The following is a 57,671-nucleotide window of genomic DNA, read 5'->3' as shown; positions in this document are numbered from 1 at the left end:
TAGGAGTATATACGCTTATAGCACCACGTAGCTCCCCAACTTGATAACCTTCCTTTGGATATCCTGACATGTCTAGTTCTCCAACTGGAAATCCATGGCACGTCAAACAGGATTCGTTAACTTTCAGCGGTAACATATAACGGTAAACCTCTTGCCCATTTACCTTCCCTCTACCAAATATACCATCGCTATCGGGATTTTGTTCAAATACATGCAACATTTCCCGCTCCCAGTCGTCAGGGGCATTACTTGGCATCCTGTATTGCAAGCTTGTTTGTTTCATGGTAATACCTGTTAATTTTTCAAATTCCTCAGCAAAGAGTCGAGCCCCTGCTGCAGGATTTAGTCCTTTAAATTCAAAGTTGCCTTCTGAATCATAATTTATTTTTCCTTGATTCTGTGCTAGGAATGTTCTTACCGATAAAATTTGTAATGCCATCATTTCAGTTATGTCTTGCAGCTGTTCTTCTGATTGCTGCGCAGTCCTTTTATCTAAAAAATAAAATACTGAATTTAGCAAAACAGCTAAGCACAAGCCAATTACAATCATAAACTTTAATCGTAGAGATAATTTTTTTGTCAGCATGAGTCCCGCCCCTAGACATTATTAGTCATCAATATGTATGACAGTATAATTATCTCAGAAATCTATTGTTTGTTCAGTGATTTGCATCACATAATTTGTTAACATAATATGTGTTTACATTCTTACATCCACTTATGTCACGCTTAAATTGTATGTACTCCCTTTTCTAATGCAACTTCTGCCGCTTCCATTATCATCTCAGATAAGGTTGGATGAGCATGGATGGTTTCTGCGATATCCTCTAGGTGCATTTGATTTTCGACAGCAACTGCTAGCTCAGCTATCAAATTCGAGGCCTCTACTCCAACAATTTGTGCTCCTAATATAATTTTAGTACTTTTGTCAGCCACAATTGTAATTGATCCCTCAGGCTCATTCATTGCTAAGGCTCTTCCGTTAGCACCATAACTAAATCTGCCTATCACCGTATCGAGACCTTGCTCTTTTGCTTCTTTTTCTGTCATCCCTACACTTGCAAGCTCTGGGTCAGAGAATACAATAGAAGGAATCGTTCGATAATTTACTTCACTAGCCATGCCAGCAACTGCCTCAGCAGCAATCTTCGCTTCATAGGAAGCTTTATGTGCTAAGGCTAACCCAGAAACCACGTCACCAATAGCAAATATATTATTAACAGATGACCTTCCTTGTTTATCAACCACGATAAAGCCTTTATCATTTACTTTCACTGAAGTATTATCAAGTCCTAAAGAGTCCGTATTAGGTCTACGTCCAACTGTTACTAGAACATATTCAGCAGCAATCGTCTGCTCCTTGTCTTTAGCTGTAAAATTAACGGTGGTTAAGTTATCGTGTACGTTTACACTGCTTGCTGTAGCATTAGTATAGACCTCAACATTTGCTTTTTTGAGGTTACGCTTAACAAAACTTACTAACCTAGCATCAAATCCAGGTAAAATTGAACTTGCTCCCTCTAGTATTGTTATGCTCGTTCCAAATTTAGCGTACACCTGACTTAGCTCAATCCCGACATATCCACCTCCAACGACAATCATGCTTTTGGGAATGGTGTTTAAACTCAGAGCTTCTGTAGATGATAAAACTGTTTTGGAAAATGGTAGAGTAGGAATCTCAATTGGTCTAGAACCTGCCGCTATAATACATGAGTCAAAGCTTATGTGCATAGATGTATCTTTTGAAAAGACGCGCACTTCTGTATTGTTAATGAAAGTAGCTTCACCGTGCACTAGCTCAATATTATATTTCTTAAAAAGTTTTCTAACCCCGTCTGCTAAACTATTTATAACATTTTGCTTCCATGCTTGCGTTTTTTCGAAATCAATCGACAATTGTTCTATGTTTATACCCAGCTCTTGTACATGTTTAAAGTCATTATATTTATGTGCAGCAGATACAAGCGCTTTTGACGGGATACAACCTCTATTCAAGCACACTCCGCCAATGTTTTCTTTCTCCACTACAATTACATTTTTCCCTAGCTGCGCCGCCCTAATTGCTGCTACATATCCGCCAGGTCCAGATCCTATAACTAATAATTCTATACTTCGACTATTCTGTTGATCCATGCTATCTCTCTCCTTTAAATTATGAAGACACCACTAATAACATGGTGTCCTCCATATTAAAAAATTATTATATTTATCCTAAATTACAACCTTCGACTTTAGGGATACGTATAATTCCACTATACTATCGTTTTGCAACTTTAGTGGAACTAATAAAATAACCCCAGCAGCAGCATACATCTCTACTTTTCCAACATTAAACATAGGTGGAGTAATATCTATAGTGTGAGGTGGATCTATTTGCAAAAACTCTTCTGCCGAGTGTCCGCAAACCCAATTAAAGAACTCTTGAATGGCACTTCTAGCCATGTCATCAATCTCTGCCACTTCCATCCCCATCATCATCGTACTGCATATGTACTTAGCTGCATTTTCTTCCATAGCAAAAATAATCTGCCCTGACATATCTGTAGTTATCCCTATTACTACAGATATGTCATTAGAAATAATAGGTGCTTTTGTAAGCGATATTTGGCCAATCTCTACTTCTTGATTGAACTGTGTTTTGAAAATCCTTGAGAATGACTGTATAAACGGATTTATAAATTCTGCTTTCATTCGAACACCACTTTTGCGATATATTTAGTTGATTCTTGTCTATATTTCTTCTATATAATATTCTTCTCTATTATTTTATCATATCCTGCTTATCTGGTCATATTTTTCCTCTTGACCTTTATGTAATGTCATGTGATTCTATTTAAGTAGACATAACTAGCAGACATAATAGAAAGGGAGAGATTATGAATTCTTCAAAAAAAGGGTACATGTTACGGAGTTTAGATACTATAGAAACAGTTGGTAATAAGCTTCCTCACCCCGTGACCCTGTTCTTTATCTTTGCATTATCTGTAATATTATTTTCTGCTTTTTTCTCAGCTATTGATTTAACTGTAGACGACCCAAGAAATCCTGGAGAAATTCTAGAAGTAAAAAATCTTCTTAGTGCCGAAGGTATCCAGTATATACTAACAAGTGCTGTTGGCAACTTTGTTAATTTTGCACCTTTAGGCACTGTATTAGTAACAATGCTTGGTATTGGTCTTGCAGAGCGTTCTGGCTTGATTAGTGCTATGCTACGTGGATTGGTAACATCTGTACCAAAGCAACTTTTAACTGCCACACTTGTATTTGCAGGAATTATGTCAAGTATGGCTGCTGACGCTGGCTATGTTGTACTTACACCGCTTGGAGCTGTTTTGTTTGCTGCCTTAGGAAGACATCCTTTAGCAGGGCTTGCCGCTGCATTTGCTGGTGTATCAGCAGGATTTAGTGCTAACTTATTCCTAACATCATTAGACCCATTATTAGGCTCAATAACTATTGATGCAGCAGCAACATATGATGAATCCTATGCTGCGTCAATGAACCTTGCTATGAATTACTATTTCATGATAGCATCTGTGTTTATTCTAACAATTGTTGGAACTTATGTAACAGATAAAATTGTTGAGCCTAGGCTTGGAAAATATGATGGAATGGTCGACTCTGATTCCCTCACCTATCTTTCCAAAGTAGAAAAACGCGGTTTAATTGGAGCAGGTATTACGTTTTTAATTACTTGTGCTATCATTTCCTTACTGATTGTACCTGAATGGGGCCCAATGAGAGGAGCAGAGGGACAGATTATCCAATCACCATTCTTCAGCTCTTTAGTTCCAATAATACTAATTGTATTTTTTGTACCTGGACTAGTATATGGTATCTTGACGAAAACTATTAAGAGTGATAAAGATGTTGCTAATAAGCTTTCAGATACGATGGCGACCATGGGATCATACATTGTCTTAGCCTTTGCCGCTGGACAATTTGTCGCTTACTTTGCTCATACGAATATGGGTATTATAATGGCTATCCAAGGAGCAAACTTTATTGAGTCAACTGGCTTCTCTGGATTACCACTAATAATAACATTTATTGCTGTGGCAGGCTTTATTAACCTATTTATTGGTAGCGCCTCAGCTAAGTGGTTGATTATGGCCCCAGTTTTCGTGCCAATGATGATGCACCTTGGGTATTCACCTGAACTTACACAGGTGGCATATCGTATAGCAGATTCTACGACTAACGTAATATCTCCTTTAATGCCTTACTTCGCGATTGTTATTGCTTTCGCGCAAAAGTATGATAAAAACACTGGTATTGGAACCTTGATTTCTACTATGCTACCATACTCAATTGCTTTCAGCATAGTATGGATTATTATGCTAATTGCTTGGTTAACATTAGGTATCGACCTTGGACCTGGTTCAGGTATTCTATACCAAAGATAAATCCAACTAGCTTATTATAATATAAACTCTTATAATTCTTATGTAGGAAGTCTTTAGCTAACCTAAAGGCTTCCTGTTTATTTTTTTAATACATAGCAGTATAAGAATCTCATGGTATAATTATAATTGATTTTCGTTGATTATAATTTGAAGGGTAGAACAATTTATGAGCTTACTACATTGGTTTATAATTAACCCACAATCAGGAAATGGTCGGGGTCAATTAGCTTGGGAATCTATTAAAGAACTAATAGATTCTAATAAGATTTGCTATGAAAAATTTATTATTAATGGAGAACTTACGTCAAAATTAATTGAATATGACAAACTACCACCAGATAGAATTTGGATTGTTGGTGGAGATGGAACTATCCATCAGGTAATCAATATGCTTTTCAGTTTATTTTCCGCTTCTTACAAAGCTCTACCACCTTTATCAATCATTCCAGCTGGCTCAGGCAATGACCTAGCACGGGCATTAGATATATCTCTATCACCTGCAAAAGCTTTCAAACAATCTATAGACGGACAAATCGTTGATTTAGATTTGTTAGAATTAACAACACAAGCATCAAACAAAGTAAAATATGGTTTAACAGTAGGTAGTGTAGGCTTTGATAGTGAAGTAGCTGCAAGATTCTCAGCTTCTTTTTTAAAGCCTATATTGAACAATTTAAATCTAAGTCGCTTAGCTTATATCATTACAATAATCCATACACTAATATCCTACAAGTCGCAAACAATACAACTAGTCATTGATGATAACGAGTATACCTTCGATAAGGTATGGCTTAGTGCAGTAGCTAATCTTCCATATTACGGCTGTGGTTTACCAATTGCACCTAAAGCAACTGGTACAGACAACAAACTTGATATCTGCATTATACATAGTTGTAGCAAGTGGTTATTCCCTATTATTTTTTACTCAATTATCAAGGGTTCACACACTAACCTCAATAATGTAAGTATTTTTAAAGGAACAAAGGTTCATATTAAACCTAAGCAGTCTTCCCTTGCACAAGCAGACGGAGAAGTCTTAGGACAAGTACCGTTAACAGTGCAGGTATTACCTCAAGCTATTCAACTTATTTATTAGGTATTTATTAAAAAAGCTCAGTTATTAGGAACCTATACTACTTTCACAAATATCTTTCGGCTCCTTGGACCATCGAATTCAGCGAAGTAAATTCCTTGCCAAGTACCCAGCTTTAACTTACCGTTATCAATAATGACAGTAACACTACTACCTAGGATACTAGCCTTAATATGTGCAGCAGAATTGCCTTCCATATGCTTATAATTATTGTTCCATGGTACATTCTGGTTGAAATATTCAACCATATCACTAACCACATCAGGGTCGGCATTTTCATTTATAGTTATTCCTGCAGTCGTATGAGGAACATAAATCACACACACTCCTGATAAAACATTACTATCAGCTAACATTTTTTGTATTCTACTAGTTATATCGATGAAATCAGATTGGTACTTTGATTTTATTGATATCTCAAAAATCATTTTTATCACATCCTATTTAAAATATAGCGAATTAAAACAGCTTAAAAACTGTTCTTTAACCTCTTTGATATCTTTTTGGGATACATCATGTTTTAGGACTGTAGCTGGATTATTATCATAAATACTTACTCCCATTAACTCCTCAAACTCATAATGCAATAAAACATCATCAATTTCTTGGACCAATAATAAATCTTTGTCGGACACATCTTCTAATCCAAACTTCTTATAGATAAGTTTTTGTAGTCTTTCTTCCATTGTTATGTAATCAGGGATATTACGTTTAACAGGTCTAGTTAAATCTGAAATATAAGCTTCACTAGCATCATGTAATAAACACCCTAATTGTATTTGTTTTGAATAGTTGAGATTCTTAGCTTCTAAATAACAATTTACAGAATGCTGGGCAACTGAGTAAAAATGTTTAAAATGACCATTAGCCCTAGCCATCTGCGCCAATGAATGAGCTATATCTTCTATCTTAATATCTTCAATCCTTGGCTTTAGCGGGTAAAAGATTGTTTTTGTGTACGTTAGTATGTAGTCAGACATATCAGACCTCTTTTTGTTTTTTTACATTATACTATAACAAAGTAACCTTGACATGGGTTAATAAATATGCGTTGAATGCTTAATCCTTGACAAATTGAAAATTTATGGTAATATATATAATTAGTGCTTTAATTGTACGGTGTGAACAAAGAAGTGCTCATTAGTAATAATCATGATATTTTGCGTTGTTTAGTTAAGGAATTATTCACCTGGATCGGCTTCGGAGCCGTAAGAATGTTTGAGAGGTAGGGCTTACATCGTTTAATTTTCAAATGCAGTATGTGAAATATTTCGCGGCAATTATTACAGTAAATATGGCGAAAGTAATTATGAATAATAATTACTTTCGCCTTTTCAATTTATAATTTTTATTGTAGCGAGCTTTTAAATTATTATGTAGTTTTAACATAACCATTGCCACATAAGCTAAAAACATTAAATACCACAAAACTTCAAGTGTATTATACAATTGTATAAATGTTCCTACCGATATGCTATGTATAAATGCTATTGGAAACACTAAATAATTAGCCCGATGTATCCGCTTCCATAAGTAAGCGGATACATTTAATTGATTCCTAAATATAGTCGTTAAAACTGTTACTACTAATATACTAAAAGCTATCAGCCCATAAATTATATACTGGTTAATATAGCTTACTACATTTATTTGGTCATAATATATAAAGACAATAATAGGATGCAGTAAAATTAAAACAAAACCTATTATCCCCATCCTCCTATGGGCTTTCAATAGCTGGGCTTTACTAATGAATTTGATAATTTCAGCTATATTGCTACTAGTTACAAATTGCAAAAATATTATAATAAACCCAACTATACCTAATATTTGAGCTAATTGAAGTATCATTATAGTAGAGTTCATCACGCACCACCTATAACGTTATTTTTTATAGCAAGCCATGTATTACGGTAGCGTTGCTGAGTGTTAATATCCTCACTCTTCTAATACTTCTAATAATACTTTTCCATTGATCTATATGTCAAAGTTTCTGCTAAGTGATTTGAATAAACATAATCTACACCTTCTAAATCAGCTATTGTCCTAGCAACCTTTAATACCTTATGATACCCACGCATACTGAGTCCTAGTTTTTTATAAGCTTGATTTATAAAAGCTTCTGCCCCATTATCCATCTTGATATAATGTTCTATTTCCTTACTGCTAAGTTTACTATTCACCTTACCCTGGCGATTTAACTGGCGCTCCCTTGCCTTTAATACACACTCTTTCATATCAGCTGAAGAAAGGTTAGTAAGCATATCATCAGACTTGTTCTTTGTTTCCTCAATATCTACTTCCCTAACCTCTATCTGTAAATCAAAACGATCTCTTAAAGGTCCAGATATTTTATTTATGTAGCGTTTACGCTCCCAGTCTTTGCAGGTACATTCCTTTGTCTTAGACCCATAAAATCCACAGGGACATGGATTAAGGGCAGCAACTAAGATAAACTGTGCAGGAAAGTGTATTGATGTCCCAGCTCGGACTATTATTATTTTACCGTCTTCCAGGGGCTGTCTTAAAAGCTCAAGTTCACTCTTTGAAAACTCCGTAAGTTCATCAAGAAACAATACTCCATGGTGGGCCAGTGTAATCTCACCAGGTTTTGGCGGATTCATGCCACCGATTAAACCAGTAGCTGTAATCGAGTGATGCGGAGCACGAAAAGGTCTAGCAGCATTTAGTACATTAGTTTGTAATAATAGACCTGATACACTTTGAATTTTTCTAACATCTAAGGCTTCATCCTCATTTAATGGAGTTAATATACTTGGTATTCTTTTAGCGAGCATTGATTTGCCCGTGCCTGGAGGTCCAACCATAAGTAAATGATGGGAGCCTGCAGCTGCCACAAGCATTCCACGCTTTGCATGAGTTTGTCCAACAATATCAGTAAAATCATTGACATGTTCAGTATTCGATACGTTAATATCATCATTATCAAAATTCTCCTGTACAGGTGCACCTTCAATTATAGCAACAAGTTCCCTAAGAGTCCTTACTCCAATTGCTTTAATATTCCTTATAAGTTTAGCTTCATGAATATTAATGGCAGGTATATATACTAATTGCTTACTATTATTCTTAGCAGCCTCTACAATTGGTAACGTACCCTTAATAGACCTAACTGTACCGTCAAGGGCTAATTCGCCAGCGATTAGAGCGTTTAAAGTGTCATCTGCTGTGGAAATCTGCTTTGAGCTTAAGAGAATGCCAATTGCAATGACAAGATCAAAGCTTGTGCCTTCTTTTCGAATATCTGCAGGTGCCAGGTTCACAATAATTCTGCCAAGAGGAAATTCATAACCAGAGTTTATAATTGCCGACCGTACACGTTCTTTAGCCTCACGAATTGTTGAATCCGCTAATCCAGTAATTTCAAACTTTGGCAATCCATTTTGTATATCAACTTCAACAACGACTATGTTACCTTCAACACCAATTACAGATGCAGATTCTAATCGTATATAATTAGACATATTCTCGCCTCCTCTATACAAGCATAGATAGCGCTTACTGCACATTCAACAAATACATAATATGTTGTAAATATTTCTATATTTATTATTGATTTCCTTTATTAATTTACGATTTGTAAGATATTTTTTTCAATTAACGGATTCTTTTAGTATAATAATTATATAGATTGCAAAAAGGAGCTTACCATTGAATAAATTCAAAATTGGAAGTAGAACTATAAAAACAGGGATTGCTATTACATTAGCGCTTGGCATATGTCATGCATTAAACATTGAACCTGCAATTTTTGCTGCTGTTTCAGCAATCGTCAACTTGCAGCCAACCGTATATCAATCATATATTAATGCTTTGCAGCAAATCGGCATTACTGTAATAGGTGTCATGGTCGGGCTTACTTTAGCTTTGACTATAGGGAACTCTGCTATCGTAGTTGGTGTGTCAAGTATCATCGTAATACTAATTGCGCTACGATTACGTTGGAATTCTGTCATATTAATAGGGTTAGTAACAGTCATTTTCATTATCGATACTCAAGGGGATTTTTATTTAGAGAATACAATTGCAAGAGTATCAGTGATTTTAATTGGCTTAGTTGTAGCACTTGCAGTAAATGTAGTTTTAGCACCTACAGATTACCGCAAATTTACTTTAGAAAAGCTAAAGCAATTTCACATAGACGTTACTAATATTTTTCATAGAAAAATATTAGATTTTATTTATATGAGAAAATCTAGTGAGCAAGATGATAAGAATCTTATTAAATTATTAGAGCAAACTGAGTCATTACGGGCATCACTTGATATTTATAAAAATGAAATTCGCGTATTGCCATATTCTACCCAAGCAAAGGAATTGGTTGATAGTGTTAGTTTACTGGAAGAATTATACCGTTATGACGAACAACTACTACATAAAATATTACTAATTCAAGATTTTGAAAAAGAACGTCTTAACCGCCTTGCTATTAGGGACGTTAAAAACTATAGCGATAGTTTTCAACAGGTTATTAATGAAATCAGTAAAGGCAACGAAAAAATCCTTAAAAACTCCCATGTGCTACAGCAAGGGATTTTAGAACAAGCTAGTCTTGAAAGCTGGATAGATTATGATATAGCAGATCGGGAAGTTGATGAGAAACTTGAGGGATGGTATCAAAAGCACGGAGGTAACCCCTATTATATGAGTGCCTTAATGGAGATAAGCATTATTGTTTATGAAATGCGCTGGATTGCCCGTGAACAAACTCGTATTTATGATAAAGTAAAGACCTATAAGTAGGGATTTGTTTTAGACCCCTTTTATGTGGGTAATATTCGTGGCTAGTCCTCTTTCTTTATCATAATCTACGCTTACTACGTCAATACGGATTTGATTATTTCTATATTTATGATTTTTAAGTATAAACATATTAATCAACTGGTGTATAATTTCTAGCTTATTGGTGGTGACTGCTTCCAAACCTGTCCCTTTGCTATGTGTGGTACGTAATTTGACCTCCACAACGACTAAAATACCTTTAGGGCATTGTAACACTAGGTCAAGTTCACGATGACGGTACCGCCAATTTCGAGCCACAAGCTTATATCCTTGGTTTTCTAGATACTTGAGAGCAATTGCCTCACCAATGTTGCCAAGCTCTTTATTATTCATCTCTACCCTCTTTTCAGTAAATAATAAGTGGATAAAACTTAAGCTATCGGGGTTGTTTTTATTATGAAAAATAGTTTGTTTGTAGCCTTAGGAGGGGCACTAGGCACCCTCTTTCGTTATATATTTAATCATTTAGAATATTTTACCGTCTTCCCTTATTGGACAATTGCAGAAAATGTAATTGGTAGTTTTTTATTAGCAACGTTAACTGGTTATGTAATTACTAAAAAAGTACCCCTTCACTGGCGAAATGGACTTGGACCAGGACTGTGTGGTAGTTTCACTACCATGTCTACCTTTGCCTATGATAGTGTATTTGTAGCAGAGTATTTTTCAATTTATTTTGCTTCTTTGTATATTAGTGTTAGTTTATTGTTTGGAATTACCGCTGCCTTTGCTGGTCTAAGCCTCGGTAAACATATCGCATGTCAGAGAAATAAGGAAGTTGATTCAGTATGATGTTATTAGAAGCTCTAGCAATAATTTTTGGCGGCTCCTTAGGTGCACTTTCAAGATATCATATTGGTATCATGATTATGGCGCGTTTCCCACACCCTCCTATACCTTTTGCCATGTTAGTGATTAATGTACTAGGTAGTATTGCATTAGGTGTTGTCTTAGGCTTAAATCTAAACTCTCAGCTTCTATTAGCAACTTTGGCTACGGGCTATTTAGGCGCTTTTACAACATTTTCTACATTTAGTGTTGAGGCAATTCAACTATGGGAGAAACAGTATTATCGGCAATTTTTCGAATATATAATTCTAACCGTCAGCTTTTGCATTATTGGTTACTTAATAGGCTTTAGCTTGTTGGTTTAACTTGCGTATATACACGAGTACCTCCGCCACAACCTGATATAACTCCACAGGAACTTCTTCTCCAATATCTAGCTTCATTAAAGCTTCGATTAACACCGTGTCTTCCTGTAGTGGAATATTATGCTCTTTAGCTAATTCGAGAATTCGTTCCGCTTGGGTACCTGTGCCTGTTGCTATTACCACTGGAGCTTTATGGTTATCTGGGTTATATTGAATAGCCGCTGCTTTTGCGATTTTCCTATCTTTTTTCACATAAACACTTCCCTAGTATAAAAGAATAAGCTCCTATTGCTTTAAACAACAATCTCGAAATTTTCTATATACGAATGTCAAATCCAGTTTGCGGTTTCTGAGCGTAATTTGTAATTGTCTGTTTATTTTTACTATTTTCACTGATGCTGTCGAGGGGTTCTACTTTAATATAGGACAACTTATAGCCCTGTTCTGCTAGCCCTGCTCGTAATATAGCTTCTGTTTGTTGTGTTAACTGCTTCAAAAACTGATACTCAGATAAAAACTTTACGGATACAACCTTATTTACAATATGAATGAAAATCCCTAATTCGCCAAGATTAGGTGGTGTCAATTCAATATATATAGAACAGTTATCGGGGTCTATTGTTCTTTTTTCTTTTCGCCCCTGTATTTGCAATTTGAGAGTATCCTGTTGATTTTCTCCCCAACTCATCGGTATTTGAATCATGACACTTTGATACAAAGTGTTAGAGTCCTGAGGTGTAGAAAGTAATTGTTGACCATTTATATTATTTATCATTTGTGAAGCGAGCTCACGTATAGCCGTAGGATAGCTTGTGCTGTTAGATATTTGTAGTAACAATTGTTTTATATTGTCTGAGTGCTGTAGGTTAGCTAATTGACTCTGTTGTTCATGTGGCTGTTGTATGTTTTGAAATAATGATTGTAACTGATTTTCATTCTGATAGCCCACTAATTTAAAAATAGCCGCAAGAATATGTGTGTCTGTTTTAGTCACTTGCGGTGAATTGTAAGCAGCCTGATTCGTACTATTCTGAACAGTCTCAAGCATTTGCTGTAGCCTTATGATATCACGAATACCCGCTAGAGTGGTTCCTGTTTGTTGGGGATTTCCCTGCGGTATAGTTAAATTTTGAACATTATCTGGTCTATTATTAGTTGTGGGCTCTTGATTTGTTAGAGGTTGATTAATTCCAATCAATTGTTGAACTAACGCAGCTTGTGTTCTACTATTAACCGCTGTTAAAAGCTCTTGCACTTGAGCGCTTTGCTGCCTATTCGTACTTGTTGTTAGTGGGTTGTCTTGTACTAGGTTTTGACTGTTATTTGAGATTAAGGTTTGAATATTAAACGATTGTTGATTGATAGTTTGATTATTAGTTGGTAGTTGTTGGTTGTTAGTAGGTATGCTAGATGGCATGTTAGATGGAACGTGTGTACTAATGTGTTGTTTTAAAAATTGATTAGCTGCTGCCTGAAAGTTTTGGACTAACTGATGAATTGGCTGACCATACAACAGCTGATGAACAGATTGAAATGTAGCTTTATTAATCGGTAGTGCTCTTTCTAGCATAGCTAGCCATGTTTGTTGTTGTTCTCTAGTTGGTTCCTTACCAAATACATCTATACCGTTTTGTAAGATTTCTGGTAGTAAGGGTATGTTTCTAGTTATTAGTTGCTGTGCAAGCTCTCTCCAAGCTGAATTTTGCGGTAGATTCATATTTTTTAATAAATCATTTATGTTTGATATGGGTACATTCGTATTCGCTGCACGCTTCTCATTTTTAGTTATAACTTGCATGTTAACAGTACCATCATTAAAGCTTTTCACTTGCATAAAGGTATGCTCGCCTTTAGCTAGTGGCGTTTCTAGCTTCGCCCTAACAGTTTGACCTTGGATTGATATTTTTGCGTCTCCATTTGGAAACATATCTAAAAGCGTTGCGTTGACAATTTGCCCATGACGCAACACTAAATACTGGTGTTGAAAATTTGCTGGTGTAAGAGACTGGAATACCTGAAATATATTCATGGTCTATAGCTCCCTATCCTCTTTCTTGCTTAAGAATGTAATTCTATGTAACGGAGTAATCCCATATTGTTCAATAAATTGCATGTGCTCTGGAGTACCATAGCCTTTGTGCTTTTCAAAACCATACTCCGAGTATTCACTTTTATACTTTTTCATTGTATCATCTCGATAAACTTTTGCTATTATTGAAGCTGCAGCAATCGAAGCAGACTCACTATCGCCACCAATAATATTTTTTTGCGCGATAGAAATACCAGGAATCTTAAATGCATCTACTAATAAATAGTCCGGAGTGAATATTAGCTTGTCAAGAGCTTGCCTCATTGCCTCAAATGTAGCACTAACAATTCCTATCTCATCAATGCGTTCTGCGCTCACTTCACCTATGGCATAATCAATCGCCTGATTCCTTATTTCCTCTGCACATCTGTCCCTTTGGTCTGCAGATAATTTTTTTGAATCATTTAAGTTTAATATCATCGGTTCCATTGGCAAAATAACAGCTGCCGCTACTACTGGGCCAGCTACACAGCCTCGACCTACTTCATCAATCCCTGCAACAGTCGCTACACCTTGACTCCATAGACTTCTTTCCCATTTATATAATTCTTTAGTACGTGCTACCTCTAATTGCATTTTCTCTTTTTTTCGCAGATATTTATTTGCGATATTTTGAATTCCTTTTCGTTCATCTATCCTACATTTTTCAATTAATTTATCAATATCTTGCGAAGGCAAAGCTAGAATGCGTTCTTCAACTTCCCTTACTTTATACTTATGTAAATTATCTAATAATTCTTTTACTGTGTCCATCTTTTCACCCCATCTAGCTTTGCTAAAGTTTCAAAAAAACCCTCTGATTCGAGGGTTATTCTGGAAATTCCAGCGTTATTTTGCCTAATTTCTGACTTCTATAGTCTCTCAGTAATATCTCGCCTGCTAAGGTGGTATCTACCACTCCACCACTACGCAAACAACCACGCTTCTTACCAATTTCCTGTAAAATCTCATAAGGATCATCTGATAATTCTTGCAATTTATATCTTTCCTTCAGTAGCTCACTGTATCTATCTTTTAAAAATTTAATTAAATAATACCCTGCAGCTTCAAAATCAAACACTTCTTCTTTAATCGCTCCACTTACTGCCAAGCGATACCCTATTTCTTCATCATCAAATTTTGGCCATAAAATACCTGGTGTATCTAACAATTCCATTTCTGTTCCTACTTTAATCCATTGCTGCTTTTTGGTCACACCTGGCTTGTCACTCGTTTGTGCAATTGTCTTATTTGCTAGTTTATTTATCAACGTTGACTTACCGACATTCGGGATACCAATAATCATTGCTCGAATAGCTTTAGGGTTAAAACCTTTATCTAATAATTTTTGTGATTTATGCTCCATCAGCTTTTGGGCTTCTTTTGTAATATTTTGCAGCCCATCACCTGTTTGTGAATTAACAGTAATAGCAGTAATGTCAATCCCTTTAAAATATTCAATCCAAGCCTTATTACCCTGTGGATCAGCTAAGTCAGCTTTATTTAACAAAACTATTTTCGGTTTATCTGCTATAATCTCTTGAATCATCGGGTTTTGACTAGCTAAAGGTAATCTAGCGTCAAGCAATTCAATTACTATATCGACTAAGTTTAATTTTTCTTGAATTTGTCGTCTCGCTTTGGCCATATGGCCTGGAAACCACTGGACTGTCATAATGATACTCACCCTTCTGTAAGTGTACTACTGCACTCGTCCCATATGCGTTAAAGGCCAAAACACAACCTCTGCTCTACCTACAACTTCATTAAGATCGATAAACCCTATATCAGGCATACGGCTGTCTGCACTCTTGTTACGATTATCGCCCATGACAAACAAATGGTTTTCTGGTACTAGTATCTTCTGATAATTATTATAAAATTCCATTGGTTCATTTATATATGGTTCGTCTAAAATCTGACCATTTATATAAACTGTGCCATTAACAATTTCAAGCTCGTCACCTTCTATGGCGATTACACGTTTAATGTAATCTCTAGTAGGGGTTGCATGAAACACGATTATATCTCCATGTTTTGGATCATCTAGTAAGTACACTGCCTTATTAACTACTAACCACTCAGAATCTTCTAATGTAGGATACATTGATTCCCCATCTACAATAAAAATTGCAAATAAAAAGTGTCTGATTAATAATGCAAGAATAATTGCAACACCCAGGGTTATAACCCAATCTATGAACTCCCTCGTAGCACTTTTATCTTCTCTACCTGGATTCTTCTGATCTATATTATTGCCCTCTACGTGGCTCGATTCTATATCTTGCATAACGTAGTTCCTCCTCAGCCAAAAAAGAAATTCATTAACTATAAAAATCCATTAATGTTATGTATTAAAAAATCACTGACTTTATAATCATAGCAAAAAACCAGGTAATAAACAAATAAAAAACTTAGACAGCTAATTTTTAGGTGTGAAAAAAGGAGCTGTTTCCAGCTCCTTAGTTTGCTTATAAAATTTCTTTAATACGTGCTGCTTTACCTGTAAGATTACGTAGGTAGTATAACTTAGCACGACGAACACGTCCACGACGCATAACTTCGATCTTCTCGATCTTTGGTGAGTGGATTGGGAAAGTTCTCTCAACACCAACACCGTAAGATATTTTGCGAACTGTAAATGTCTCGCTGATATCTGCACCACGTCGCTTAATAACTACTCCTTCGAAAACCTGAATACGCTCACGAGTTCCTTCAATTACTTTTACGTGTACGCGCACTGTATCCCCAGGCTTGAATGTAGGAATGTCATTTTTTAATTGCTCTTTTGCAATCTGATTAAGTACGTTCATTTTAAACGCTCCTTCCTTCACAGATGTTCATGCGTTTAAAGCCTTTAGCGCAGAGGACCATCGTAATCAACAAAAGTTATTTTATCATAACCGTCATTTAGAATCAAGGTGTTTTTTTATAAACTCTTGTTCATCTACAGTTAATTCAACTTCTTCTAATAATTCTGGACGGCGCTTCGCTGTGCGTAATAATGATTGCTGCCTACGCCATTGTTCAATCAATTTGTGATTCCCACCTATCAGGACATCAGGAACCTTCATATTACGAAACTCACTCGGTCTTGTATAATGGGGGTGCTCTAATAGTCCAGTGCTAAATGAGTCTTGTACGGCTGATGTCTGATTTCCCAGAACTCCTGGTATTAAGCGCACGACACTGTCAATGACAACCATTGCAGGTATTTCCCCACCAGTAAGTATATAATCTCCAACAGATATTTCATCAGTTACCAGTTGCTGACGTATTCTTTCGTCATAGCCTTCGTAGTGTCCACAAATGAATACCAAATGTTCTTCCTGACTCAGCTCTTCAGCCTTCCCCTGGCTATACGGAGTTCCCTGTGGACACATAAGAAGGATGCGTGTTTTTTCTGCAGTTTTTAGTGACTCAATGGCATTGAAGATTGGTTCTGGCTTTAGGACCATTCCTCCACCGCCACCATATGGATAATCGTCAACAACTTTATGCTTGTCGGTAGCATACTCCCTGAAATCTATAGTATTAAATTCAACCAGTGCTTTCTCAGAAGCGCGTTTTAAAATGCTCGACTCGAGTACACCCGTGAACATTTCTGGAAAAATCGTTAAAACATCAATTTTCATTACATCACCACTTCACTCTAATCCTGGCATAACATGAACAGTTATTATTTTATTTTCAGTGTCAATGTCTTTTACACATTCATCGATTACGGGAAGTAATAAATCCTTTTTACCCTCACGCTTCACTACATAAACATCATTAGCACCGGTTTGTAGTATGTTATCTAACACACCAATCTCTTCAGCTTCCTCAGACTGTACTTTGCAGCCTAATAATTGATGAAAGAAATATTCTCCCTCAGCTAATGTAGCTAGATTATCTTCCGTAACAAACAATTCACTGCCCTTCCATTTTTCCACTTCATTAATGGATTCGCAGCCTTGAATTTTTATAATGATAAAATTTTTATGGGGTCTAGCTTTCTCTAGTTCTACCTCATTCATCTCGCCACTTGCATTTTTTATTATAAATAAACTTTTAGGTTTAAAGCGGTCAGGAAAATCTGTCGTTGGCACTAGTCGCAGCTCGCCCTTAATACCCTGTGTATTTACAATTTTACCAACGCGAAAAAGTTTTTTTCCTTGGTACATATTTGTCATTATAATCACCTTGTACATTCTTAATTTCGAATTTCTACAACTATTCCATCCTTCAAAACAATTTCCACACCTTCAACTAGTGTATCCCATTTGTCTCCTACTTTTACATTTACATAACTATCAACTGTACTATGTATTATTTCTACATCATCAGGAAGCTTAAGATATTCCTTAATACGTATTTCTAAACGCTCTAAACGTGAAAGGCGGGTTTGCTTTTCCTTTTTAAACTTTAGGTTAACCTGCTCTGCGTCTAGTTTTTTTCTTTTTGCTTCGAGCACTAGTTTTTTATTTTGGAACTCTAGTTGTTCGAGCTCTAGGCGAATTTGTTGTAATTCTCCTAAATACTCAGCTTCAAGTTGTTTTCTAAGCTGGGGAGTCATAACCATTTTAACTTTTACAGGCCGTTTTATGAGCATATAAGCACCACCTAGCTGGTTTTCTAGAAGGTCTAAAGTATGGTTAAAAAGGGTTGGAAATATTCCAACCCTTAAGTTTTTGAAGTTGCATAATTCATTATATGACTTCAACCATTACTTTTTTGTTTTCTTTAACAGCTGCTGCATTAATAACAGTACGTAAAGCTTTCACTGTTCTACCCTGCTTACCAATGATTTTACCCATATCTGTTGAAGCTACACTTACTTCGTAGATAATTGTATCATCATTAGTTGTTTCTCTAACAACTACGTCGTCAGGGCTGTCTACCAGAGACTTAGCAATTACTTCTACTAATTCTTTCACGGGAACTCCCCCTCTGGTTACTATTTTTGTTTTGCTTCATGATTCTTTTGCATAATACCTAACTTGCTGAATAGGTTGCGAACTGTATCTGAAGGTTGTGCACCTGTTTGTAACCAATATAATGCGCGATCTTCTTTAACGTTGACCTGAGCTGGTTGAGTTACTGGGTTATATGTGCCTATCTCTTCAATAAAACGTCCATCACGTGGAGAACGAGCATCTGATACTACTACACGATAGAACGGAGCTTTTTTTGCACCAATACGCTTCAAACGAATTTTAACTGCCACTGTTATGTCACCTCCCTTTCTTAATAACTATCTTATAGAAATTTCATTTATATTTTAAAAGAAAGGAAGCTTAAACTTCTTTTTGCCCTTTCCTTTTTGTGAACCTGTAAACTGCTTCATCATTTTCTTCATATCGCTAAACTGCTTTAAAAGTCGATTAACTTCCTGCACCTGAGTTCCACTTCCAGCAGCTATACGTTTACGTCGGCTAGCATTTATTATCTCAGGCTTTTGCTTTTCTTCTTTTGTCATGGACTTAATAATTGCTTCTACATGAGTTAATTGCTTCTCATCAACCTGCATATTTTTAAGACCTTTGATTTTATTAGCTCCAGGCATCATACCTAAAACCTGATCTAATGGACCCATATTACGTACCTGCTCCATTTGATCTAAAAAGTCGTCAAAGGTGAAATCGGCATTACGCATTTTCTTTTCTAATTCTTTGGCCTTTTCTTCATCAATATTGGTTTGAGCTTTCTCAATTAATGATAGAACGTCACCCATACCTAATATTCTCGAAGCCATACGGTCGGGATGGAATGGCTCTAGAGCATCTAGTTTTTCACCCATACCTGCGAACTTAATTGGACAGCCTGTAACTGATTTAACAGATAATGCAGCACCACCGCGTGTATCACCGTCCAGTTTTGTTAAAACAACCCCCGAAAGTGATAGTTGTTCGTTAAATGATTCGGCAACATTAACGGCATCCTGACCTGTCATTGCATCTACCACAAGCAAAATCTCATCTGGAGATACGTTGTCCCTTACTGCAACAAGTTCATCCATTAGTTTTTCATCGATATGCAATCGACCTGCCGTATCTATAATTACGTAGTCATTGCCATGGTGCTTTGCATGTTCTACGGCTGCTTTTGCAATATTCACTGGAGAGTTTTTGTCTCCCATGTTAAATACAGGTATGTCTAGCTGTTCCCCTAATACCTGCAGTTGCTTAATTGCGGCTGGGCGATAGATATCACATGCCACCAATAAGGGCCTGCGGTTTTGCTTTTTAAGATGATTGGCTAGCTTACCACTAGTCGTTGTTTTACCTGCACCTTGTAAACCAACCATCATAATTATTGTTGGTGGGCTAGAGCTTATTGCGAGCTTGCTTTGGGTGCCCCCCATTAACTCAGTTAACTCTTCATTAACCAGTTTTATTACTTGCTGTCCTGGAGTTAAGCTGTTTAATACTTCTTGTCCTACTGCTCTTTCTTTAACTTTATCTATAAATTGTTTTACAATTTTAAAGTTTACGTCAGCCTCTAACAGTGCAAGACGCACTTCACGCATTGCTTCTTTTACGTCAGCTTCAGTTAACTTACCTTTTCTCTTCAATTTGCTAAATGTTTGCTGTAAACGGTCGGCTAATCCTTGAAATACCATTTGGCCGCCTCCTCAATCATTCATTTGCAGTTCCTCTATCAGTTGCTTCACTTGTTTTTTTATGTCATTCTTAAGCTCCGAAGCCTCAATTAACGTACGTATCTGTATATAGATTTTTTCTTTGTTACAGTGAGCATTGTATAGCCCAAGCTTACTCTCAAAGTCTTCTAACGCTTTCTCAGAACGTTTTATGTTATCATAAACTCCTTGTCGTGAAACCTGATATTTCTCTGCTATTTCACCTAATGACCAATCATCATGATAATATAATTCGAAGAATTCGCGCTGTTTTTCTGAAAGAAGTGTTCCATAAAAATCGTAAAGCAGGTTAGCCCTGGTTGTTCTATCAAGCAAGGAAAAACCTCCTTCTAGCAAGCTAAATGAAAACCCTTAAGTATCATACACAAAAAACAAACTAGTGTCAAGGAAAAATCTTGACACTAGATATTCCCCAAATATATTGTTTATAGGTCAAATTTATTTACCTTCTTCGTTATTCTCTACTGGAACTTCTTCGGTAAATAGATCTGATGAAAACAAGGCTTCGATAAATGTATCTTGATTAAATTCCTGTAAATCTTCCGCTTTTTCACCTAGACCTACAAGCTTTACAGGTATCTTCAGTTCTTTGCCTATAGCAATAACAATTCCACCTTTGGCAGTACCATCTAGCTTTGTTAGTACTATCCCTGTAACCCCAGCAGATTCGCCAAACGTTTTAGCCTGTTGCATCGCATTTTGTCCCGTAGTTGCATCTAATACTAAGAGCACTTCATGTGGTGCCCCAGGAATTTCTTTACCAATGACTCGGTACACTTTATTTAATTCATTCATGAGATTTGTCTTATTGTGTAGTCTACCTGCTGTATCACAAATTAATACGTCAGCTTTCCTAGCTTTGGCAGCATGAATCGCATCGTACATGACGGCAGCAGGGTCAGACCCTTCCTGCTGGGCAATTACATCAACACCTGTGCGCTGACTCCAAACCTTTAACTGATCAATGGCAGCAGCCCTAAAGGTGTCACCAGCAGCTAAAACTACCTTTAAATCCTGTTGTTTAAATTTATGCGCGAGCTTCCCAATCGTCGTTGTTTTACCAACACCATTAACCCCAACTATAACGATTACCGTTAAATCGTTTTCTTGAAAGTTTATCGCAATATCTTCTTGTTTACCTAGGATTTCTTTCATTTTCTCGATAATAATTGGTTGCAGTTCCTTAGCATCCTTTATTCTATTTTCTTTAACCTCTGTGCGCACTTCATCAATGATATCCATTACTGTAGCTACACCGATGTCAGAAGAAATAAGAATTTCTTCTAGCTCCTCATAGAAATCTTCATCAATACCTTTACTACGATATAATAAGTCTTCCATTTTTCCAACAAATGAATCTCTAGTTTTAGCTAGCCCGTCTTTGAATTTCTGACTAACCTGCTCGATGTCTTGCTTGGTTCCTATTAATTTATCCTTGATTTTACTAAATAATCCCACTCTGATACTCCCTTTCTATGAAGCTTCTATAGCTTCTCGTTCTATGTCTAAGTCAATTACGTCCTCTAGTTTAACGGATACCATTTTTGATACTCCTGAACCCTCCATTGTCACACCATAAAGAACATCAGCTGACTCCATTGTACCTTTACGATGTGTTACAACTATAAACTGAGTTTGATCACAAAATTTACGCAAATAGTTTGCAAATCTGGTCACATTTGCTTCGTCTAGGGCAGCCTCGACTTCATCAAGTATACAAAACGGCACTGGACTTACCCTTAATATTGCGAATAATAGTGCTATAGCTGTCAGCGCCCGTTCCCCGCCAGATAATAACGATAGATGCTGCAGCTTTTTACCTGGTGGTTCAGCGAAAATTTCAATTCCTGTAGTTAAAACATTTTCAGGGTCTGCTAACTTAAGGCTGGCACGTCCCCCACCAAACATTTGTTGGAAAACCTTAGAAAAACTATCTTTTATTAAATTAAAGCTATCTAAGAAACGCTTTTCCATCTCTACGTTCATTTCTTTTATAACATGATTCAATTTACTAATAGCTTCTAACAAATCTTCTCGTTGATGTTTCAAGAAATGGTACCGCTCATCAACGCGCTGATATTCTTCGATTGCACCTGTGTTTACCTCGCCTAATGCAACTATTTTACGCTTTAGTTCCTTAACTTTCGTTTTTATAACATTAGGATCTTCAGTCAATGGGAACTCATTAATAGCACGTTCAAAGCTAATTTCATATTCTTCCTGTAATTGGTTAAGTGCGTTGTTTAATTCAACATCAAATCTATTAGTCTTCACTTCTATTTGATGAATTTGTTTTTCTAATTCCTTAGTTTTCTTAGTCAAGTCAGCTATAGTTGCTTCTTGCTTCGTTAATTGTTCCTGCATACGCTGACGAGATACTCTTTCTAGGTCTATTTGTCGCTGCATATTAGCTTTTTGCTCATTATCTAACTCAATAGTTTCCTTCAATGAATTAACTGTAGTGTCTATCTCCTGCTGCTGATTATTTCTGGCTAATATATCATCAGTTAATTTCTGGAGACGTTTTTCTAACTCTTGAATTTCCGTAATGTCCCTAGCGCGTATTTCATCTAATGTCTTTAGTTGCTCTTGATACTTTGTTAGCTCTATTTTGTAATCTGTTACCTTCGAGCTAGTTGTGTGCTGCTGTGCCCTTTGCTCATTCAACTGTTGCTGATGGGTATTTAACTGTCCTTCTATTTGTTGTTGCTCGTTTTTTAATTTTACCAGCCTTTGCTCCTGCTCTAATTGGGTCAAATTATATTTTTCTTGTTCGTTATTATAATGATGCTGCTCCTGTTCAATCATTTGTAGGTTTTCATTTCTGTACGATAGCTCTTGTTCTAGTTTTTGCAACTTAGAAGCTAACTCGATTGCTTTATTTTGCGTCTGGTCTAAAATAGCTTTTTGCTGCTGGATTTGAGCTTGTAGGGATTCTAAGCCTGACTTGTGCTTATTATGCTCAACACTCTTGCTATTTACTACGTTTTGTAGATCATTTATTTCCTTTTCAAGGGATGTAATTTCATTTTTCCGGCTCATAAGTGATGATGTTTTCTTCTGCTGACTACCACCAGTCATTGAACCACCAGGACTAATAAAATCCCCCTCAAGAGTAACGATTCTGCCGCGATAGTCCACTAGTCTAGCAATATTCGTTGCTGTTTTAATGTCTTTAGCAATCAGAACATTTCCAAGTAGACTATCTATGATGCTTCTATAGTCTTGGGCTACGTTTATTAGCTCGTTAGCATAACCAACAAATCCTTCTACCTGTTCTACATTTCGGTAACGTTTGGCTTGTCCTTTTATTATAGAAATTGGCAAGAATGTAGCTCTACCCTTTCCCTTCTCTTTAAGATACTGTATACAAGCCTGGGCATGTTTATCATTATCAACTACTATATTTTGCAACGCACTTCCTAAGGCCGTTTCTATAGCTACTTCGTATTTTTTAGGAGCTTTAATTAAATCTACTAAGGCACCCCGTACCCCCTGGAATTGACTGGCGTGTCTTTTTTTAGCTAGTAAGATTTCTTTCGTCCCTTGAAAATATCCAGCAAATTCAGCTTCTAAATCTAAAAGTAGCTTTTTACGACCTTTTTTCGATTCAAGTAATTGATTGGTGTTTAATAATTCTTGATAACTATCATCTATTACATTCTGCTGATTTAATATGCTTTGCTGAGTATTAGTTACATCTTCTTTTAATCTCAACAACTCTTGTTCATTATTAGTGATTGTAGTTGTTACTTCAGTGATCTGCCTAGCTACTGTTTTGAGATTTTCGTCAATAGTAGCCCTCTGTGTAGCAAGCTCAGATAGTTTTTTTAATGTTGCTTCTTGTGCTTGCTTTATGTGCTGAATCTGATTGTTCGCACTCGTCTGCTGGTGTAATATTTCTATATGTTCTGCCTTTAAAGCTTCAGTTTGTTCATCCTGGTTTACCAATCTGCTCTCATAATCTTCTAATCTATTGATTTCACTCTTCAATTCAGCTTCTTTACTTTCAAACTGTTTTTTTAAATCGTTATAATTTTCTTCTTTATTTTTATATAAGTGCGTTTTTTGTTCTATACTTAGGCGAAGCTCTTTCGATTCTAGTTCTAGACTTTCAATCAGTGAAGTGTTGTTACTTTTACGCTCCAAGAGTACTTTTTCATCACCTAAGGCCTTCTCTAATCTAGTAGATAGCTCAGTAAATTTTTGTTGGAGCGAATCTATTTGCTGGTCACATTTTGTTAATTCCCACTTTAATTCTGTGTGGCTAGCTTCCTTACTATTTAAGACAGCTACTGAGTTAGCTAATTCATCATCTAATACTGATTTGTCCTCGTCAAGCTGCTTCCATTCACTATCTATTTGTTGAATCTGGTAGGCAAGTAGTGATATATCTAAATACTTCAAGTCAGATTTATAAGCTAAGTATGTTTGAGCTTTTTCAGAGGCTTCTTTCAATGGCTCAATTTGGTCTTCAAGCTCATTCATAACATCATAAACACGCACAAGGTTAGCCTCAGTTTCTTCTAAACGCTTCTCAGCTTCACGTTTACGTGCCTTATACTTTATGATACCAGCAGCTTCTTCAAAGATTCCACGTCTTTCCTCAGATTTAGTGCTTAGAACTTCTTCTATCCTACCTTGTCCAATAATAGAGTACGCTTCTTTACCTAAGCCTGTATCCATAAACAGTTCAGTAATATCCTTTAGACGGCAGCTTTGATTGTTGATAAAGTAATCACTCTCACCAGAGCGATATACTTTTCTAGTAACTGCTATCTCTGTGTAATCAATCGGTATCGTTTGACTCTCATTGTCTAGTACCAGAGTAACCTCAGCATAATTTATTGGCTTACGACTATCACTACCAGCAAATATAACATCCTCCATTTTTTGCCCACGAAGAGACTTGGCACTTTGCTCCCCTAGCACCCAACGTACAGCATCGGAAATATTACTTTTGCCACTTCCGTTTGGACCTACAACAGCCGTGATTCCCTTTGGAAATTCTAATTCTGTTTTATCAGCAAAGGATTTAAAACCACGAATTTCTAAACGTTTTAAAAACATTCTCCAACCTCCATTAGGCTCATACGTTTTCATGTAGGGTTATAAAATTTCTTGGCTGTGCCAAATCTTTTATAATGCTTACTTTACATGAATATCTCTCTGTAAATTTCTTAATATTTATATTGCTCTTGCCACGAACTGCCGTTTCATCTGCTGGATGAATAATTATACTAAGGTCCTTATGTTTTTCCCCATTTCGATCCTTAAATAAATCATCACCGATTTTATATAAACAGCTGAGATAATACTGACTCTCAATTAATTGTCTGATATTCGGGCGGTGCGGTCCCGCTATGATTGTGCCAATCTTCTGTAAATCCTGGTTTTCTTGAAGTCCCAATCGAATAATGGGAATATCTGCTTCAAAAAATAGTGGTAGAATTTTAGCTATATTATTAATAGTCTCCTCTACTGTCCAAGGAGTGTATTGCCCTTGCTTGTACCAATCCGCCAAATCAGTGCCTGCTAGAACTAGGGTAGGATAAATTCTTACAAAATCAGGCTTAAGAGTAATAACCCGCTCTGCTGTATCCAGCACAGATTGCATAGAATCACCAGGTAGACCTGTCATGATTTGGATGCCTAGCTTAAAACCTGTGTTTTTAATAGCTTCGACTGCATCATATACATGTTGGCTAGTGTGTCCCCGCTTGCTCAATTTTAGCACATTATCGTCTAAAGATTGTACCCCAAGCTCAATGGCTGAAATAGGGTATGCTTTCAAATAATTAATTATATCAGGTGTAACATAGTCAGGTCGAGTAGAAAATCTAATTCCTAATAATTTGTTTGCTTTTACATAGCTTTTCGCCAATTCTAGTAGTTGTATTTGATACTCGATTGGTAAACCAGTAAAGCTACCTCCATAAAACGCTATTTCCACATGATTCTGATTACAATTAATAGTGGCTAACTGATTTTCAATGTCTGTCTTGATATCAACCATCGATCTAAATAATGCTTTCTTATGGCCTGTAATTTTTTCTTGATTGCAGTAAGCACAATCATGTGGACATCCTAAATGGGAAACAAAAATCGATATGATTTTCTTTTGCATATTATCTTATCCTTTGCAGTGTTACATTAGCAGCCTCTTGTTCTGCCTCTTTTTTGGTTTTACCTGAACCCTGTCCAATCGGTTGTCCATCAATAAACACTTTAGATATAAATGTTTTTTGATGAGCAGGGCCTTCTTCGCTAATAATGCGATATTCAATTGGACCTATGTTTTTCTCTTGCACAAATTCCTGCAATTCGCTTTTATAGTCGTTTGTTCTTATAAATTTGCCTTCTGATATTAATACAAATACATTTCTTTCGAGAAATGCTTTTACAGCGTGAATACCTTGATCTAAGTATAGTGCACCTATAAAGGCTTCAAAAACATCTGCTAATAATGCTGGTCGTTTACGACCACCAGTGTATTCTTCTCCTCTGCCTAGCAGGATAAAATCGCCAAATTTTAGATTGTTTGCATAAAACACTAATGATGGCTCACATACAACTGCAGCGCGCAGCTTAGTTAGCTCTCCTTCCTTCATTTTAGGATGTGTTTTATACAGGTATTCGCTTACCGTTAGCTCGAGTACTGCATCACCTAAAAATTCTAGCCGTTCATTGTCTTCTTTTAGCTCCCTGCGGTGCTCATTTATGTATGACGCATGGGTAAAGGCCTGATATAACAATTTTCGATTATTAAATTGTATACCTAAACTATGTTGTAATTGCTCAAACCTTTTCAACTTTATTCACATCCTTATTGAAAATGAGGAAGTACAATATGTACTTCCCCGGAAACTCTATCTATATTTTTTTATACAAATTGATGCATTATGCCCACCAAAACCTAATGAGTTAGATAATGTTGCCTCTACTATCACTTTTCGTGGTTCATTAGGCACATAATCTAAATCACATTCTGGATCAGGAGTTTCATAATTGATTGTTGGAGGTACGATATCTTCTTGTATCGCCTTTACGCAAGCAATCGCTTCTATACCCCCTGCTGCCCCTAATAAGTGACCTGTCATCGACTTAGTTGAACTTATTGGTAGCTTTGCTGCGTGTTCTTTAAAAACAGTTTTTATAGCCATTGTTTCAAATTTATCATTAAAGTCTGTTGAAGTGCCATGTGCATTAATATAACTGATTTGCTCAGGTTTTAATCCTGCATCTGTAATAGCCATTTCCATTGCTCGTGCAGCACCTTCACCTTCAGGAGATGGGGCTGTTAAATGATAAGCATCACCACTTAAGCCATAACCAGCAATTTCAGCATATATTGTAGCTCCACGTTCTAGTGCATGCTCTAAAGTTTCTAATACTATTACGCCTGCTCCTTCACCCATAACAAATCCGTCACGATCTTTGTCAAAAGGCCTACTCGCTTTCTCTGGCTGGTCATTCCTAGTTGACATAGCTCGAGCTGCGCAGAATCCCGCAAATCCTAGTGGTGTTATACTTGCTTCAGTTCCACCTGTTATCATTACATCTGCTTCTCCACGCTGAATAATCTTAAATGCATCACCTATAGAATGGGTACCAGTAGCACAGGCAGAAATAGCTGCACTGTTAGGACCACGGGCACCTACGTGAATTGAAACAACTCCAGAAGCCATATTAGCAATCATCATTGGAATTAAGAATGGACTAATACGCTTAGGCCCTTTTTCAAGTAGAACTTTATGTTGGTTCTCCCATGTTTCTAGTCCACCAATTCCAGAGCCTATATAGGTTCCAATTCTGTGACTATTCTTGTCATCAATTGTAAGTTTAGCATCTTCAATTGCCATTTTCGCTGCTGCTACAGCAAATTGAACAAAACGATCCATACGCTTAACTTCTTTACGGTCAATAAAGTCACTAGGCTCAAAGCCTTTTACCTCTGCGCCAATCTTTGTCGGGTAATCAGTAGTATCGAACTTTTCGATCAATCTAACTCCAGAGCGACAATTCATTAAGCTATCCCAATAACTATTAACATCATTTCCGATTGGGGTAAGTGCACCCATACCTGTAATTACAACACGTTTTTTCATCTACTCACCTCTTTATTGGTGTTTATGGAAATTATATTTCTACATAATCTATATCATTATATGATAACGAATTATATTAATTCGGACTTTATACACAAGCTGGTTTTTAGTACAAAGTCCCGCAATTTTTGATTACGGGACTCTATGTAGCAGTATATCATTATTTGCTTTCAATATACTTAACTGCTTCTCCAACTGTAGTGATCTTTTCTGCATCTTCATCAGAAATTTCCATACCAAACTCGTCTTCTAATTCCATTACAAGTTCAACAACATCAAGAGAGTCAGCATTTAAGTCATCCTTGAAAGAAGCTTCTAATGTTACTTCAGATTCATCTACACCTAAACGATCAACAATAATTTCCTTAACTCTATTAAATACATCAGACATGAGTTCACCTCCTCTCAAACATTATAATTACATCACCATGCCACCGTCAACTACTAGAACTTGACCAGTGATATATCTTGCCTTATCTGAGCACAGAAAACTTACAGTATTAGCTATGTCTTCTGGCTGTCCCATCTTACCAAGTGGGATTTGCTTTAGAATTTCTTCCTTAACTGATTCAGGTAGTTTGTCCGTCATGTCAGTCTCGATAAATCCTGGTGCAACAGCGTTTACCGTAATACCTCTCGCTGCTAATTCTTTAGCAGCTGTTTTTGTCAAACCTATTACTCCAGCCTTTGCCGCAACATAGTTTGCCTGACCAGCATTACCTGCAATGCCTACGACAGAGGAAAGGTTAATAATGCGACCAGCCTTTTGCTTCATCATTGGACGAGTTACTGCCTTTATACAATTGAAAACACCCTTCAGGTTAATGTCAATTACTTCGTCCCATTCAGACTCCTTCATTCTCATTATGAGAGTATCTCTAGTTATACCAGCGTTATTGATTAATATATCAATTTTCCCATATTTTTCAATAGCAAAGGAAACTAAATCGCCAACATCTTCAGAATTAGCAACATTAGCTTTGAATATTTCAGCCTCTCCGCCCAATTCTTCTATTTGTTTTTTTACTTCTATTGCCTTATCTTCACTGCCTGCATAATTAACTACTACCTTTGCGCCTGCCCTTGCTAGTTCAATTGCAACTGCTTTACCGATACCCCTAGAAGCGCCAGTAACAATAGCAACTTGTTCATTCAACATAAGAACCCTCCTATGAAAAAATTAATTTGATAATGATTTTTTTAGTTTTTCTATGGAGTCTAAATCTTCTACATTATAAATATTAAGATCGCGATGAATTTTTTTAATAAGTCCTGATAAAACCTTCCCAGCACCAACCTCAATGAACGTATCTACACCTTCATCTACAAGATGACGTATTGAATCTTCCCAAAGAACGGATGATGTAAGTTGTTCGAGTAAAAGTTCTTTGATATTTCCAGACCTAGAAACTTGCTTAGCATCGACATTAGCTACTACTGGTATATCAGTATCATTAAAGCATATTTTTGAAATTGCTTGTTGTAAATTTTCTTTTGCTGGCTCCATCAATGCAGAATGAAAAGGCCCACTAACCGTTAATGGAATTACACGTTTAGCACCCTGTTGCTTAGCTAATTCTCCCGCTATTTCAACGGCACCCTTATGACCAGAAATCACAATCTGACCAGGGCAATTAATATTTGCAAGTTGAACAACATCGTCTGGCTTTGAAGCTTTAGAACAAATATCTTGTAAAACTTCTCTATCAAGTCCAAGAATAGCTGTCATTGCACCTTTTCCTTCAGGTACAGCTTCTTCCATAAACATTCCTCTTTTTCGAACAAGTGCTACCCCATCCTCGAAAGATAAACCACCTGCAGCGACAATTGCCGAGTATTCCCCTAGACTATGCCCTGCCATATAATCTGCTTTAATATTTATGCCTGATAGTTCCATCGCTTTCAATACAGCCATGCTTGTTAATAATAGCGCTGGTTGTGTATTAAAAGTTTTTCTTAATTCATTATCAGGTCCTTCAAAGCATAGCTTTGTAATATCTTCACCTATAATCTCATCTGCTTGTTTGTAAAGCTCGCGTACTTCTGGAAATTGGTCGTATAAGTCTTTGGCCATTCCAACATATTGAGAGCCTTGACCTGGAAATACAAATGCTACCTTTCCCATCTTTAATTTCCTCCTAGTTTACTGCACGTACTCGCTCTAAAGTTGATTTCGTTGTAGCCATTATATCTTCTATAATCTCTGCTACAGATTCTTGCTTAGTTACCATCCCTGCAATTTGTCCTGATAAAATGGATCCATGCTGAATATCACCTTCTACAGCCATGCGATATTTACCAATACCAAATGACTCTAATTCCTCTTTAGATGCTCCACTCTTTTCAAGTTCTTGGTATTCCCTAGTTAGCTTATTACGAATAACACGCACAGGATGCCCAGTCGGACGACCTGTTACGACTGTGTCACGGTCACTAGCTTTTATTATTGCCTCTTTATAGTTTTGATGCGGAGCTGTACATTCATGTGCAACAATAAATCTTGTTCCAAATTGTACTCCTTCAGCACCTAGTGCTAAGGCTGCTACTAAACCTCTACCGTCAGCCATTCCTCCAGCTGCAATAACAGGTACATTTACTGCATCCACAACCTGTGGGACTAATGCCATCGTTGTCAGTTCACCAATATGGCCTCCAGCTTCCATCCCTTCAACAATCAGCGCGTCAACTCCAAGCTTCTCTAGCCTTTTAGCAAGTGCTACAGATGGTACAACTGGTATAACCTTAATGCCAGCTTCCTTAAATCGTTTCATGAAAATCCCTGGATTACCAGCACCTGTAGTTACTATTGGAACTTGCTCTTCGATTACAACATCTACTACATCTTTAGCGTGAGGTGATAAAAGCATGATGTTTACAGCAAAAGGTTTATCTGTTAATGACTTTACTTTCTGAATTTCTCCTCTAACCCATTCTGCTGGAGCACTACCTGCGCCAATAGTTCCTAAACCGCCTGCTTTAGACACAGCTAAAGCTAAGTCGCCATTGGCTATCCAAGCCATTCCTCCTTGAATAATTGGATACTCAATACCTAATAGTTCAGTAATTTTTGTTTTCATTCATAACCCTCCAATAATGTACTTTTTTTACATCGTTACAACAGTTGCACCCCAGGTTAAACCTGCGCCAAAACCAACTAAGATTACAGTGTCACCCTTTTTTATCTGTCCAAATCGAATCGCCTCGTCTAAGGCAACTGGAATAGAAGCTGATGACATATTTCCATATTTATTTAAATTTATATATACTTTATCCATACCTAGGCCGAGGCGCTTCATAGCTGGTTCAATAATTCTAATATTTGCCTGGTGTGGCACGAAAAAGTCAATATCTTCTTTACGCAAACCTGATTTTTCCACTGCCTCTTCCGAGACATTCCCCATTACTCTGACAGCAAACTTAAACACTTCACTTCCAACCATTTTTAAAGTGTTTGCTTTTGCTGCAATTGTCTCTGGTGTAATTGGTTGCTTTGACCCACTAGACGGCTGACTTAACAATGCTCCTCCACTACCATCAGAGCCTAACACAAAGGACTTAAATCCTCTCTCATCGTTTACAGGTCCTAAGACACAGGCACCTGCACCATCACCAAAAAGCACACAGGTAGAGCGATCTTCCCAGTCAAGAATCTTAGTAATAGTTTCTGCACCAATGACTAAAACATATTTATAAAGTCCAGATTCAATAAACTGTGCACCGCTAGCAACACCATAAATAAAGCCTGAGCAAGCAGCAGATAAATCATATGCAGCTGCTTTTTTAGCACCTAGTTGATGTTGGATTATACACGCCGTACTTGGGAAGGTGTAATCAGGTGTTAGTGTAGCAACTATAATTAAATCTATTTCCTTAGCGTCAACGTTAGCATCTTCTAAAGCCTTTTTTGCAGCTATAATCCCCAAATCTGATGTTGATTCACATGCTTTTGCAATGCGTCTTTCCTCTATACCAGTTCTAGAGCGTATCCACTCATCAGTAGTATCAATTTGTTGCTCTAAGTCTTTATTAGTAACTATTTTTTCTGGCAAATATGAGCCCGTGCCTAGAATTCCAACATTTATGTTATTCAACAACTTCACTCCTGTTCGTAAGCTCCCTAGTCATTTCTTCAAGTGTATTATTATTGATAAACGTCATCGTTTGCTCGATTGCATTCATGATAGCTCTACGGTCAGAAGATCCGTGACTTTTAATACACGCACCATTTAAGCCTAATAGTGGTGCACCACCATACTCATGATAGTCGAGTTTACCCTTAAGCGTTTTAAAGGTAGGAAGCAAAATAAAACCACCTATTTTAGCAATTAACGATTTTTTAATTTCACTTTTTAAAGTTCCAAATATTGTAGAAGCTACTCCCTCAGCCGTCTTTAATAATATGTTTCCCGTAAATCCATCACATACAAGCACATCACATTTATCTGCCATAACATCACGGGCCTCAATATTCCCAACAAAGTTAATAGATGCTTGTTCTAATAATTGATAAGCTGCTTTCGATAACTCATTACCTTTACCAGCTTCGCTTCCTATGTTCACAAGGCCCACCCTTGGTGATTGGATTCCTAGCATCTTATTCATATAAATACTTCCGAGAATTGCGTGCTGTAGTAAGTATTCGGGTTTAGCATCCATATTAGCACCAACGTCCAAAACCATCGTTCCCTTTCCACCTTTAGATGGAAATACTGGTGCTAGAGCTGGACGAGCTACTCCAGGCAGTCTTCCAATAACTAAAAGTCCAGCAGCCATAAAGGCGCCTGTATTGCCTGCAGTAATCATTGCCTGAGCTTGCTTCTCTTTTACAAGTTTAGCCGCTACCACTATGGATGAATTTTTTTTCTTTTTCACAGCCCTAACAGGTTCTTCATCAACTTCAATTACTTCATCAGTATGATGTATCGTAATGTTTTTAGGTAATTCATTTATATGCTCTTTTATTTTATTCTCATCGCCTACTAAAGCAAATAAAACATCTTGATGCTTCTTAGCAGATTCTATTACGCCATAAACAATCTCTGCAGGTGCATAATCTCCACCCATAGCATCTATTGCAATTTTCATAATAATAGATCCTCCTATTTTCCGTCTGTATATTTAGCTACTTTAAATTCGCCACTAAATACCTGTTCATTTTGCACGAAGGTGTCAACCTTAATAACAAATACACCTTTAGTATTAACTTCTTCAACCACATAAGCCTTAGCTACACATTTTTCCCCAAGGAACACAGGACGTAAAAATCTTATATTAGCAGTGGCTGTCAATACTACCTCAGAGTCAATTACAGCAACCGCTAGCGAATTTGCTTGGGCAAATAAGTAGTGTCCCCTTGCAATCCTTGTTTTTTGAAAGATATGCTGGCGTTGAATCTCGAATATCGAAATACCACTCGTGTTTAACTGTAAATCTAAAACATCACCTATAACCTCATTGATATGTAATGACTTTACTTTTTGAAGATTTGCTTCTGCTACTGTTTTAATTCGTCCCCTTAGCTCAGGAATCCCAAGCTCTAAACGATCCAAACGTATTGTTGGTATACTTACTGACAATTCTTCAGCCAAGTCTTCATCTGTCAAAAATGGAATCTCTTCAAGTTTTTTGCGCAGCAATAAATGCCGTTCCTTTTTGGAGAGCCTCATTAACTAACCCATCTTTCCTTAGAAATTTGTAAAGTTATTATTATGTTATTCTATTATCTACATTTTATTACTAGGTCATAAATTAGTATATATATTTATATAAAAAAAAGCAAGTAAAAAAGCAAAGGGTTAACTTTGCTTTTACTTGCTTACGACTTCACGATCTTTATAATATCCACAGCTTTTACATACACGGTGGGATAATTTCATCTCGTGGCATTGTGGGCACTCTACCATACCAGGTATAGAAAGTTTAAAATGAGTACGACGCTTTCTCTTGCGTGTTTTCGATACTTTTCTAAAAGGTACTGCCATACCTTCCACCTCCTTAATACTAACTATCAAAATGGTTCGACTATTTTTTAAAAAAGTCTGCCAAATCTGCTAAGCGCGGATCAATACGTTGCGTGTTGCAATCGCATGATTCTATATTTCTATTAACACCACATTTAGGACAAAGTCCTTTGCACACTTCTTTGCATAGCGGCTTCATGGGTAAGCTTAGTAAGATTTCTTGTTTAATAAATGGTTTTAAATCAATTACTTGTCCTGCTATGTAATTGAATTTGTCATCTGATTCTTCAATTGCACCAGATTCAAAATCAGTCATTTCAGCAAGTACAAATATTTCATCAAGGGTAGAATTTACATTAACTTGTAAATCCTGCAAACAGTTACCGCATATCAACCCTATCGTTGTTTTTACTGAACCAGATACTTGATATTCTCGCGGCTTAGTATTGACAACTTCAATATCTACAAGAACTTCAGTAATATCATTAATCAATGAATCGTCTGTTAATTCCTGTAAATCAATTGTAGTCTTAATATACTGGTGATCCTTTGTAATAGGATATTCCTTTTCAATACGTATCTTCATTTGTCTCACCTCATATAGACAACAAAAGTAATTATAACGGTGTAACAGTAAATTGTCAACTATGACTTTTGTTGTTATACTTACAATATTATTTTCGTAATTTTAATTATTTATTTTATTAAGTGGAGCGTAAAAATTTTCTTAAATGGAGCGTAAAAAAATGAATGCCACTGGTATAATAGTCGAATATAACCCTTTTCATAACGGTCACGCTTATCATATAGAAAAAAGCAAACAAGCTACTAATGCAGATACCTTAGTTGCTGTCATGAGTGGCAACTTCCTACAGCGCGGTGAACCAGCTATCACCGATAAATGGACACGAGCCGACATGGCCTTACGTGCTGGTGTTGATATTGTATTAGAATTACCGACCGTATATGCAACCCAAAATGCTCAAGTGTTTGCTTATGGTGCTATAAGTATACTACATCAATTAGGTTGTGTGAATTCTATATGCTTTGGGAGTGAATCTGGTAGCATTGACGCTTTAGACAAAATAAGCTCCATATTATTAAATGAATCTAAGGATTTTAAACACTCAATAAAGCAACAGATGCAATCTGGGGTCTCATATCCTAAAGCTATGGAAGCCGCTTTATTAGCGGAATATCCAGATTTAGAAAGCAATATTAGATTGCAAGCAAACAATACATTGGGCTTAATGTACATGCTTGCGCTAAAACAATTAGAAAGTTCGATTACACCATACACAATTAAAAGAACTGCTGCCGATTATCATGCTACAACTATAACTGATAAAGCGATTGCAAGCGCCACAGCAATCCGCAAATTAATTGAGACTGAAACTTTTGACGCAATTGCTCCCTACGTTCCTGGTGTAACATTAGATATTCTAAGGACAACCTACAAAGATATATTAACATTAGATGATTTCAGAAATATGTTATTCTCTAAGCTTTATCCTCTAAAAGCAAGCGATTTGCAGTGCTATGTTGATATAGACAAAGGCCTAGCTACGCGAATTACAAAGTATTGCAAAAATGCACCTACTGTTTCAAGCTTAATTAGCCAAATAAAGTGCAAAAATTATACTTGGACACGGATTCAAAGGGCACTGATACATATTTTATTGAACATGATGAAAAAAGATTTGGAACAATTGAAGCCTGCTCAATACGCCCGGGTTTTAGGTTTTAATGCAAAAGGGCAAACATTTCTACAACAAGCTAAAAAGTCCAGCTCAATTCCAATAATCACTAACTGGGGTCGTGAGTCGTTTTTATATTCTGATTATGATATTACTGCAACAAGAATCTACAGTTTAATCGAACAACAGAGACGGAAAAACGAAATATCTATGTCTGGATTAGTAAATAGAGATTTCACACTTCCACCCATTCGTTTTTGAAGAGATTACCGCGCAGGTAATCCTTCAAGGTAATCTATAGCATCTTGGATATGCTTGATTGGTACGACTGTAATTGGCTCGTCAAGCCTCGCATTTACAGTGTTTGCTTCCTGCTCGTTTGTATCATAAGGATGTATATCCATTGGGACGAAAAATATATCTGCATTAGCCCTGCGGGCAGCTCTTACTTTGTGTTTGACGCCGCCAATTTGTCCAACATATCCGTCAGCGTTTATTGTTCCCGTACCAGCTATATAATACCCTTTGGTAATATCTTGCTCTACCAACTGATTATAGATTTCTAAGGTAAACATCATGCCTGCAGAAGAGCCACCTATACGTCCAGTAGAAATTCTAACATCACGATTCGTCACTAACTCCCGATCTGTCATAATCATGATGCCAATCCTAGCTTCATCAACTTCTGGATGAGTCATTAGCATGATATCCGCTTCTCTGCTCTCCCCACCCCTTTCGTAGACGATATGTACCGTGTCCCCAGGTCTTTGGTTTCTAACATACTCAATCATCTGTTCTGAGTTCTTCACTTCAAAGCCATCTACCATCTTTATACTATCTCCAGGGCGTAGAATGTTAACTGCCATCGAGTCTGGGGCAACGTCCCTAACCAATACGGCATTTTCAATAAATTCAACATCCTCATTAGCTAATAAAAACGCATTATATACCGCTTCCTGCTGTGATTGGCTCATATATAAAAGCATAATCTGTCTATATAAGTCGTCATCCATGTCAAAGTGGCCTAAAACCTCTTCTTTCTCCTTAATTTCGATTTCATACAACCCAATCCTATTGCTTATGTTGGCAAAAGTATAAAAAAGCATATTGCCAGGAATTGAAGAAACTGTTGTTAGCATAAATTTACCCTTTTCATCACTAAGTTCACCGTCAACTTCAATTATTGGCCTAAGATGTTCAGCAGTTCCAGGCATCATTAAGTAGTAATCGACGTCAACCACATACCCAAGCCCCGCTACTATAATAAATATTATTGCTATAACTTTAAGAACAGAAGAAATATCTATTCCTTTTTTGTCGTATTTATAATTCATTGCTGTCTCCTCTCTTGTTCTTCAGTAAACTTATAATTTGCTGTTCCTTTTCATACGCTGCTATGTAGCCCGATTCTATACACTCTTCTACTTTATCAAAAGAAGCTATTCCAATATGCCCAACCTTTGGCTGGATTACAACGTCAGCATCTAATAGTCGTAGCTTTAATATCTCTGCTTCTAGAATATCTATAGTTTGTGCAATCACATCAAACATAGTACTAATTTTTACCTCGCTTTTTTTGGGAGCTACATCAACGGCGATTGTATAATCTGCGCCTAGATCTTTTACTACTGATGTAGGAACACGATCAATAACTCCACCGTCAACTAGGATATTACCATTAACTTTCTCAGGAACAAAAATCCCTGGTATTGAGCAGCTCGCCCTCACTGCTTGATATATAGGTCCTTTAAGAAAAACAACACGTTCGCCTTTTTCTAAATCTGTAGCTACTATTGCAATTGGTATGCTCAAATCCTCAATATTTTTATTATGTGTTAATAATTTTACTATTTCCTTGAATTTATCTCCAGTAACTAATCCTAATCCAGGAACACATAAATCTAGCCAATGCTTCCTGTTTAACGATGCCAAAAATTTACCTACCATCCGCAAATCCATTTTATTTCCGTAAAAGGCAGCTATCATACTACCTATACTGCTTCCAGCTATACAATCTATCTTAACATCCATTTCTTTCAATGCCTGCAGTACCCCTATATGGGCTAAACCTCGCGCTCCGCCAGCCCCTAAAGCAACCCCTAATTTTTGCCCTCCCACCAAATTCACCTCTTTTAAATGTATAAAGTGTCTATTTACTAAATATATTCTTTATAACATGTACTATACGACGGAGGAGCAAAATGCTATATTACATTTCAAATAAATCGTACTGGAAAACAGGTCTGTTAGGGTTTACAACATTTATAATTGTCATTTCTTTAATTAAATTCCCGGATATCTCCTTCCAGTCCTCTTTGCGGGGCCTAACTATATGGTGGGAGGTTGTTTTCCCAGCATTATTACCATTTTTTATTCTATCTGAAATACTCATGGGACTAGGTGTAGTTCATTTTATGAGTGTGTTACTAGAACCTTTGATGCGTCCACTTTTTAACGTACCAGGCTCAGGCGCATTTGTTATGACTATGGGGTTTTCTTCTGGTTATCCTATAAGTTCAAAAATTACTACCAGACTTCGCGAGCAGGGTTTAGTAACTCGTTCCGAAGGTGAACGTTTAGTAGCATTTACTACCACATCTGATCCGTTATTTATGTTTGGTGCTATTGCAGTAGGTTTCTTTTACAATCCCACACTAGGGGTCATCATCGTAATAGCACATTACCTATCTGCAATCATAGTTGGACTATTAATGAGAAACCACGATGTTAGAAGTACTAACACACCTAAAAGCATGAAAACAAAGGATATGATTTTATTACGTGCTTTGAAAGCAATGCATCAGGCTAGGATTAAAGATCGACGCCCACTTGGGAAGCTGTTAGGTGATGCCGTTACTAGCTCAATCAGTACACTAGCCCTTATTGGAGGTTTTATAATTCTAATGTCAGTACTAATCTCGATCTTAGGTGCTCTAAAAATCACAAATTTATTTGTGTATATAGCTGCCTTCGTGCTTTCTCTTGTTGGATTTGCTCCAGAGCTAGCAACTGCTTTTATTTCTGGAATTTTCGAGGTTACTATAGGTAGTAAGGAAGCAAGTATAAGTACAGAAGTAACCTTCTTGCAAAAAATTTCAATAGTAAGCGTTATTCTAGCTTGGGGAGGCTTAAGTGTCCATGCTCAAATAGCCGCAATTTTAAGTGCAACCGACATACGCTATTGGCCATTTTTCGTTTCAAGGATTTTCCATGCGCTAATAGCTGGCGTTTTAACATTAATTATTTGGAAACCATCTAATTATTTATTAAGCCATCATGCTATACCTGTATTTTCATATTCCCAGGCTCCAATCGAATTCAAGCTATGGAATTACTGGGTTATCATGGCTACAATGAGTCTTTCTATCCTAACATTTATGTTAATGATAAGCCTCCTGATATATGCAAGACAGCGATTTATTAATCGTAGATTTTTTTAAAAGCCTCTAATACATTTTCAGGAACTAAATCACTAATATCTCCACCATATTTTGCGACCTCTTTTACGACGCTTGAGCTTAAAAAAGAATAATTATTGTTTGTCATCATAAAAAATGTTTCAACTTCTGGCGCTAGCTTCTTATTTATTGACGCCATTTGTAGTTCATATTCAAAATCAGAGACGGCTCGTAACCCTTTTATTATAGCCCTTGCATTTATGTGTAGCATATAATCAGCTAATAACCCATGGAAGCTATCGATTTCTACATTACTTAAGTTCGAAGTTGCCGATATCAGTAGCTGCTTTCGCTGATCAATAGAAAAAAGGGGATTTTTATTTGGATTTTCTAAAATTGCAACGACAACCTTATCAAAGATTTTTGCTCCTCGCTCAATGATATCAAGGTGCCCGTATGTAACTGGATCAAAACTTCCAGGGTAAACTGCTATGTTCACTTTAATTGCCTCCCAGTCTATAGAGTACTGTTATTCCTGTATTACCGTACTTATAATGTTGCTGTTTGAATAACTCTGCAGATATTAACGGCATATTATATTTATTCTCATGCTCGCAAACAATAATCGCATTTGTGCATAAAAGATTTTTTTCTTCTAATGCTGTCACAATCTGAGGTATTTTTTCTTGAAATTCAACGTATGGTGGATCCAGAAATACATAGTCAAATTTCATTTCCCTCTTAGCAAGTTTGTCTATGGCTGTTTTCCAATCAGCTTTATAAACTTCTGCGCTTTTTTGATATTCAGTTTGGGCCAGGTTCTTTTTAATGCATTTGATAGAATTAAATGAAACATCAATAAAAACAGCGAATTCTGCACCCCTACTTAGTGTCTCTATACCTAAGGCGCCCGATCCAGCAAACAAATCTAATACTTTCCCACCATCAATGTAGGGTGTAATTATATTAAATATTGACTCCTTTACCCTGTCTGTAGTCGGTCTCGTTTTCTGGCCAGGTACAGCTTCTAATGAAATACCTCGCTTGTCTCCTGAAATAACTCTCAATTTTATCACGTCCATATTATTGTATCTATCTTTTTATATAAATATCAATATAGCATAAGCAATGATGTAGGTAAATGTCCGACAAAATAAAACAATCTCGAATGCGCTACTCTAATTATTAGTATAAAATAGTAAAATAAATAACAAATAATGTATACTTATGGTTTTATCGTGCATACTATATCTGACAGTAACAAATGGTTGCTGTCGGACAACCGCGGAGAAGACTTTTCCCCATAAGTTCTTCCTCCGGTTTCTCCTCTCCCATTAGGCAAATGAATTATCATTTGTCAATTTCCCTAGAAAATAATCTAGGGACTTTTTTTTATTTTTTCTTGTCTTTTTTTGTGCACATATGTTAAAAGCGGACCCGTTAGGGTCCGCTTATACTATTTCTACTCAATTAGAATGTTGTAGATGATCCTTTTTGGTTCATTAATTGTTGCTCACCCATTTGAACCAATTTACGAGTCATATGGCCTCCAACGGCTCCACAATCACGAGATGTCATGTTACCCCAGTAACCACTGCTTGGCGGTTGAATACCTAACTCACTAGCAACTTCATACTTGAATTTATCCATTGCTTGGTAAGCTTCAGGCACTACTAACCAGTTACTAGAACGCTCTTGTCCAACTCCCATGTTATCACCTCCTTAGCCTTAGGTTGTCCCGATATACAGTTCTTATGCCAGGAAGTTACTTCCTGTAATTATATTATCTAGACACACTTTTTCGGCTAAGGTCTCATCGTTAACAAGCTGTGCAGCCTCCATTCTCGCCACTTCCATAATCTTCATATCTAATATGACATCACCAATTTTAAATGTCGGCAAGCCACTTTGACGTTTTCCAAGCATTTCCCCAGGACCCCTAAGTAATAAATCCTGTTCCGCGAGAAAAAAACCATCATTTGATTTTTCCATTGCATCTATTCGAGCCTTTGACGACTCAGTAGTACTATCAGTAATTAGATAACAGTAAGCTTGATATGAACCACGACCTACCCTACCCCTAAGCTGATGCAATTGAGCAAGTCCGAATCTTTCAGCATTATATATGACTATAGCTGAAGCGTTAGGTACATTAACACCAACCTCGATTACTGTTGTTGCAACGAGTATGTTGATTTCTCCAGCTATGAACTCTAACATAATATTCTCCCGTTCAATGCTGGTAAGTCGACCATGCAATATACCTATTTTATATGAATCGAAGTAGTCAGAGAGTCGCTCTGCTATTTCATATACATTCTCCAAATTTAGCTGTTCCGATTCTTCGATTAGTGGACATACGATATACAGCTGCTGTCCATTATCTAAAATATCCTTTAATTGTAAAAATATTTTGTTTTCATGTTTTAATGGGTCGGACTTAGTTATGATTTTTTTCCTACTTGCTGGTAATTCATTTAAAACCGACATGTCGATATCACCATATAAGGTCATGGCCATCGTTCGCGGAATCGGCGTTGCAGACATTAGCAACAAGTCAGGCAATTTACCCTTCATTCTCAAGAGCTCTCTTTGATGAACACCAAAACGATGCTGTTCATCAATTATTACTAATCCTAAATCTGCATATATGACATCTTCTTGAAACAAAGCATGGGTTCCGATTATAATATCGAACTCTTTATCCTGAATGCCCTCGATTATATTATTTCTTTGGGATTTAGTATACTTACTTGTGAGCAAACAAACATTTATCCCCAAATGAGCAACATCGCTACAAATATTCTTAAAATGCTGCTCAGCTAAGATTTCCGTCGGAACCATTAAGACACCTTGATAATTACTTGTCCAATTTGCTATTAACGCTAAAGTAGCAATTATCGTTTTCCCAGACCCTACATCACCATGAAGTAAACGATACATAACTTTATTACTACCCATATCAGTTAGAATTTCCTGAAGACTATTTTTTTGAGCGTCTGTTAATTGAAAGCTTAGACCTTCAATAAAATTGTTTAGTATATCATTGTCAAACTCACGGGTTTTATCCTTAGTATTAACTTTATAAAACTTACGAGTCTGCTGTATTTTTAATTGGTAATAGAAAAACTCTTCAAATATAAGCCTTCGTTTGGCCTGCTTAAGCTGATAGCTATTTTCAGGAAAGTGTATCCATTTGTATGCCTGATACCTATCGATTAATTTATAGCGCTCACTTAAATATTCTGGCAACGCTTCCGCAACTTCTACTTGTGGCATAAATAGTATGCTTGCAATCAATTTTCTGATTTTATTCGTATTCAATGATTTTGTTCCAAAATAAATAGGAATGATACCATTACTGTGTATCATTTCCCGATTATCAGCCCTTATTTCATAGCTTGATACTGTTATTTGTTTATGCTGCTCTGAATACTTACCTGTAATCGTTATTTCCGTATTTAGTTTAAGTTTGCTAGCTAAATATGGCTGGTTAAACCAAACACATCTAATTTGACGTGAATCACCTAACCTAACGGTCAAAATAAGACGAGCAGTTCTTCCCCTTCGTTGTATATATGGATTTTTAATTACTTTTCCAGTAAAAGTTATCGTTTGCCCATCTATAAAGCTCTCTTCATTCTGGATACTTCTATCTTCATAACGAAAGGGGAAGTAGTCTAATAAATCCTTTACTGTATTTATACCTAAGCTTCGAAACTCCGAAGACGTTTTCGGTCCTATACCCTTTAATTCCTCTAAGGGCTTTGAAAATATATTTATCATCTTCTACTCACTCAATGTATTATTATAGTTTTGCTAAGACTTTAAATTTTTCTCGTGTGCAATTACTCCCCAAGCCCCTGGCCCCACATGTGTGCCTATAACTGGTCCTATATCAGCAATCATAATGTCAGCAATATTTAATTCTTCTTTAAGTATTGAAGAAAATTCTTCAACCGTATCTATGGAGTCGGCATGACAGAGAGCAACTGACAGTTCTTTATCCCCGTATGTATTTTTTAAGATTTGGAGAATTGCCTTCTCTGCTTTCTTCTTGCCGCGAGCTTTATCTACAGACATTACACCACCATCGATATCTAAAGACAGGATTGGTTTAATGTTTAATAATGATCCTATAAGTGCACTTGCCTTACCAATTCTTCCGCCCTTTTTAAGATACTCTAAGGTATCAACCATAAATAATGTCCGTTGATTATCAATAATTTTTTCAATAAGTGCTAAGATATCTTCCTTCGATTTTCCGTGTTTTGCTGCTTCTGCAGCTGCAATTGCAATAAACCCAGTACCACATGTAGCTTGCTTAGAATCGACTACTGTAATATCATAATTTTCTAACATTGATTTTGCTAAAACAGCTGATTGGACTGTACCACTTAATTTAGCTCCAAGATGTATTGATATAATTGAGTCATCTTCAGTCGCTATACTTTTATAGAGATCTATAAACTCAGCAGGTGAAGGCTGTGATGTAGTTGGAAGCACCTCAGAATTTCGAAGCTTCTGATAGAACTCCTTAGGTTTAATATCAATCCAGTCTCGATATGTCTCATTCTTAAAGTGAACCTTTAAGGACACACGCTCGATTCCGTATTCCTGTAATACATCATCCTGTAAATCACATGTGCTATCGACAACAATTTTTATCCCCATATAGCCACTCCTCTATTCTACGGAAATGATAAAATAATACGTAGGCTGTAACCCGCTTTTAATCTCGATGTCAAAATCATCATATTTTGCTTCAATAATTTCCTGTAATTCAGCTATTTCTGGCTGTTTCACTTCCTCTCCAGTAAAAATTGTAATAATTTCATGTTCATCTTTGTCTACCATATTTTCTAACAAATCAACAGTTGTTTGAACAAGATTTGTTCCATTAACTACAATTTCACTTCCAAGAATACCCAAAATATCCCCTTCTTTAATCGTAGCTCCATTAATTTGTGTATCCCGAATCGCATACGTAACCTGTCCGCTTACTACTGATTTAGCAGCATCCTTCATTACATCAATGTTATCTTCAATATCCTGCTCTTCATGAAAGGATAGAATAGCAGCTATTCCTTCAGGGATTGTTTTTGTTGGTATCACGATTATTTGTTTATCTTCAACTACACTTGCTACCTGTTCAGCAGCTAATATAATATTTTTGTTATTAGGTAAAATGATAACAGTTTCTGCATTAATCTTCCTTACTGCATTAGCCAAATCTTCCGTAGATGGGTTCATTGATTGTCCGCCAAAAACTACTTCGTTAGCTCCTAATGACATGAAGATATCCTTGATTCCTTCCCCATTAGTAACAGATACAATTCCATAAGGCTTTAACTGGCCATCATGAGCTTGACTGTAATTGCTTTGTTTAACTACAGCACTAGTTTCTTTATTTGCTTGTGTGTGTTCATGTTGCTCTGTCATGTTATCGATCTTAATTCTATGTAAGCTTCCAATCTGCAAGCAATGAGATAATACTTGGCCCGGATCTAATGTATGGATATGAATTTTAACAAAATCTTCGTCATGTACAACGAGTAGAGAGTCACCCATATCCGATAGGGTAGATCTTAGGAAAGTTTCATTAACTGGCTCAGTTAAATTTTGAATAATAAATTCCGTGCAATAACCAAATTCCTCCGAAGCTACAACTTCATGTGAAGTTGACTGCTGTTTAGTAGCCTTCCGTTCAAATGTTAATTGTTCACCTGTTAACGCTTGATACATACCTTTATATATGACAATTAACCCTTTGCCTCCAGCATCAACAACGCCAACTTCCTTCAATACAGGAAGCATGTCTGGTGTTTGTTCTAAAGTTAATTCAGCTTGGTCAATTGCCGCTTTGAACACTTCATCTATCGACGGGTTGCGCTTACTAGCACGGACAGCAGCTTTAGCTGATTCCCTAGCAACTGTAAGAATAGTGCCTTCTACAGGCTTCATTACGGCCTTATAGGCTATTTCTACACCTTTGTCCAATGCAAGGGCAAAGTCTTCTGAAGTCGCCACTTCCTTGCCTTTAAGTGCTTGTGACATGCCGCGGAATAATTGCGATAGAATAACACCTGAATTTCCTCTAGCGCCCATCATTATACCTCTAGCAAAACTACCCATTGTGCTGCCTAGTGTGTCGGTTTCAGAATGGTTTGATTCCATTTCTTGTATTCCAGACTGGAAAGATAAGTTCATATTTGTACCTGTATCGCCATCTGGTACGGGAAAAACATTTAGTGCATCTATTTCAGATACCTGTTGTTCTAGTGCCTTCCCTCCAGTGTATAGCATTGCATACATTTCTTGGCTGCCTATTTTTGACGGCATAATTTGCTTCCCCCTATTCTGCCAAAACTTTAACCCCTTGAACTATTACATTCACTTCTTCCACTTTGACGCCAATTTGATTTTCTAAAATATATTTAACTTTTTCTTGAACGTTTTGCGCTACCTCTGAAATTTTAACTCCATAGCTAACAACGATATGTAAATCAATATATACTTTTTCATCTTTTGTATAAACTTCTATACCTTTTGACAAATTATCTTTTTTTAATAATTCGGAAATACCATCTTTAATCTGATGTCTACTAGCCATCCCAACAATTCCATAGCTATCGATTGCAGCCATACCTGCGATTACGGCAACTACTTGCTCTCCAATATCTATCTTGCCTTTTTCATTAATATAATTTATGGTCATTAAGCAACACCTCCAAATTGATTATAATATATTTTACTATAGTTTATGCAATATAAAAAGTCATCAATAATTTTTTTCAGTATTGCTTTGCAATTTTTATTATGATATTATAATTAAGTGTTTTTAATTGAGTTATGCACGGTTGAACGTAAGGAGGTGCGAACAACATGGCAAAGCGTTGTGATATTTGTGAAAAGGATTCTCGCTCAGGATTTCATGTGAGTCACTCAAATAGAAAAACAAAACGTGAATGGAAACCAAATATTCAAAAAGTTCGAGCAGTTATGAACGGTTCTGTAAAACGTATTAACGTTTGCACCAGCTGTATCAGATCAGGTAAAGTTACTCGAGCTATTTAAGCAAATTATCAAAAAAAGACTTCTGCCTAATTATTATAATAGGCGGAAGTCTTTTTTTATTACCCATTTTTCTGAAACAAGCTGATAAAAGATTTTACGATTCCTCCTAAAAACCTCGGCAATTTAATCGTATAAAAGCGCAAGCCTAACCCCTCCTTAAATCGTCTTGCAATAAATCATGCGTTATTATACATGACCCATCCTAAACTAATAAGTCCAACACCAGCTACTAGCGGCCATATCCATCCTGGTAAGTAATTAGCTAAAATCCCTAGTCCAATAACAGCAATAACAAGACCGATACTTTTTCGTAGAACTTTGTTTTTTTTGCGATTTTGAAAGCTCATGGAAATCGTACCCCTCATTTAGGCACATTTAGTTATTACATATATATTCACAACTTTTAAAAATGTGCCCTAAACTTGTTCATTTATACAATTTTACTCATGACCAATAAAATTATTCCCTGTTTTACTTTTATTTCTGCTTCTTTTCCTATAAATTCATTACTTATTCCAATAGGATTATCTGCTTCAAGGATAGCTGGCAGCTGATACTTTAGTCCAGTAGCAGTTGCCTGCGCCGTAGGGGTAAAAGGTAGGATTGAAACAAAGGCATCGCATTTAGTTAATGTAATCTGTGTATCAACTAAACATACCTGATTATATTTGCCGACAATCCTACAAGGAATGTTCTTTTTTAGAGGCTTTAGAAGGAGGTATACTAATGCTATTGCTTGATCAAATCTTCCTGTTAAATCGTTATAAATGGTTATTTCACCAGGCTGCTGTAGATATGCCTGCTCTAATGCTAGCTCTGTATCTACTTGATCCTTTTCACTAGGAAATTTAATTATATCTACACCTTTATCTACAGCCCACATAACATCTTCCTCTGGGGCTGAATCTAAATCTCCTACTAGGCAGTCAGGGGTAATTAATTGCTTTCTTAATAAGCTAATACCACTATCAACTGCTATGATATAATCATTTGCTACTTTATCAATTTGTGTATTAGCGTAACCAGTAACGATTTTCACATGAATATTTGAGTTAGCCACGTAACAATCTCACCCTATTATCAATATCTTCATGTCCAAATAAATAAGATCCTGCAACTAGAACATTTGCTCCAGCATTAATTACTTCTTTAGCTGTTTTATCGTTAACGCCGCCGTCAACTTGAATGTCAATATTTAAATTCTGCTCATCTATCATCTGCTTTAATTGCTTAATCTTAGTTATTGCACTTGGAATAAATGACTGGCCACCAAAGCCAGGATTTACAGACATGATTAGTACCATATCTACATCTGGTAAAACGTATTCTAGTACATTTAATGGAGTAGCAGGATTTAAGGAAACTGCTGCTTTAACTCCATGACTTTTAATAAGCTGTATCGTCCGATGTAAATGTGTACAGGCCTCAGCGTGTACTGTAATAATATCAGCCCCAGCTTTACAAAAGTCCGCTATATATAAATCGGCATTCTCAATCATTAAATGTACATCCAGCGGTAATGATGTAATAGGTTTAATGGCTTTTACAACTAATGGTCCGATTGTAATGTTTGGCACAAAGTGACCGTCCATAACATCAATATGTATCATGTCAACTCCAGCTTTTTCTACTAATTTTATTTCATCGCCTAATTTTGCAAAGTCTGCCGACAGTATTGAAGGTGCAATTTTTATTGACATTTATTTATCCTCCCATTCTAATACTTATTTTTGTTGTAATCGTTTATTTCTTCTACAAGTTCCGTATAATGCTTGTATCTCTGGGCATCTATTTTTCCTTGCTCGACATATTCAATAACTTTGCAGCTATCTTCTGCAGTATGGGTGCATCCTCTATATTTACAATGCTCACCAACTTCGTTTATCTCTCTAAAAAATTTAGCAATTAAGGAGCTGTCCCCTATAATAGATAGATCAATTTGGCTAAAACCTGGGGTATCAACCACATAACCTCCGTTTGCTAAGGGGAAAAGCTCTACGTGGCGCGTTGTATGCTTACCACGTTTAAGCTTATTACTTATATCACCTGTTTTAAGCTCCAAACCAGGATCTAGCATATTAAGTAAGCTAGATTTCCCTACGCCTGATTGTCCAGAAAACATTGAAATTTTATCCTTAAGAGCATCTAATAGTTCTGCTTTCCCGTCACCAGATTCAGCTGAAGTTAAAATGACTCTATACCCTAGCCCCTCATAAAGTTGTCGATTGGTTTCCATATCCAATTGTTGTTCTTGATTAAGCATATCAATTTTATTAATCACCAATACTGCCTCTACATCTACCGATTCTGCCATAACGATAAACCGGTCCAATAAACGTTGATTCCATGCTGGCTCAATATGGGTGAACACTAGCAATACTTGATCTACATTCGCTACCTTAGGTCTGAAAAATTCGTTCTTGCGAGGCTTAATCTCCTCAATGACACCTTGATTACCTGGTAACGAGGTGTAGTTGACGTAGTCGCCTACCAATGGTGACACATTATTTTTCTTTAGAATTCCTCGACCTCTACACTCATATATTTGTTTGTCTTCATCATCTTGAACGTAGAAGAATCCACTTAATGCTTTAACGATTGTACCTTCTGACATGTATTTCACCCTCTTTTGCTAGAGCCTAAGATTTTGTTGACTAATAGGATACTGCTTTCGAATCTACGAAAACACCATTTAGATATACTTCTATAACCCCTATAGTATTTGGTGCTAATACAATTTGAACTGTAAATAATTCCTCATCAGCAATTGTTCGCTCATAGAATATCTGGTCTCTACCCCTGGCATCATTAACTTTAATAATTACATCCGTATTTTGACCAGGCTGTGTTGGTTGGACAAAAATTGCCTCTTCATAAAAGCGTGCTTCATTAGGATAGCCACTGGATATCCAAATATCTATAATCTCTCCGCGGGTAACTTCATTACCTTCTGCAAACGGAGCTTGGCGTGTGACTTCACCTTTCTGAACAACATAGCTCGACTCTTGATGTATAGTTCCACGTACTAACTGATGTTCCTGGAGAACACGCTCCGCTTCATTCAGAGATTGCCCAACAAGATTTGGCATAGAAAACGCCTCTAACCCTTTACTTACATAAAGTATTACCTCTGTTTCATCTGGAAAGACTTCAACATATGATCTTGGCATTTGATCGTACACTTGTCCCTCAGGTACATTCTCATTGAAGCGCTCCTCAATAGTGACCTCAAAATTACGTTGTTCTAATAATTGCTTAGCCCTTGAAACGGTCATTCCAACTAAATCTGGCATCTCAGCTGGCTCTTTTCCAAGGCTTACATATAGTACAATTGGTGAAAAATTAATTTTTAGTCTACTGTTTGCAGAAGGATCCTGTCTGATAATTTGTCCTTCTGGTACTAATAAATCGTAACGAGGCTCCTCAATAATGTTCTCAACATTAAAACCCGCTTCCCTGATTTCAACTATAGCATCGCTTAGTAATTCACCTTCGACTGCTGGCATAGTTGTTTCTGGTACATATAAAATCTCAACAAACGACTTATATAAATAAAATGAGATAGTACTTATTAATACGATAAAAAATATCGCTACACCGGCTTTGAAGGCAGGGTGGTCGATAAGACTTCGCGTCTCTTCTTCATCCACATCGACTTGTTTTTGTATATCTTTAGAATCCTGCTTTGCTCGCATTGGGGTGTCTTGGTCTTTTATTATCGGTATTACGCGGGTTGGCTGCCCTTGTTCATCTGATTCACGAAATCTGTGAATCTGAAAATTGCGATTTAGAGCTACCTTTAAATCCCTAAGCATCTGATTAGCAGATTTATAACGATGCAAAGGGTTCTTTGCCAGCGCCCGTAGTACAATATTTTCTAAATTACTTGGTATCTCTTGATTGTAAATTGATGGTTCAGTCAGCTCGTCCTGTAGATGTTTTAAGGCGATGCTAATCGGACTTTCACCTGAGAAAGGCAATTTTCCAGTTAGCATTTCATACATTACCACGCCTAGAGAATAAATATCAGATGTAGCTGATGCTACACCTCCTCGTGCTTGCTCTGGTGAAAAGTAATGCACAGATCCTAAAACTGTATCAGCTTGATACGTGATTGTTGACGATGTAACTGCACGGGCTATTCCAAAGTCAGTCACCTTAATACTGCCAAATTTATTGATTAAAATATTATGTGGCTTTATATCTCTGTGAATAATTTGATTTTGATGGGCGTGTTCCAGGGCATCACAGATTTGTTTTGCGATTTCAATTACCTCAGCACTCGGAAGTGGTGCACGCTCTTGTATAACTTCTTTAAGGGTTCGACCATCAATGTACTCCATGACGATAAAGTGATCATCGCCATCTTTGCCAACATCAAATATATTTACGACGTTTGGATGGGATAAACTTGCTGCTGCCTGTGCTTCATTTTCAAAGTTTTTTACAAATTCAGGGTCATGGCAGAATTCTTGACGAAGAAGCTTAATTGCGACTGTTCTATTTAGAATGTTGTCTGTTGCCTTGTAAACAACAGCCATTCCACCTCCGCCAACTTTCTCTAGCAGGGTATATCTATTTACAAGAGTTTTATTCTTGCTCACCTAATTCACCCCTTCACTATCAACCTGAATCTGTCTTTTTCTTACTGCTACGATTGTAATGTTATCCTTACCATCAACTTTTAAGCTTTTTTCTAGCAAATAGTTAACTGCGTCTTCTACCTCTTGCTTCTCTATAAAAGCTGCTAATAATTCTTCGCCGGATACAACACCACTTAAGCCATCAGTACATAGCAGTAATACGTTGTTGTCAGTCCAAGATACCTTTTCTATATCTACACTAACCTGAGCATTCGTACCCAAAGCCCTAGTTATCATATTGCGTTGCGGATGCACTAATGCTTCTTCATTTGATATTTTCCCTTGCTTGACAAGCTCATTTACTAAGGAATGGTCTTTTGTAAGTTGCTGGATATTAGCATCACAAACTAAATAGGCACGACTATCCCCAACATGTCCAATGATAATTTCTTCGTCAAGCAACAAAGCAACCACTACTGTAGTTCCCATCCCAAGCAGATCCTGATTCTCCTGGGCATGTTTAAAAACCTTTTCGTTAGCGTATCTTATAGCCCGCTTTAGGATTATTGCAGGATCAATATCAGAACTACTTGCATCACGATCATCTGGATAAAATTGATCTATACCTTCTATAATTGAATCAACTGTAATACTACTTGCAACCTTACCACCTTGATATCCACCCATACCATCTGCCACAATAGCAATCGCAGGCTTTCCAGAAGTTATTCTTACTTTGTAGCTATCTTCGTTTGATTTTCTTACTAGTCCTACGTCGCTTTTAGCTGCCCATTCCATACGTCATCTCCCACCTCTTCGGCTATAATTTCTCTATTTGTGCTCTAAGTTGTCCACAGGCAGCTGATATGTCAGCACCCCGTTCCCTTCTGACAGTAACAGATATTCCACCTTTTTCTAATATCTTTTTGAATTTTTCTATTTGTTCCAAAGATGACTTTTTGTTATTTCTTTCTGCTACTTCATTTACTGGTATTAGGTTAACGTGACACATTAATTGTGACAGTAACTCCACCATTTCCCTAGCATGTTTTGGCTGGTCGTTCACACCAGAGATAAGCGCATATTCAAAGGTTACGCGCCTCCTTGTTTCACTAACAAAATCTCTACATGCTTGTATAATATCTTCAAGCCTATGCTTCTTATTTATTGGCATAATTTCAGTGCGTAGCTTGTCGTTTGTTGCATGTAATGAGACAGACAGGGTAACCTGCGGTGCGTCTTTTATTAATTCATAAATTTTCGGAACGATTCCACAGGTAGAAATAGTAATATGACGTTGGCCGATGTTAAGTCCTTTTTCGTGATTAATTGTTTTAATGAATTTTATCGTTTCATCATAATTGTCTAATGGTTCACCTGAACCCATAATAACAACATTACTAACACGCTCGTTCTGATGATCTAGAAAACGTTGAGCGTGCAGTACTTGTTCAACTATTTCTCCTGCTACTAAGTTACGCTCAATTCCACCTAAGGTTGAAGCACAAAATGTACAACCCATTTTACAGCCAACCTGGGTACTTACACATACCGTATTTCCATATTTAGATGGCATCAGCACTGTTTCAATTGTCGCTTCATCAGGTAATGCTAATAACCATTTAATAGTCCCGTCCTTTGATATTTGCTTTGCTACTTGTTTAATGCCAGGATACACAAACTCCTGAGACAGTTTGTCTTGAAAACTTTTTGAAAGGTTTGTCATAAGTTCAAAATGCTTAACCCGCTTTTGGTAGATCCATTCAAATAATTGAGTGGACCTAAACTTTGGCTCCCCTAGCTGCTTGATTCTGTCAATCAATTCATCATATGTATAGTCTGTTATAAGGTTTTTCACTATTATACCTCCGTTAATTTTTGCTATTAATTCTTTTCCAGTTTAGCTATATAAAACCCATCGGAGTTCATGTAGTTCGGTAGCACTTGAACGCTATATTCATTGTGCATATGTTTATGTAATTCCTGCGGTAGCAATTCCTGAATACTCTGCCCCTGAAAATCTTTATTATCAGCTAGAAAATCTTCAACGACGCTATTGTTCTCTGCACGGTTTATGGTACATGTTGAGTAAATCAATGACCCACCTGGTTTCACAAAACTCCCAGCATGACGTATAAGTCGTTTTTGTAGTTCTACTAAAGAATCGATAGCCGTCTGAGTCATTCTCCATTTAAGCTCTGGTTTTCTGCGGATCACCCCTAGCCCAGAGCAAGGAGCATCTAGTAAAACAAAATCGTACTTACAGTTTTTATCGTAATTCAAAAAGTCCCCTATATTCTTATTAACACTTTTGATGCCTAATCTATGAGTCAATTGCTCAATAAGTTTAACTTTGTGTGGATGTATTTCATTGGCAGTTATTTGGCCTTTATCCCCTTGCAGCTCCGCAATATGTGTGGTTTTCCCTCCAGGTGCAGCACATGCATCCAGCACAGTTGCAGTAGGAAATGGATTTAAAACCCGAGCTACAAGCATAGAGCTTTCATCCTGCACCGTGAACAACCCTGAATTAAATATCTCCAGCTTAGATACATTACCTACCCCTTGTATAATATAAGCTTCTTCGAGGTAAGAACTATTTTGCCATTTGATTTGAAGTTTATCTAAGGACTGTTCAAATGACTGTTTATTAGTCTTCAACGGGTTGTATCTAATAGTAAATGGTGGTGGATTGTTTATCACTGTTAACATATCTGTCAACTTGTCTTCACCTAAATCCTCCATCCATTTCTTTATTAGCCAACTAGGTAATGAATGCTTTAACGACAAATGCTCTATTTTGTCTTTAGAAATTTCAGGTGTAATTGGAGCTTCTGGACTTCTAATGATGTTGCGGACGACTCCATTTACAAATGAAGCTATGCCTTGATGTCCTAGTTTCTTAGCTAATTCAACAGCCTCATAAGCAACTGCTCGATTAGGTATTTTGTCTAAATACCTAAGCTGGTATACGGATATACGTAGAAGCTGTCTTAACCATGGGTCTAATTGCTTGACTGTGCGCTTTTTTAAAAAGGCATTTATAACATGGTCAATTGTATTTTGACGTTGGATTGTACCATAGACTATTTCTGTTACTAGCCCCTTATCCCGGGCATCTAAATTAGTATTATTCAGCTCATGATTTAACAAAAGATTACTAAAGCCATCCTGCTCTTCTAATTTAACTAAGATAGTGACAGCTAGCTCCCTTGCATTTGCTGGTTTATTTGTTTGCTGCTTGCTCTGCTTCATTTAATTCACTCCATGTAGGCGGGTAAGCCTTAAATTGCTCAATAGCCTTCTCAATCTCTTCTATAATTACATGTGTATTGAAGCATGGTCCATTAGGTCTTACATTTAATATTCCATAAACAGGCAATGGCATACTATCAATAATTCCACTTACTAAATCTCGTTCACAAGCAACTGCGAGGATTACTCTTGGTCGTAAGGACTTCACAATCTGTCTGGCTAATGTGCCACCAGTTGCAACACGCATATTAATACCATGCTTGCTACTCAAAGTTATTAAATCATTCACTGGGCATTTACCGCATAACTTGCAGTTATCAATATCTCTAGTGATTTTATATTTACAGTTTGCATCTTGTACGCAGTGTGGTAACAGCATTAGCATGTCTTCTGCTGGAACCTTAATTTGTTTTGCTAGCACCATCTGGTTATTTACTTGTATGAATGACTGCATGATATGGTTTTTCTGTATGCGTAGCACCTTTCCTATTTGCATAACAATTGGGAAGAAATAGCCGATAGTGATACGCATTAGGTTTTGTAAAAGTGGTACTGACATCGTTTGTGCACGTAAAATTGTTACAACCATACTGCCTAATACAACACTAATAAATCCCATGACAATAAAACCTGAGACAATAATTCCCGTAAATAAAAATCGATAAATAGCCGTTTCTTGATTAGTACCAAGATGCCATAAATAATACATTAGTGTGCTAAATAGCACTACAAATGCTAATATCAGACCAAGAAATATGCGCTTTGGAGCGTATGAGTTAATGTCCATGTTTGCTTAATTCCTTTCTACTATGTTCCAAGGCTCGTCCCTTGTAATAATTTACCATTGTTCACATAGTTAGTAGCTGGCATTAATTTCTTGCCTGCTGGTTGAATTTCTTTAATCAGTAATAAGCCATTCCCAGTACTAATAATTGGTCCTTCTTTAACAACTTTAACAACTGTTCCTACTCTATCATAAGAATTATTAATGTTATCATTAAATTCTTCGCTTGACCAAACTTTAATAATTTGTCCTTCTAATGTAGTATAAGCTCCTGGCCACGGTGCCAAACCCCGCACCTGATTATATATTTCCTTTGCAGGCCGTCTCCAGTCAATAATTTCGTCTTCACGACGAATGTTATAAGCAAAGGTTGCTTGTCTATGATCTTGCTCAACTGGACTACAACGCCCATTTATTAATTCTGGTAGGGTTTCTATTAGCAATGTGGCACCAGCCTTAGTCACCTTGTCATATACAATACCTGTTGTATCGGTGTCAGCTATTTGCACTGTTTTTTGACTAATCATTGGTCCTGCATCAAGTTTTTCTACCATATACATTATGGTGACACCAGTTTCCGTCTCGCCGTTAATAACAGCCCAATGTATTGGAGCACCACCTCGATATTTAGGTAGTAAAGATGCATGTACATTAATACAACCTAGTCTTGGGATTGCCAAAAATTCTTTCGATAAAAGTTGTCCAAATGCAGCTGTAATCACTAAGTCTATTTGCATGTCCTTAAATTTATCAGTTTCATCATTATTTGAAATTTTCTCAGGCTGAAAAACAGGTAAATTGTATTTTTCAGCTACAACTTTAACTGGTGGTGGAGTGAGAACCTGTTTTCTACCCTTAGGTCGATCTGGCTGTGTAACAACTCCTATAACATTGTAGTTATGTTCAATTAATGCCTCTAAACATGGAACAGCAAAATCTGGTGTTCCCATAAATAGAATTCGCATGAGTTGCCCCCTATTTCTTTGTCTTATACACTTTGTCTGTATGGTCAAGAAACACTACACCATTCAGATGATCTACTTCATGCTGCAGTGCCCTAGCCATAAGTCCTTTACCTTCGATGCAAAACTCTTCACCTTCACGGTTTTGTGCCTTAACTTTAACATACTCAGATCTGCAAACATCACCAACTAGACCTGGAAAGCTTAGACACCCCTCCGACCCCTTCTTATTTCCAGCTGATTCAACTATTTCAGGGTTTATAAGCACGATTGGACCGTCTCCAACATCGATTACAATAACTCGCTTAAGAATGCCTACCTGCGGGGCAGCTAAGCCTACACCTTCTGCATCATACATCGTCTCAAGCATATCGTCTATGAGTTTTTGCACATTTTCATTGATTTTTTTTACTGGTTTGGCTGCTTCTCGTAGGACTGGGTCTTCATTTTTTCTAATAATACGGATTGCCATATATATCACCTTTTCTAATCATATTACAAATAATAATTTTTTTCTATAATAGCATTATTCTATAATAGCATTTGTGGATTCACATCGATAGTAATAATAACGTTGTTTTTATATACTTCGTTTTCAATTACAGATAGTGCTGTTCGCAGAATTTTAGATGCTTCTCCCCAAGCGGCATATTTTATAATTAAGCTATAACGATAGCGATTTTTTATTTTTGATAAAACCGCTTTATTGGGTCCTAACAGATATATTGCAGACGCATTTTGCCCGCATTCTTTTTTCATTATAAAGCTAAATTTCTGTGCGAATAGCCTTGCTGTTTCTTCCTGTGTGTGACTGAAAGTGCAGTATATGAGTCTACTAAAAGGAGGGTAGCCTAGCTGCTTTCGCAAACTTATTTCCCTAGTATAGAACAATTCATATTCATAGTTAATAGCGTGTTTAATACTATAGTGGTCTGGGTTATGACTCTGTACTATAACTTTACCAGCAACTTGATGCCTACCAGCCCTCCCACCCACTTGGGTAATAAGCTGAAAGGTGCGCTCTGTGGCGCGGAAATCTGGTAAGTTCAAAGCAACATCAGCAGATATAACACCTACTAACGCAACGTTAGGAAAATCAAGCCCCTTAGCTACCATCTGTGTTCCTATAAGAATGTCTGCTTTTCCAGCTTTAAACTCTTCAAGGATTCGTTGATGTGCACCCTTTTTCTTTGTTGTATCTACATCCATTCGTAAAACTCTTGCATCTGGAAGTATTTTGTTTAGTTCCAGCTCAATTTTTTCAGTACCTATACCGTGTAGATGCATTTCATCACTTTTACATTTTGGACAAATTTTTAGCTCATGCTGATGATAATTACAGTAATGACATTGAAGTCGCTGGTCTATCTTATGATACGTTAGCGATATGTTACAATATGGGCAATAGCTTACTTCTCCACAGGCTCTACACATGACAAAGTTAGAATGCCCTCTTCTATTAATAAACAATATAGATTGGTGATAGCTTGTAAATACCTGCTGCAGTTCATCCTGTAATTCCTGGCTAAAAATACTATAGTTATTGTTCTTTAACTCTTTTTTCATATCTACTACGTGCATTTTGGGCATAGCTTGTTTGAAAACCCGTTCCTTCAAGCTTAATAACTTATATTTATGATTCTGAGCATAGTAATAGCTCTCAATTGAAGGAGTTGCACT

The 57,671-nt window shown here is 36.8% G+C and carries 65 protein-coding genes (2 of these 65 cut by a window edge); 8 read left to right on the top strand and 57 right to left on the bottom strand.

Features of this window, described 5'->3' with window-relative positions; all coding sequences use genetic code 11:
- The 3 genes from BHF68_RS02695 to BHF68_RS02685 form a co-directional block, all read right to left on the bottom strand.
- A protein-coding gene (locus BHF68_RS02695) for a methyl-accepting chemotaxis protein (RefSeq protein WP_069642081.1) crosses the window boundary here: on the bottom strand, nucleotides 1-586 show its 5' portion. The gene continues 1,184 nt to the left of window position 1, outside the view; the window shows 586 of its 1,770 coding nt (coding positions 1-586); the start codon lies at nucleotides 584-586; its stop codon lies beyond the left edge, outside the window.
- Nucleotides 587-729: 143 nt separating this feature from the next.
- Nucleotides 730-2,133, bottom strand: coding sequence for a dihydrolipoyl dehydrogenase (gene lpdA, locus BHF68_RS02690; RefSeq protein ID WP_069642080.1), 1,404 nt, complete (start codon nucleotides 2,131-2,133; stop codon nucleotides 730-732).
- 78 nt (nucleotides 2,134-2,211) lie between these two features.
- A complete protein-coding gene (locus BHF68_RS02685; protein ID WP_069642079.1) occupies nucleotides 2,212-2,691 on the bottom strand; it encodes a chemotaxis protein CheX in 480 nt (159 codons plus the stop codon).
- A gap of 185 nt (nucleotides 2,692-2,876) precedes the next feature.
- Here BHF68_RS02685 and BHF68_RS02680 point away from each other — a divergent pair, with 185 nt between their 5' ends.
- Entirely contained in the window at nucleotides 2,877-4,406 is a 1,530-nt protein-coding gene (locus BHF68_RS02680) for an AbgT family transporter (protein WP_069642078.1), read from the top strand.
- A 166-nt stretch (nucleotides 4,407-4,572) separates the two neighbouring features.
- Nucleotides 4,573-5,502, top strand: coding sequence for a diacylglycerol/lipid kinase family protein (locus BHF68_RS02675; protein WP_069642077.1), 930 nt, complete (start codon nucleotides 4,573-4,575; stop codon nucleotides 5,500-5,502).
- A 32-nt stretch (nucleotides 5,503-5,534) separates the two neighbouring features.
- Here the strand turns inward: BHF68_RS02675 and BHF68_RS02670 are convergent, their stop codons facing one another.
- The 4 genes from BHF68_RS02670 to BHF68_RS02655 all read right to left on the bottom strand — a co-directional run bounded on the left by BHF68_RS02670 (nucleotide 5,535) and on the right by BHF68_RS02655 (nucleotide 8,984).
- The gene (locus BHF68_RS02670) at nucleotides 5,535-5,927 is read right to left on the bottom strand and encodes a secondary thiamine-phosphate synthase enzyme YjbQ (protein ID WP_069642076.1); all 393 of its coding nucleotides are present in this window, start codon (nucleotides 5,925-5,927) and stop codon (nucleotides 5,535-5,537) included.
- Nucleotides 5,928-5,939: 12 nt separating this feature from the next.
- Entirely contained in the window at nucleotides 5,940-6,479 is a 540-nt protein-coding gene (locus BHF68_RS02665) for a phosphohydrolase (RefSeq protein WP_069642075.1), read from the bottom strand.
- A gap of 340 nt (nucleotides 6,480-6,819) precedes the next feature.
- Nucleotides 6,820-7,365 (bottom strand): ferric reductase-like transmembrane domain-containing protein, encoded by a 546-nt coding sequence (locus BHF68_RS02660; protein ID WP_069642074.1) that lies wholly within the window; start codon nucleotides 7,363-7,365, stop codon nucleotides 6,820-6,822.
- Nucleotides 7,366-7,454: 89 nt separating this feature from the next.
- On the bottom strand, nucleotides 7,455-8,984 hold the full coding sequence (locus BHF68_RS02655) for a YifB family Mg chelatase-like AAA ATPase (protein WP_069642073.1): 1,530 nt from the start codon (nucleotides 8,982-8,984) through the stop codon (nucleotides 7,455-7,457).
- Between the two features lie 187 nt (nucleotides 8,985-9,171).
- Between BHF68_RS02655 and BHF68_RS02650 the strand changes: the two genes are divergently transcribed.
- Nucleotides 9,172-10,263 carry an FUSC family protein gene (locus tag BHF68_RS02650; protein WP_069642072.1) on the top strand — a complete coding sequence of 364 codons (1,092 nt, stop codon included), beginning with the start codon at nucleotides 9,172-9,174 and terminating at the stop codon, nucleotides 10,261-10,263.
- A gap of 9 nt (nucleotides 10,264-10,272) precedes the next feature.
- Here the strand turns inward: BHF68_RS02650 and BHF68_RS02645 are convergent, their stop codons facing one another.
- Nucleotides 10,273-10,635 (bottom strand): YraN family protein, encoded by a 363-nt coding sequence (locus BHF68_RS02645; protein WP_069642071.1) that lies wholly within the window; start codon nucleotides 10,633-10,635, stop codon nucleotides 10,273-10,275.
- Nucleotides 10,636-10,698: 63 nt separating this feature from the next.
- Between BHF68_RS02645 and BHF68_RS02640 the strand changes: the two genes are divergently transcribed.
- Nucleotides 10,699-11,094: a fluoride efflux transporter FluC gene (locus BHF68_RS02640; RefSeq protein ID WP_069642070.1), complete on the top strand. Its 396-nt coding sequence runs from the start codon at nucleotides 10,699-10,701 to the stop codon at nucleotides 11,092-11,094.
- Nucleotides 11,091-11,456: a fluoride efflux transporter CrcB gene (crcB, locus tag BHF68_RS02635; protein ID WP_084019151.1), complete on the top strand. Its 366-nt coding sequence runs from the start codon at nucleotides 11,091-11,093 to the stop codon at nucleotides 11,454-11,456. Before BHF68_RS02640 ends, crcB begins: the two co-directional genes overlap by 4 nt.
- Here the strand turns inward: crcB and BHF68_RS02630 are convergent.
- From BHF68_RS02630 to BHF68_RS02500, 27 genes are all read right to left on the bottom strand, one after another.
- On the bottom strand, nucleotides 11,430-11,708 hold the full coding sequence (locus BHF68_RS02630) for an EscU/YscU/HrcU family type III secretion system export apparatus switch protein (RefSeq protein ID WP_069642069.1): 279 nt from the start codon (nucleotides 11,706-11,708) through the stop codon (nucleotides 11,430-11,432). The genes crcB and BHF68_RS02630 overlap by 27 nt on opposite strands.
- Nucleotides 11,709-11,772: 64 nt before the next feature.
- On the bottom strand, nucleotides 11,773-13,485 hold the full coding sequence (locus BHF68_RS02625; protein WP_069642068.1) for a TP0910 N-terminal domain-containing protein: 1,713 nt from the start codon (nucleotides 13,483-13,485) through the stop codon (nucleotides 11,773-11,775).
- Nucleotides 13,486-13,488: 3 nt separating this feature from the next.
- Nucleotides 13,489-14,298, bottom strand: coding sequence for a ribonuclease HII (rnhB, locus tag BHF68_RS02620; protein WP_069642067.1), 810 nt, complete (start codon nucleotides 14,296-14,298; stop codon nucleotides 13,489-13,491).
- Nucleotides 14,299-14,353: 55 nt separating this feature from the next.
- A complete protein-coding gene (ylqF, locus tag BHF68_RS02615) occupies nucleotides 14,354-15,199 on the bottom strand; it encodes a ribosome biogenesis GTPase YlqF (protein ID WP_069642066.1) in 846 nt (281 codons plus the stop codon).
- A gap of 27 nt (nucleotides 15,200-15,226) precedes the next feature.
- The gene (gene lepB, locus BHF68_RS02610; RefSeq protein WP_084019150.1) at nucleotides 15,227-15,814 is read right to left on the bottom strand and encodes a signal peptidase I; all 588 of its coding nucleotides are present in this window, start codon (nucleotides 15,812-15,814) and stop codon (nucleotides 15,227-15,229) included.
- A gap of 181 nt (nucleotides 15,815-15,995) precedes the next feature.
- Nucleotides 15,996-16,337, bottom strand: a complete 342-nt coding sequence (gene rplS / locus BHF68_RS02605) for a 50S ribosomal protein L19 (RefSeq protein ID WP_069642065.1) — start codon at nucleotides 16,335-16,337, stop codon at nucleotides 15,996-15,998.
- 93 nt (nucleotides 16,338-16,430) lie between these two features.
- Nucleotides 16,431-17,159, bottom strand: a complete 729-nt coding sequence (gene trmD / locus BHF68_RS02600; protein WP_069642064.1) for a tRNA (guanosine(37)-N1)-methyltransferase TrmD — start codon at nucleotides 17,157-17,159, stop codon at nucleotides 16,431-16,433.
- 12 nt (nucleotides 17,160-17,171) lie between these two features.
- Entirely contained in the window at nucleotides 17,172-17,699 is a 528-nt protein-coding gene (rimM, locus tag BHF68_RS02595) for a ribosome maturation factor RimM (RefSeq protein ID WP_176719863.1), read from the bottom strand.
- A gap of 20 nt (nucleotides 17,700-17,719) precedes the next feature.
- Nucleotides 17,720-18,118 carry a YlqD family protein gene (locus BHF68_RS02590; RefSeq protein ID WP_069642063.1) on the bottom strand — a complete coding sequence of 133 codons (399 nt, stop codon included), beginning with the start codon at nucleotides 18,116-18,118 and terminating at the stop codon, nucleotides 17,720-17,722.
- Between the two features lie 97 nt (nucleotides 18,119-18,215).
- Entirely contained in the window at nucleotides 18,216-18,443 is a 228-nt protein-coding gene (locus BHF68_RS02585; protein WP_069642062.1) for a KH domain-containing protein, read from the bottom strand.
- Between the two features lie 20 nt (nucleotides 18,444-18,463).
- Entirely contained in the window at nucleotides 18,464-18,733 is a 270-nt protein-coding gene (rpsP, locus tag BHF68_RS02580; RefSeq protein WP_069642061.1) for a 30S ribosomal protein S16, read from the bottom strand.
- A 54-nt stretch (nucleotides 18,734-18,787) separates the two neighbouring features.
- Nucleotides 18,788-20,128, bottom strand: a complete 1,341-nt coding sequence (ffh, locus tag BHF68_RS02575; RefSeq protein ID WP_069642060.1) for a signal recognition particle protein — start codon at nucleotides 20,126-20,128, stop codon at nucleotides 18,788-18,790.
- Nucleotides 20,129-20,140: 12 nt separating this feature from the next.
- On the bottom strand, nucleotides 20,141-20,482 hold the full coding sequence (locus BHF68_RS02570; protein WP_069642059.1) for a putative DNA-binding protein: 342 nt from the start codon (nucleotides 20,480-20,482) through the stop codon (nucleotides 20,141-20,143).
- Nucleotides 20,483-20,605: 123 nt separating this feature from the next.
- Complete coding sequence (ftsY, locus tag BHF68_RS02565; protein ID WP_069642058.1) at nucleotides 20,606-21,625, bottom strand: signal recognition particle-docking protein FtsY; 1,020 nt, start codon at nucleotides 21,623-21,625, stop codon at nucleotides 20,606-20,608.
- A gap of 15 nt (nucleotides 21,626-21,640) precedes the next feature.
- Nucleotides 21,641-25,237, bottom strand: coding sequence for a chromosome segregation protein SMC (smc, locus tag BHF68_RS02560; protein ID WP_069642057.1), 3,597 nt, complete (start codon nucleotides 25,235-25,237; stop codon nucleotides 21,641-21,643).
- Nucleotides 25,238-25,256: 19 nt separating this feature from the next.
- The gene (locus BHF68_RS02555; RefSeq protein WP_069642056.1) at nucleotides 25,257-26,294 is read right to left on the bottom strand and encodes an elongator complex protein 3; all 1,038 of its coding nucleotides are present in this window, start codon (nucleotides 26,292-26,294) and stop codon (nucleotides 25,257-25,259) included.
- Nucleotide 26,295: 1 nt separating this feature from the next.
- Complete coding sequence (gene rnc, locus BHF68_RS02550) at nucleotides 26,296-26,979, bottom strand: ribonuclease III (RefSeq protein ID WP_301553586.1); 684 nt, start codon at nucleotides 26,977-26,979, stop codon at nucleotides 26,296-26,298.
- A gap of 57 nt (nucleotides 26,980-27,036) precedes the next feature.
- Nucleotides 27,037-28,275, bottom strand: a complete 1,239-nt coding sequence (fabF, locus tag BHF68_RS02545; RefSeq protein ID WP_069642054.1) for a beta-ketoacyl-ACP synthase II — start codon at nucleotides 28,273-28,275, stop codon at nucleotides 27,037-27,039.
- Nucleotides 28,276-28,435: 160 nt separating this feature from the next.
- Nucleotides 28,436-28,666: an acyl carrier protein gene (locus BHF68_RS02540; protein WP_069642053.1), complete on the bottom strand. Its 231-nt coding sequence runs from the start codon at nucleotides 28,664-28,666 to the stop codon at nucleotides 28,436-28,438.
- A gap of 27 nt (nucleotides 28,667-28,693) precedes the next feature.
- Nucleotides 28,694-29,434, bottom strand: coding sequence for a 3-oxoacyl-[acyl-carrier-protein] reductase (gene fabG, locus BHF68_RS02535; protein WP_069642052.1), 741 nt, complete (start codon nucleotides 29,432-29,434; stop codon nucleotides 28,694-28,696).
- A gap of 21 nt (nucleotides 29,435-29,455) precedes the next feature.
- Nucleotides 29,456-30,400, bottom strand: coding sequence for an ACP S-malonyltransferase (gene fabD / locus BHF68_RS02530; protein WP_069642051.1), 945 nt, complete (start codon nucleotides 30,398-30,400; stop codon nucleotides 29,456-29,458).
- A 13-nt stretch (nucleotides 30,401-30,413) separates the two neighbouring features.
- On the bottom strand, nucleotides 30,414-31,352 hold the full coding sequence (fabK, locus tag BHF68_RS02525) for an enoyl-[acyl-carrier-protein] reductase FabK (protein WP_069642050.1): 939 nt from the start codon (nucleotides 31,350-31,352) through the stop codon (nucleotides 30,414-30,416).
- Nucleotides 31,353-31,379: 27 nt separating this feature from the next.
- A complete protein-coding gene (locus BHF68_RS02520; RefSeq protein ID WP_069642049.1) occupies nucleotides 31,380-32,366 on the bottom strand; it encodes a beta-ketoacyl-ACP synthase III in 987 nt (328 codons plus the stop codon).
- Nucleotides 32,359-33,360, bottom strand: coding sequence for a phosphate acyltransferase PlsX (plsX, locus tag BHF68_RS02515; protein WP_069642048.1), 1,002 nt, complete (start codon nucleotides 33,358-33,360; stop codon nucleotides 32,359-32,361). The genes BHF68_RS02520 and plsX overlap by 8 nt, the downstream gene beginning before the upstream one ends.
- 14 nt (nucleotides 33,361-33,374) lie before the next feature.
- Nucleotides 33,375-33,941 (bottom strand): transcription factor FapR, encoded by a 567-nt coding sequence (gene fapR / locus BHF68_RS02510; protein ID WP_069642047.1) that lies wholly within the window; start codon nucleotides 33,939-33,941, stop codon nucleotides 33,375-33,377.
- A gap of 141 nt (nucleotides 33,942-34,082) precedes the next feature.
- Complete coding sequence (gene rpmF / locus BHF68_RS02505) at nucleotides 34,083-34,256, bottom strand: 50S ribosomal protein L32 (protein ID WP_069642046.1); 174 nt, start codon at nucleotides 34,254-34,256, stop codon at nucleotides 34,083-34,085.
- Between the two features lie 40 nt (nucleotides 34,257-34,296).
- Entirely contained in the window at nucleotides 34,297-34,821 is a 525-nt protein-coding gene (locus BHF68_RS02500; RefSeq protein ID WP_069642045.1) for a YceD family protein, read from the bottom strand.
- Nucleotides 34,822-34,981: 160 nt separating this feature from the next.
- On the opposite strand from BHF68_RS02500, the gene BHF68_RS02495 reads away from it, so the two are divergent.
- Complete coding sequence (locus tag BHF68_RS02495; protein WP_069642044.1) at nucleotides 34,982-36,193, top strand: nucleotidyltransferase; 1,212 nt, start codon at nucleotides 34,982-34,984, stop codon at nucleotides 36,191-36,193.
- A gap of 5 nt (nucleotides 36,194-36,198) precedes the next feature.
- Here the strand turns inward: BHF68_RS02495 and BHF68_RS02490 are convergent, their stop codons facing one another.
- Together BHF68_RS02490 and BHF68_RS02485 are read right to left on the bottom strand one after the other, a co-directional pair.
- Nucleotides 36,199-37,266 (bottom strand): SepM family pheromone-processing serine protease, encoded by a 1,068-nt coding sequence (locus tag BHF68_RS02490; protein WP_084019146.1) that lies wholly within the window; start codon nucleotides 37,264-37,266, stop codon nucleotides 36,199-36,201.
- Nucleotides 37,256-38,050, bottom strand: coding sequence for a patatin-like phospholipase family protein (locus tag BHF68_RS02485; protein ID WP_069642043.1), 795 nt, complete (start codon nucleotides 38,048-38,050; stop codon nucleotides 37,256-37,258). The genes BHF68_RS02490 and BHF68_RS02485 overlap by 11 nt, the downstream gene beginning before the upstream one ends.
- A gap of 83 nt (nucleotides 38,051-38,133) precedes the next feature.
- On the opposite strand from BHF68_RS02485, the gene ylbJ reads away from it, so the two are divergent.
- On the top strand, nucleotides 38,134-39,372 hold the full coding sequence (gene ylbJ, locus BHF68_RS02480; RefSeq protein WP_069642042.1) for a sporulation integral membrane protein YlbJ: 1,239 nt from the start codon (nucleotides 38,134-38,136) through the stop codon (nucleotides 39,370-39,372).
- On the opposite strand, the gene coaD is transcribed toward ylbJ, so the two are convergent.
- The 7 genes from coaD to BHF68_RS02445 all read right to left on the bottom strand — a co-directional run bounded on the left by coaD (nucleotide 39,353) and on the right by BHF68_RS02445 (nucleotide 46,048).
- Nucleotides 39,353-39,829, bottom strand: coding sequence for a pantetheine-phosphate adenylyltransferase (gene coaD / locus BHF68_RS02475; RefSeq protein WP_069642041.1), 477 nt, complete (start codon nucleotides 39,827-39,829; stop codon nucleotides 39,353-39,355). The genes ylbJ and coaD overlap by 20 nt on opposite strands.
- 1 nt (nucleotide 39,830) lies before the next feature.
- A complete protein-coding gene (gene rsmD / locus BHF68_RS02470; protein WP_069642040.1) occupies nucleotides 39,831-40,397 on the bottom strand; it encodes a 16S rRNA (guanine(966)-N(2))-methyltransferase RsmD in 567 nt (188 codons plus the stop codon).
- 403 nt (nucleotides 40,398-40,800) lie between these two features.
- A complete protein-coding gene (locus BHF68_RS02465) occupies nucleotides 40,801-41,040 on the bottom strand; it encodes an alpha/beta-type small acid-soluble spore protein (protein ID WP_069642039.1) in 240 nt (79 codons plus the stop codon).
- Between the two features lie 42 nt (nucleotides 41,041-41,082).
- Entirely contained in the window at nucleotides 41,083-43,116 is a 2,034-nt protein-coding gene (gene recG, locus BHF68_RS02460; protein ID WP_069642038.1) for an ATP-dependent DNA helicase RecG, read from the bottom strand.
- A 33-nt stretch (nucleotides 43,117-43,149) separates the two neighbouring features.
- Nucleotides 43,150-44,004: a DegV family protein gene (locus tag BHF68_RS02455; protein ID WP_069642037.1), complete on the bottom strand. Its 855-nt coding sequence runs from the start codon at nucleotides 44,002-44,004 to the stop codon at nucleotides 43,150-43,152.
- A gap of 12 nt (nucleotides 44,005-44,016) precedes the next feature.
- Entirely contained in the window at nucleotides 44,017-45,672 is a 1,656-nt protein-coding gene (locus BHF68_RS02450) for a DAK2 domain-containing protein (RefSeq protein ID WP_069642036.1), read from the bottom strand.
- 13 nt (nucleotides 45,673-45,685) lie between these two features.
- Nucleotides 45,686-46,048 carry an Asp23/Gls24 family envelope stress response protein gene (locus BHF68_RS02445; RefSeq protein ID WP_069642035.1) on the bottom strand — a complete coding sequence of 121 codons (363 nt, stop codon included), beginning with the start codon at nucleotides 46,046-46,048 and terminating at the stop codon, nucleotides 45,686-45,688.
- A 167-nt stretch (nucleotides 46,049-46,215) separates the two neighbouring features.
- Here BHF68_RS02445 and rpmB point away from each other — a divergent pair, with 167 nt between their 5' ends.
- Nucleotides 46,216-46,407 (top strand): 50S ribosomal protein L28, encoded by a 192-nt coding sequence (gene rpmB / locus BHF68_RS02440; RefSeq protein WP_069642034.1) that lies wholly within the window; start codon nucleotides 46,216-46,218, stop codon nucleotides 46,405-46,407.
- A gap of 59 nt (nucleotides 46,408-46,466) precedes the next feature.
- On the opposite strand, the gene spoVM is transcribed toward rpmB, so the two are convergent.
- The 13 genes from spoVM to priA form a co-directional block, all read right to left on the bottom strand.
- A complete protein-coding gene (gene spoVM / locus BHF68_RS15775; protein WP_141706218.1) occupies nucleotides 46,467-46,550 on the bottom strand; it encodes a stage V sporulation protein SpoVM in 84 nt (27 codons plus the stop codon).
- Nucleotides 46,551-46,583: 33 nt separating this feature from the next.
- Nucleotides 46,584-46,754, bottom strand: coding sequence for a hypothetical protein (locus BHF68_RS15310; RefSeq protein WP_176719862.1), 171 nt, complete (start codon nucleotides 46,752-46,754; stop codon nucleotides 46,584-46,586).
- 83 nt (nucleotides 46,755-46,837) lie between these two features.
- Complete coding sequence (locus BHF68_RS02435; RefSeq protein WP_069642033.1) at nucleotides 46,838-47,467, bottom strand: thiamine diphosphokinase; 630 nt, start codon at nucleotides 47,465-47,467, stop codon at nucleotides 46,838-46,840.
- Nucleotides 47,460-48,107, bottom strand: a complete 648-nt coding sequence (gene rpe / locus BHF68_RS02430) for a ribulose-phosphate 3-epimerase (RefSeq protein ID WP_069642032.1) — start codon at nucleotides 48,105-48,107, stop codon at nucleotides 47,460-47,462. Before rpe ends, BHF68_RS02435 begins: the two co-directional genes overlap by 8 nt.
- Before the next feature lie 17 nt (nucleotides 48,108-48,124).
- Nucleotides 48,125-49,021 (bottom strand): ribosome small subunit-dependent GTPase A, encoded by an 897-nt coding sequence (rsgA, locus tag BHF68_RS02425; protein WP_069642031.1) that lies wholly within the window; start codon nucleotides 49,019-49,021, stop codon nucleotides 48,125-48,127.
- Between the two features lie 40 nt (nucleotides 49,022-49,061).
- On the bottom strand, nucleotides 49,062-51,011 hold the full coding sequence (gene pknB, locus BHF68_RS02420; RefSeq protein WP_084019143.1) for a Stk1 family PASTA domain-containing Ser/Thr kinase: 1,950 nt from the start codon (nucleotides 51,009-51,011) through the stop codon (nucleotides 49,062-49,064).
- Nucleotides 51,012-51,788: a Stp1/IreP family PP2C-type Ser/Thr phosphatase gene (locus BHF68_RS02415; RefSeq protein ID WP_069642030.1), complete on the bottom strand. Its 777-nt coding sequence runs from the start codon at nucleotides 51,786-51,788 to the stop codon at nucleotides 51,012-51,014.
- 22 nt (nucleotides 51,789-51,810) lie between these two features.
- Nucleotides 51,811-52,848, bottom strand: coding sequence for a dual-specificity RNA methyltransferase RlmN (gene rlmN, locus BHF68_RS02410; RefSeq protein ID WP_069642029.1), 1,038 nt, complete (start codon nucleotides 52,846-52,848; stop codon nucleotides 51,811-51,813).
- A gap of 26 nt (nucleotides 52,849-52,874) precedes the next feature.
- Nucleotides 52,875-54,245: a 16S rRNA (cytosine(967)-C(5))-methyltransferase RsmB gene (rsmB, locus tag BHF68_RS02405; RefSeq protein WP_069642028.1), complete on the bottom strand. Its 1,371-nt coding sequence runs from the start codon at nucleotides 54,243-54,245 to the stop codon at nucleotides 52,875-52,877.
- Nucleotides 54,217-55,032, bottom strand: coding sequence for a DUF116 domain-containing protein (locus BHF68_RS02400; protein ID WP_069642027.1), 816 nt, complete (start codon nucleotides 55,030-55,032; stop codon nucleotides 54,217-54,219). The genes rsmB and BHF68_RS02400 overlap by 29 nt, the downstream gene beginning before the upstream one ends.
- 20 nt (nucleotides 55,033-55,052) lie before the next feature.
- A complete protein-coding gene (gene fmt, locus BHF68_RS02395) occupies nucleotides 55,053-55,994 on the bottom strand; it encodes a methionyl-tRNA formyltransferase (protein WP_069642026.1) in 942 nt (313 codons plus the stop codon).
- Between the two features lie 10 nt (nucleotides 55,995-56,004).
- The gene (gene def / locus BHF68_RS02390; protein WP_069642025.1) at nucleotides 56,005-56,463 is read right to left on the bottom strand and encodes a peptide deformylase; all 459 of its coding nucleotides are present in this window, start codon (nucleotides 56,461-56,463) and stop codon (nucleotides 56,005-56,007) included.
- A gap of 59 nt (nucleotides 56,464-56,522) precedes the next feature.
- Nucleotides 56,523-57,671 carry the end of a primosomal protein N' gene (gene priA / locus BHF68_RS02385; RefSeq protein ID WP_069642024.1) on the bottom strand. The gene runs 1,317 nt beyond the window's last position, so the window shows 1,149 of its 2,466 coding nt (coding positions 1,318-2,466); the start codon falls outside the window, past its right edge; its stop codon occupies nucleotides 56,523-56,525.

Source organism: Desulfuribacillus alkaliarsenatis, assembly GCF_001730225.1.
Classification (GTDB): Bacteria; Bacillota; Bacilli; order Desulfuribacillales; family Desulfuribacillaceae; genus Desulfuribacillus; species Desulfuribacillus alkaliarsenatis.
The sequence above is the reverse complement of the archived record's forward strand: the minus strand, read 5'-3'. Positions and strand labels throughout refer to the sequence as shown.

Excerpts from the sequence above, each read along its gene's own strand:
- BHF68_RS02415 (WP_069642030.1), bottom strand. The coding sequence starts at position 51,788 with ATGGAATGGGCAGCTAAAAGCGACGTAGGACTAGTAAGAAAATCAAAC.
- BHF68_RS02450 (WP_069642036.1), bottom strand. The coding sequence starts at position 45,672 with ATGCCGTCAAAAATAGGCAGCCAAGAAATGTATGCAATGCTATACACT.
- BHF68_RS02490 (WP_084019146.1), bottom strand. The coding sequence starts at position 37,266 with ATGAATTATAAATACGACAAAAAAGGAATAGATATTTCTTCTGTTCTT.
- lpdA (WP_069642080.1), bottom strand. The coding sequence starts at position 2,133 with ATGGATCAACAGAATAGTCGAAGTATAGAATTATTAGTTATAGGATCT.
- BHF68_RS02500 (WP_069642045.1), bottom strand. The coding sequence starts at position 34,821 with ATGAAGATACGTATTGAAAAGGAATATCCTATTACAAAGGATCACCAG.
- ylqF (WP_069642066.1), bottom strand. The coding sequence starts at position 15,199 with ATGACAGTCCAGTGGTTTCCAGGCCATATGGCCAAAGCGAGACGACAA.
- rpe (WP_069642032.1), bottom strand. The coding sequence starts at position 48,107 with ATGTCAATAAAAATTGCACCTTCAATACTGTCGGCAGACTTTGCAAAA.
- fabG (WP_069642052.1), bottom strand. The coding sequence starts at position 29,434 with ATGTTGAATGAACAAGTTGCTATTGTTACTGGCGCTTCTAGGGGTATC.
- BHF68_RS02625 (WP_069642068.1), bottom strand. The coding sequence starts at position 13,485 with ATGAATATATTTCAGGTATTCCAGTCTCTTACACCAGCAAATTTTCAA.
- BHF68_RS02465 (WP_069642039.1), bottom strand. The coding sequence starts at position 41,040 with ATGGGAGTTGGACAAGAGCGTTCTAGTAACTGGTTAGTAGTGCCTGAA.
- rimM (WP_176719863.1), bottom strand. The coding sequence starts at position 17,699 with ATGACAAATATGTACCAAGGAAAAAAACTTTTTCGCGTTGGTAAAATT.
- BHF68_RS02645 (WP_069642071.1), bottom strand. The coding sequence starts at position 10,635 with ATGAATAATAAAGAGCTTGGCAACATTGGTGAGGCAATTGCTCTCAAG.
- fapR (WP_069642047.1), bottom strand. The coding sequence starts at position 33,941 with ATGAGGCTCTCCAAAAAGGAACGGCATTTATTGCTGCGCAAAAAACTT.
- BHF68_RS02455 (WP_069642037.1), bottom strand. The coding sequence starts at position 44,004 with ATGGGGATAAAAATTGTTGTCGATAGCACATGTGATTTACAGGATGAT.
- smc (WP_069642057.1), bottom strand. The coding sequence starts at position 25,237 with ATGTTTTTAAAACGTTTAGAAATTCGTGGTTTTAAATCCTTTGCTGAT.
- BHF68_RS02540 (WP_069642053.1), bottom strand. The coding sequence starts at position 28,666 with ATGTCTGATGTATTTAATAGAGTTAAGGAAATTATTGTTGATCGTTTA.
- BHF68_RS02445 (WP_069642035.1), bottom strand. The coding sequence starts at position 46,048 with ATGACCATAAATTATATTAATGAAAAAGGCAAGATAGATATTGGAGAG.
- plsX (WP_069642048.1), bottom strand. The coding sequence starts at position 33,360 with ATGAAAATTGCAATAGATGCTATGGGTGGAGATTATGCACCTGCAGAG.
- fmt (WP_069642026.1), bottom strand. The coding sequence starts at position 55,994 with ATGCGAATTCTATTTATGGGAACACCAGATTTTGCTGTTCCATGTTTA.
- BHF68_RS02680 (WP_069642078.1), top strand. The coding sequence starts at position 2,877 with ATGAATTCTTCAAAAAAAGGGTACATGTTACGGAGTTTAGATACTATA.
- ffh (WP_069642060.1), bottom strand. The coding sequence starts at position 20,128 with ATGGTATTTCAAGGATTAGCCGACCGTTTACAGCAAACATTTAGCAAA.
- rpmF (WP_069642046.1), bottom strand. The coding sequence starts at position 34,256 with ATGGCAGTACCTTTTAGAAAAGTATCGAAAACACGCAAGAGAAAGCGT.
- BHF68_RS02660 (WP_069642074.1), bottom strand. The coding sequence starts at position 7,365 with ATGAACTCTACTATAATGATACTTCAATTAGCTCAAATATTAGGTATA.
- fabK (WP_069642050.1), bottom strand. The coding sequence starts at position 31,352 with ATGAAAACAAAAATTACTGAACTATTAGGTATTGAGTATCCAATTATT.
- recG (WP_069642038.1), bottom strand. The coding sequence starts at position 43,116 with ATGATAAATATATTTTCAAAGCCCTTAGAGGAATTAAAGGGTATAGGA.
- rpmB (WP_069642034.1), top strand. The coding sequence starts at position 46,216 with ATGGCAAAGCGTTGTGATATTTGTGAAAAGGATTCTCGCTCAGGATTT.
- rsmB (WP_069642028.1), bottom strand. The coding sequence starts at position 54,245 with ATGAAGCAGAGCAAGCAGCAAACAAATAAACCAGCAAATGCAAGGGAG.
- rsgA (WP_069642031.1), bottom strand. The coding sequence starts at position 49,021 with ATGTCAGAAGGTACAATCGTTAAAGCATTAAGTGGATTCTTCTACGTT.
- BHF68_RS02590 (WP_069642063.1), bottom strand. The coding sequence starts at position 18,118 with ATGCTCATAAAACGGCCTGTAAAAGTTAAAATGGTTATGACTCCCCAG.
- BHF68_RS02400 (WP_069642027.1), bottom strand. The coding sequence starts at position 55,032 with ATGGACATTAACTCATACGCTCCAAAGCGCATATTTCTTGGTCTGATA.
- fabF (WP_069642054.1), bottom strand. The coding sequence starts at position 28,275 with ATGAAAAAACGTGTTGTAATTACAGGTATGGGTGCACTTACCCCAATC.
- BHF68_RS02670 (WP_069642076.1), bottom strand. The coding sequence starts at position 5,927 with ATGATTTTTGAGATATCAATAAAATCAAAGTACCAATCTGATTTCATC.
- BHF68_RS02495 (WP_069642044.1), top strand. The coding sequence starts at position 34,982 with ATGAATGCCACTGGTATAATAGTCGAATATAACCCTTTTCATAACGGT.
- BHF68_RS02640 (WP_069642070.1), top strand. The coding sequence starts at position 10,699 with ATGAAAAATAGTTTGTTTGTAGCCTTAGGAGGGGCACTAGGCACCCTC.
- crcB (WP_084019151.1), top strand. The coding sequence starts at position 11,091 with ATGATGTTATTAGAAGCTCTAGCAATAATTTTTGGCGGCTCCTTAGGT.
- def (WP_069642025.1), bottom strand. The coding sequence starts at position 56,463 with ATGGCAATCCGTATTATTAGAAAAAATGAAGACCCAGTCCTACGAGAA.
- BHF68_RS02555 (WP_069642056.1), bottom strand. The coding sequence starts at position 26,294 with ATGCAAAAGAAAATCATATCGATTTTTGTTTCCCATTTAGGATGTCCA.
- BHF68_RS02675 (WP_069642077.1), top strand. The coding sequence starts at position 4,573 with ATGAGCTTACTACATTGGTTTATAATTAACCCACAATCAGGAAATGGT.
- BHF68_RS15310 (WP_176719862.1), bottom strand. The coding sequence starts at position 46,754 with ATGAGCTTTCAAAATCGCAAAAAAAACAAAGTTCTACGAAAAAGTATC.
- rnhB (WP_069642067.1), bottom strand. The coding sequence starts at position 14,298 with ATGGACACAGTAAAAGAATTATTAGATAATTTACATAAGTATAAAGTA.
- rplS (WP_069642065.1), bottom strand. The coding sequence starts at position 16,337 with ATGAACGTACTTAATCAGATTGCAAAAGAGCAATTAAAAAATGACATT.
- trmD (WP_069642064.1), bottom strand. The coding sequence starts at position 17,159 with ATGAAAATTGATGTTTTAACGATTTTTCCAGAAATGTTCACGGGTGTA.
- BHF68_RS02655 (WP_069642073.1), bottom strand. The coding sequence starts at position 8,984 with ATGTCTAATTATATACGATTAGAATCTGCATCTGTAATTGGTGTTGAA.
- BHF68_RS02685 (WP_069642079.1), bottom strand. The coding sequence starts at position 2,691 with ATGAAAGCAGAATTTATAAATCCGTTTATACAGTCATTCTCAAGGATT.
- lepB (WP_084019150.1), bottom strand. The coding sequence starts at position 15,814 with ATGCAAGATATAGAATCGAGCCACGTAGAGGGCAATAATATAGATCAG.
- BHF68_RS02665 (WP_069642075.1), bottom strand. The coding sequence starts at position 6,479 with ATGTCTGACTACATACTAACGTACACAAAAACAATCTTTTACCCGCTA.
- ylbJ (WP_069642042.1), top strand. The coding sequence starts at position 38,134 with ATGCTATATTACATTTCAAATAAATCGTACTGGAAAACAGGTCTGTTA.
- fabD (WP_069642051.1), bottom strand. The coding sequence starts at position 30,400 with ATGGGAAAGGTAGCATTTGTATTTCCAGGTCAAGGCTCTCAATATGTT.